The sequence below is a fragment of the Streptomyces sp. JLSY215 genome, assembly GCF_059682825.1.
In genome coordinates this window covers 6242540-6299176 of the sequence record NZ_CM185022.1, presented here as the reverse complement: position 1 = coordinate 6299176, position 56637 = coordinate 6242540, and the positions used below count along the sequence as shown (strand labels likewise).

Below are 56637 nucleotides of genomic sequence, written 5' to 3'. Positions count from 1 at the left end.
GGCGCGTGCGGCCGTGGTGTCGCCCGCGGCCGTGGTGTCGCGTACGGACATCAGACCAGGTCCTCCGTCCCCGACTTGCGGATGTAGATGGTGACCATGGCGAGGATGGCCGCCATGAGGATGAAGGAGAGAGCGGCGGCGGTCGGGTAGTCCAGGACCCGCAGGAACTGCGACTGGATGACGTTGCCGATCATCTTCTGGTCGGTGGAGCCCAGCAGTTCGGCGTTGATGTAGTCGCCGGCGGCCGGGATGAAGGTGAGCAGGGTGCCCGCGACGACGCCCGGCATGGACAGCGGGAAGGTCACCCGGCGGAAGGTGGTGGACGGGCGGGCGTACAGGTCGCCGGCCGCTTCGTGGAGGCGGGGGTCGATGCGCTCCAGCGAGGTGTACAGCGGCAGGACCATGAACGGCAGGAAGTTGTAGGTCAGTCCGCAGACCACCGCGAGCGGGGTGGCCAGCACCCGGTGCCCTTCGGTGATGCCCAGGGCGCTGGTGAGGTCCAGGATGTGCAGCGAGTTGAGGGCGCCGACGACCGGGCCGCCGTCCGCCAGGATCGTCTTCCAGGCCAGCGTGCGGATCAGGAAGCTGGTGAAGAACGGCGCGATGACCAGGATCATCACGAGGTTGCGCCAGCGTCCGGCCTTGAAGGCGATCAGGTAGGCGAGCGGATAGCCCAGGAGCAGGCACAGGACGGTGGCGATGGCGGCGTAGGCCACCGAGCGCACGAACTGCGGCCAGTATTCGCCGAGCGCGTCCCAGTAGGTCGCGAAGTGCCAGGTGACCTTGAAGCCCTCTTCGAGGGAGCCGGTCTGGATGGACGTCGACGCCTGGTAGACGAGCGGCGCGGCGAAGAAGACGATCAGCCACAGGATGCCCGGCAGCAGCAGCCAGTAGGGGATCAGCCGCTTGCGGGTGGGCGTCTTGCGGAGCGCGAGCGGCTCGGTGGCCGTCTCCTTGGGGGGTGCGGGGGCCTCGGTGGTACTCATGCGGCCTCCTCGTCGAGGTCCGCTCCGGCGGCGATGTCCTGGGTGGCGTCCAGACCGAAGGTGTGCGCCGGATCCCAGTGCACGACGACCTCGGCGCCCGGTATGAGCCGGCCGTCGCGCTGGATGTTCTGCTCGTAGACGGCGAGTTCGCCCAGCCCGGGCGTCTCGAGGACGTACTGGGTGGAGACGCCGATGAAGCTGGCGTCCTTGATGCGGCCGGGCAGGCGGTTGTGTCCGTCGGGCACGGCCGCGGCGTCGTCGGCGTGCGCCAGGGCCATCTTCTCGGGCCGCACGCCGGCCAGCACCTTCTCGCCGCTGCGGGCGGTGGCGCTGCACCGGGCGGCGGGCAGCCGCAGCTTGTTGTCGGCGGCCTTGAGCTTCAGCTCGCCGTGCTGACCGTCGGCGGCCTCGACGACCTCGGCCTCGATGAGGTTGGAGGTGCCCAGGAAGTTGGCGACGAAGGTGGTGGCCGGGTTCTCGTAGAGGTCGGCGGGGGCGCCGAGCTGTTCGACCCGGCCGCCGTTCATCACGGCCACGGTGTCGGCCATCGTCATGGCCTCCTCCTGGTCGTGGGTGACGTGGACGAAGGTGATGCCGACCTCGGTCTGGATGCGCTTGAGCTCCAGCTGCATCTGGCGGCGCAGCTTGAGGTCGAGGGCGCCCAGCGGCTCGTCGAGGAGCAGCACCTGGGGGTGGTTGATCAGCGCGCGGGCGACCGCGACGCGCTGCTGCTGGCCGCCGGAGAGCTGCTGCGGCTTGCGGCGCGCCATCGGGCCGAGCTGGACGAGGTCGAGCATCTCCTCGACCTGCTTCTTGACGGACTTGATGCCGCGCCGGCGCAGCCCGAAGGCGACGTTCTCGTAGATGTCCAGGTGCGGGAAGAGCGCGTAGTTCTGGAAGACGGTGTTGACCTGCCGCTTGTAGGGCGGCAGGGCGGTGACGTCCTGGCCGGAGAGCTCGACGGTCCCGGTGGTGGGCTCCTCCAGCCCGGCGATCATGCGCAGGGTGGTGGTCTTGCCGCAGCCCGAGGCGCCCAGCAGCGCGAAGAAGGAGCCCGCGGGGACGGTGAGGTCGAGCGGGTGGACGGCGGTGAAGGAGCCGTAGGTTTTGCTGATCCCGGTGAGGCGGACGTCACCGCCGCTGGTCTGGGGGGTCTCGGTGTGGGTCATGTGGGTCGTCCCGTGTGTCGGAGGTCGAAGCGGCTCGTACGGGCCTGGCGGGGTGGGGGCGCGCAGGCAGCGATCGGGGTCAGGCGCCGGTGAGTTCGGAGAACTTCTGGCTGTACTCCTTGTTCTCCTTGGCGCTGAGGGCCCGGAAGGAGTGGGACCGGGCGGCCATCTCCTTGTCGGGCAGGATCAGCGGGTTGTCGGCCGCCTTCTTGTCGATCTTGGCGAGTTCGTCGCGTACACCGTCGACGGGGCAGGCGTAGTTGATGTACGCCGCGAGCCGGGCGGCCACCTTGGGCTCGTAGAAGTAGTCGATGAGCCGTTCGGCGTTCTTCTTGTGGCGGGCCTTGTTGGGCACCATCAGGTTGTCGGTGGACGTCATGTAGCCGGACTTGGGCACCGCGTAGGCGATGTCGGGGTTGTCGCTCTGCAGCTGGACGATGTCACCGGCCCAGGCGACGCAGGCGGCGAGGTCGCCCTTGTCCAGGTCGTTGGTGTAGTCGTTGCCGGTGAAGCGGCGGATCTGCTTGCTGTCGACGCCCTTCTGGAGGCGGGCGATCGCCGCGTCGAAGTCGTCGCCGGTGACGTCCTCGGGCCGTTTGCCCATGTCCAGCAGGGTCAGGCCGATGCTGTCGCGCATCTCGGAGAGGAACCCGACGCGTCCCTTGAGGGCGGGGTCGTCCAGCAGCTGGCTGACGGAGTCGACCTTCTTGCCGCCGGTGGCCTTCTTGTTGTACGCGATGACCGCCGGTATGCCCTGCCAGACGTACGAGTGCGCGCGTCCCGGGTCCCAGGCCGGGTCGCGGTACTGCGCCGAGAGATTGGCGTAGGCGTGCGGCAGATTGGCCGGGTCCAGGGCCTGTATCCAGCCCAGGGAGATCATCCGCGCGCACATCCAGTCGGTGAGCACGATCAGATCGCGGCCGGTGTCCTGGCCGTTCGCCAGCTGCGCCTGGACCTTGCCGAAGAACTCGTCGTTGTCGTTGATGTCCTCGGTGTACTTGACGGCGATGCCGGTGCGCTTGGTGAAGGCCTCCAGCGTCGGGTGGTGCTTGCCGTCGTCGCTGAGGTCCATGTACTCGGTCCAGTTGGAGAAGTTGATGCGCTTCTCCGCCGCGGAGTGGTCGTCGGAGCGGCCGGCGTCCGTACGGCCGGCGGGCGGGATGCCGCAGGCGGACAGGGCCCCCATGCCGCCCGCCATGGCCGCCATGACACCGCTCGCGCGCAGCAGGGAGCGGCGGGTCATGGCGAGCCGGCCGTTGCTCGCACTACGGCGCATGGCGGCCAGTTCGGCCGCGGAGAGGGGTTCGGGCTGCTCGTGGTGCTCCATGCGCGGTGCCCTTTCAGGGGTTGTGCCCGGCGCTCGGCCGGTGGTGACGGTGCCGCGGAGGGGTGGGTGCCCCGCCACGGGGCGGGGCACCCGGGGGACGGGGACTAGGCGCGGTCCCCGAAGACCGTGCGGTGCCAGTCCTTCCTGGCGACCGCGGTGTTGTCGTACATGACGTGCTTGACCTGCGTGTACTCCTCGAAGGAGTAGGCCGACATGTCCTTGCCGAAGCCGGACGCCTTGGCGCCGCCGTGCGGCATCTCGCTGATGATCGGGATGTGGTCGTTGACCCAGACGCAGCCGGCGTTGATCTCGCGGGTGGCGCGGCCGGTGCGGTAGACGTCCCGGCTCCAGGCGGAGGCGGCCAGTCCGTAGGGGGTGTCGTTGGCCAGCGCGATGCCCTCGTCGTCGCTGTCGAAGGGCAGCACGACCAGCACCGGGCCGAAGATCTCGGACTGGACGATCTCGCTGTCCTGGGCGGCGCCGGCGATCAGCGTGGGCCGGTAGTAGGCGCCCTTGGCCAGCTCGCCCTGGGGGGCCTCGCCACCGGTGACGACGGTGGCGTAGCCGCGGGCCCGGTCGACGAAACCGGCCACCCGGTCGCGCTGGGCATGCGAGATCAGCGGGCCCAGGTCGGTGGACGGGTCGAAGGGGTCGCCGAGCCGTACGGTCGCCATCAGGTCGGCGACGCCGCTGACGAAGGCGTCGTAGAGCGGGCGCTGGACGTAGGCGCGGGTGGCCGCGGTGCAGTCCTGGCCGGTGTTGATCAGTGCGCCGGCGACCGCGCCGTGGACGGCGGCCTCCAGGTCCGCGTCGTCGAAGACCACGAACGGGGCCTTGCCACCCAGTTCGAGGTGGAGGCGCTTGACCGTGCCGGTGGCGATCTCGGCGACGCGCTTGCCGACGCCGGTCGAGCCGGTGAAGGAGGTCATCGCGACGTCCGGGTGCCCCACCAGGTGCTCACCGGCGTCCCGGCCCGCGCCGGAGACGATGTTGATCACGCCGTCGGGCAGCCCCGCCCGCTGCGCGGCCTGCGCGAACAGCAGAGAGGTGAGCGGCGTGATCTCGGCGGGCTTGAGGACGATGGTGTTGCCCGCGGCGACGGCCGGGAGGATCTTCCAGGCGGCCATCTGCAGCGGATAGTTCCAGGGCGCGATCGAGCCGACGACCCCGATGGGTTCCCGGCGGATCACGGAGGTGTGGTCGGCGCTGTATTCACCGGCCGCCTTGCCCTCCAGATGCCGGGCGGCGCCCGCGAAGAACGCGGCATTGTCGATCGAACCCGGCACATCGAACTCATTGCTGAGCTTGATCGGCTTTCCACAGTTCAGCGATTCGGCGAAGGCGAGATCACCGGCGTCCTCGGCGAGCGCGGCGGCGAAGCGGTGCAGTGCGTCGGAACGCTCGCCCGGGGTGGCGCCGCCCCACTCCGGGAAGGCCTGCCGCGCGGCCTCGACGGCGGCGTCCACATCGGCCGTACCTGCGAGTTCGTAGGAGTACACCGCTTCGCCGGTCGCCGGGTCGACCACCGCCTGAGTGCGGCCCGATGTGCCGCTGCGGAGACCCCCCGCGATGAATTGCGCGCCCTCGGCGAATCGCTCGGTGACATCGAAACGGTGATCCATGGTGCTCTCCTCCGCCCGGTCTCCGGGGCCGCTCAGCGGCACGGCCAGGCGTAGCTATTTCCGGAATCGATGGCCGATCTTGACAGAGGAAAAGACCTGCAACAAGTGATTCCGTTGTTGAATTTTGGTTACGCGACGAATTCTGCGTTTTACCGCGCCGAACCCCCGACACGTTGTCAGTGCCCGCTGACAGAATCCCGGCATGGTGCACGACAACACGGGAACCGACACACAGTCCACGGCACGTCGCGAGGCGGACGGCCCGCGCTCGGTCGAGGAGCTCCGCGCGGTGACCGCCGCCGGGAAACGCGTCAAATACGTCCATTTCTGGGGCCACCGCCCCCAGCGCGACGGCCGGATCGGCGCCGGCTGTTTCAGCCAGTGGTGGCCCTCCCCCTTCACCGTCGACGGCGTCACCTACGCCACCGCGGAGCACTGGATGATGGCCGGCAAGGCCCGCCTGTTCGACGATCCGGAGGCGGAGCGGCGGGCGATATCCGCGGGCCACCCCAAGCAGGCCAAGGACGCCGGCCGCACGGTCCGCGGCTTCGACGACGCCGTCTGGCAGCGGCACCGCTTCGACCTGGTGGTCGAGGGCAATCTGCGGAAATTCGGCCAGGACGCGGCGCTGCGGGAGTTTCTGCTCGGCACGCACTCCCGGGTGCTGGTCGAGGCGAGCCCGATGGACCGGATCTGGGGCATCGGACTGGCCGCCGACGACGAGCGCGCCGGGGACCCGGCGCGGTGGCGGGGGCTGAATCTGCTGGGGTTCGCGCTGATGGAGGTGCGTCAGCGGCTGGCCGAGGGGGCGGGGCGGAGCGGGGGCGAGACCGGCTAGGTCGGTGCGCGCCGGGGAGAGCGGCTCGTCCGGTTCAGCGGCCGGCCGCGACCAGGGTGATCATCAAGCCGCTGATCAGCAGCGCCAGACCTCCCAGGGCGATCCCGGCCACGGCCGTCCCGCCATTGGTCGCCTCGCCCCGGCCCGCTCTGGCCCGGCCGACGCCGCCGAGGACGATCGCCATGACGCCGAGGAGGATTCCGGGGACGATGCCGACGCCGAGCAGTGCGCCCACGACGCCGACGACGAGGGCCGCGGTGCCGAACCCGTTCCCGGGCCGGGCGGGGAGCCAGAGGGGGTGCGCGAGGGGGGCGCGGGGGGCCGGATGTGCCGGGTGGCCGGGGTATCCCCGGTGGCCCGGGGGGCCGCTGTAGGCGGGGTGGGTGAGGTAGTGGGGACGATTGGCGGAATTGGGTGCGGGCGGGGGCCCGGGGACGGCGTACGGGGCCTGCCCGGCATGACGATCGCGCGGCCGCCGCCCCTGCCCCATCGCGCTCTCCCACCCGTCGCTTCTCCGCCATGTTAGGACCTGCACCGGGCCGCCGGACCGTGCGCACCTACGATGACCAGGGTTTCCGCACCCGCCCTTCCCCCTATACGACCAGGAGATTCCGTTGTCCGATCTCGACGCATTCATCGCGGGCCTGCCCAAGGCGGAGCTGCACGTCCACCACGTCGGATCGGCCTCGCCGCGGATCGTCTCCGAACTGGCCGCCCGGCACCCGGACTCCGCCGTCCCCACCGACCCCGAGGCGCTCGCCGACTACTTCACCTTCCGCGACTTCGCACACTTCATCCAGGTCTACCTCTCCGTGGTGGACCTGATCCGCGACGCCGATGACGTCCGGCTGCTGACCTACGAGGTCGCCCGGGACATGGCGCGGCAGCAGATCCGTTACGCGGAGCTGACCGTCACCCCCTTCAGCTCGACCAGCCGCGGCATCCCCGACGCCGCCTTCGTCGAGGCGATCGAGGACGCCCGCAAGTCGGCGGAGTCCGAGCTGGGCGTGGTGCTGCGCTGGTGCTTCGACATCCCGGGTGAGGCGGGCCTGGAGGCCGCGGAGGAGACCGCCCGGATCGCCTGCGATCTGCAGCCCGAGGGCCTGGTCTCCTTCGGGCTCGGCGGCCCCGAGATCGGCGTCCCCCGCCCGCAGTTCAAGCCGTACTTCGACCGCGCCCTCGCGGCGGGCCTGCACTCCGTCCCGCACGCCGGCGAGACCACGGGCCCCGGCACGATCTGGGACGCGCTCAACGACCTCCGCGCCGAGCGCATCGGCCACGGCACCAGCGCCACCCAGGACCCCGCGCTGCTGGCCCATCTCGCCGAGCACCGCATCCCGTTGGAGGTCTGCCCGACCTCCAACATCGCCACCCGCGCGGTACGCACGCTGGACGAGCACCCGCTCAAGGAGATGGTCGACGCGGGCGTCCTGGTCACCATCAACAGCGACGACCCGCCGATGTTCGGCACGGACCTCAACACCGAATACGGCGTCGCCGCCCGCCTGTTGGGCCTGGACACCACCGGTCTCGCGGGCCTCGCCAAGAACGCCGTCACGGCCTCCTTCATGGACACCGCCGCCAAGGCCCGGCTGACGGCGGAGATCGACGCGTACACCACGTCATGGGGCGGCGGGGCGGCTTGATCCGCGGGGCGGTGGGCGCGGGTCGCGACACGTAGGGACAGCGACGGACCGCGGGACGGGTTTCCGGCGGCCGGCCGTCACCGGCGGCCGCCACCCCGTCCGGTCCGGTCCGGCGGCCGGGGCGTCACTCCACCCGCCAGGGCGCCCCGAGACCGGCCGGAAAGCCCGCGAGGAACTCCCGCACGGCCCACCGCGCGGCCGCGCCGTCGACCACCTCCCTCGCCGGGAAGTACGCGCCCTGGCCGCCGCACACCAGCCACAACGGCTCCTCCGAGGGGCCGTTCAGCTCACCGTCCAGGCACCGCGCGCCCCGCTCTTTCGGGCGCACCGGCCGCCCCGGCCCGCCGCCGTCCGGCCGCGCGCGGCACAGCTGGATCAGGGCGCCGTCCTCGCATTCCCCGGTCACCAGGAAGACCCCGGGACCGCCGCTGATCGTCAGGGCGCCGCCGCCCTCCTCCCACCGCTCGACCGAGAGTTCCGTGCAGACCTCGCCGTCGAGTTCGGCCAGCGCGGCCTCCAGCCGTGCACCGTCCGGCTCGTGAAGCACCCGCGACCGACAGATCCCCGCCTCCCAGCGGCTGACCGTGGCCCTCATCCATCACCCGCCATGCGACTCATGTGCGGAGCATACGATCGCCTGCGCAGGGCCCCTGACCTGGGGCACGGCCCTCGGCGGGGACGACGGCCCCGGACCGGGGCCGTACCGCTGTGCACGGCTTGCACCCCCGCCGTCCTCAGCCCCGCGCGTTCCGCAGGCCGGCCCGCCGCCCGCGGCCGATCACCTTGCGCGCCACCACATGGGAGACCACCGTGGCCGCCCCCGCCACGGCCACCCCACGCGCCGTGCCCCGTACGGACGCCGGCCTGAGCAGCCCGGCGCGCCGTAGACGTCCGCGCGCCCAGAGCGTGAAGGGGATGACGAGGACGGGCGAGGTGGCGGAGCCGGGGGTGTAGCCGCGGACGGCCGCCGCCTGGGCGAGGTGCATCAGGCCGTGCAGCCCGAAGCCGTCCAGCGCGCCCTGGAAGAACGCGGACCGGCCGCCCGTACGCCGCCCGTCCACCGCCGCGGCGGCCACGATGACCGCCATCACGCCCACCGCGGTCCGGAACTCCCGCTCGTCAAAGGTCTCCATGAACTGCCATACGGACTCCGGCAGTTGCGGAAACCTCTTGCGCAGCACCGGCACGTTCTCCCGGATCCAGCGCGGCCCGAACACCGCTTCCTCCGCATCGTGCAGCGCCCAGGCGGCGAACAGACCGAGCGTGACGGCCGGCGATATCCCGTGCGCCGCCGGTGCGGAGGGCGTCGGCGAAGCGGCGGAGCCGGCGGGAGCCACCGACGCGGAGGGGACACGCGCCGGGTGCTTCGTAAAAGGCGTCATGAACGGCAAGTCTGGCACGGCAGTTGACCGATGATCACGGGAATTGACCATGATCACACCGCGGCGCCCGCCTCGCGCCCGCCTTGCCGCCACCGCTCCCGGCCGCCCCGCCGCTCCCGCCTCACAGCCCCACTATCGCGTTCCACGCCTTGGCGAATTCGGTCCGCTCCTTGGAGGTGATGTCGCGGGCGATGGCCAGCCGCTTGCGCATCGCGTCGTCGGGGAAGATCAGCGGGTCCTCGGCGAGCGCGGCGCGTTCCTTGTCCTTGGAGGAGGCGAGGACGTCGCGGGCGGCCGGGACGGGGCAGACGTAGTTGACCCAGGCGGCGAGGTCGGCGGCGACCTCCGGCCGGTAGTAGTAGTCGATCAGCCGCTCGGCGTTGCGCTTGTGGTCCGCGAGGTTGGGGATCATCAGGCTCTCCGCCCAGAGCTCGGCGCCCTCCTGCGGGACGACGAATTCGATGTCCGGGTTGTCCGCCTGGAGCTGGATCACATCGCCGGAGTAGGCCTGCGCGGCGAGCACATCTCCGGAGTCGAGGTCCTTGATGTAGTCGTTGCCGGTGAAGCGCCGGATGTGGCCCTTGCGGACGAGGCCGTGTATCTGGTCGATCATGCGGTGGAAGTCGTCGGCCTTCCAGCGGGTGATGTCGACCCCGTTGCCCTGCATGAGCATGGCGAACGCCTCGTCGAGCCCGGAGAGCAGGGTGACCCGGCCGCGCAGATCGGGCTTCCACAGGTCGGAGGTGTGCTTGATCTCCCGGCCGAGCTTCTTGCGGTTGTAGGCGATGCCCGTGATGCCGGACTGCCAGGGCACGGAGTGCTTGCGGCCGGGATCGAAGTGCGGGGTGCGCAGCAGCGGATCGAGGTTCTTGGCGACATGCGGCTGGGCGGCCCGGTCCATCTCCTGGACCCATCCCAGCCGGACGAACCGGGCGCACATCCAGTCGCTGATGACGATCAGGTCGCGGCCGGTGCTCTGGTGGTTCATCAGCGCGGGGCTGATCTTCCCGAAGAACTCGTCGTTGTCGTTGATCTCCTCGTTGTAGGTGACGGAGATCCCGGTGCGACGCCGGAACGCGTCCAGGGTGGGCCGGCGCTGTTTGTCGTGGTCATCGACGTCGATGTACAGCGGCCAGTTCGCGAAGACGACCTTGCGGTCCTGTGCGGAGCGGTCGGGGCTCGTACGGTCCGCCGCGTCGACGTACGCGGGCGGCACCCCGCACCCGGTCATGGCGGCCAGGGCCCCCGTCACACCGATTCCGCCCATTCCTCGGAGCAGCGCACGCCGCGAAAGATCAGCCATGGCGAGCACTCTCACGTGCCGCGGGCGGAGGCGGCAAGAGACAGAGCGTCTGTTGCCGGGCCTCCGCCCGCGACGGTGTGTCGAGCGTTCCGTGCCGCTCGACGGTGGGGGTCCCCCTGGCCGGCGGTCAGGCCGGCCGGCACATCCGCCGGTCGGCTCAGCCGTCCAGCGAGGTCATGACGTGCTTGATGCGGGTGTAGTCGTCGAAGCCGTAGGCCGAAAGGTCCTTGCCGTAACCGGACTTCTTGAATCCGCCGTGCGGCATCTCGGCGACCAGCGGGATGTGGGTGTTGATCCACACACAGCCGAAGTCGAGGCTCTTGGACATCCGCATGGCGCGGGCGTGGTCCTTGGTCCACACCGAGGACGCCAGCGCGTACTCGACGTCGTTGGCCCACTCCACCGCCTGCTTCTCGTCGGTGAAGGACTGGACGGTGATGACCGGGCCGAAGACCTCCTGCTGGACGATCTCGTCGTCCTGCTTGAGGCCGGAGACGACGGTCGGGGCGAAGAAGTAGCCCTTGTCGCCGACCTGCTCGCCGCCCGCCTCGATCTTGGCGTGCGCGGGCAGCCGCTCGATGAAGCCCGCGACCTGCTTGAGCTGGTTGGCGTTGTTCAGCGGGCCGTAGAGGACGTCCTCGTCGTCGACCGCGCCGGTCTTGGTCTCCGAGGCGGCCTTGGCCAGCGCCGCGACGAACTCGTCGTGGATGGACTCCTGGACGAGCACGCGGGTCGCGGCCGTACAGTCCTGGCCGGCGTTGAAGTAGCCGGCGACGGAGATGTCCTCGACGGCCTTGGCGATGTCGGTGTCCTCGAAGACGACGACCGGCGCCTTGCCGCCCAGCTCCAGGTGGACCCGCTTGAGGTCCTTGGAGGCGGACTCGGCGACCTGCATGCCGGCCCGCACGGAGCCGGTGATGGAGGCCATCGCCGGGACCCTGTGCTCGACCATCAGGCGGCCGGTCTCCCGGTCGCCGCAGATGACGTTGAACACGCCGCGGGAGTGGCCCAGTTCGTCCAGCACGCTGCCGATGATGTCGGCGATCAGCACCGTCGAGGCGGGCGTGGTGTCGGACGGCTTGATGACGACGGTGTTGCCCGCGGCCAGCGCCGGGGCGAACTTCCAAACGGCCATCATCATCGGGTAGTTCCACGGCGCGACCTGCGCGCAGACGCCGACCGGCTCGCGGCGGATGATGGAGGTGAAGCCGTCCATGTACTCGCCGGCCGAGCGGCCCTCGAGCATCCGGGCGGCACCCGCGAAGAAGCGGATCTGGTCCACCATCGGCGGGATTTCCTCGGAGCGTACGAGGGCGACCGGCTTGCCGCAGTTCTCGGACTCGGCGGCGATCAGCTCCTCCGCCCGCTCCTCGAAACGGTCGGCGATCTTGAGCAGTACCTTCTGGCGCTCGGCCGGGATCAGGTCACGCCAGGCGGGGAATGCGGCCTCGGCCGCGGCCATGGCCGTGTCGACGTCCGCGGCGGCCGAGAGAGGGGCGGTGGCGTAGGCCTCACCCGTCGCCGGGTTGATCACCTCAGTGGTCCGGCCGTCGGCGGCGTCCCGGAACTCCCCGTCGATGTAGTTGCGCAGACGACGCAGTGCGGTGGTCACTGTGCGCCCCCTTCAGTCGTATGTCCGGTGGTTTGGGTCCACCCTAGCCATGTGAGCGACGTTTTCAACACACCCGCCACTCCTCAACAACGGAATCAGTGTAATTTGGATCGCGACACAACTGATTTCATCGATTTGGGGTTGCATGACTGACGAGGCTGGTGCACAGTGAGGGGCGTGGCCACTCGTGACAGAAACGGCACTCCGTCGATCGACTCCGTCTCCCTGGCGATCATCGAGCAGCTCCAGGAGGACGGGCGCCGTCCGTACGCCGCGATCGGCAAGGCCGTCGGCCTGTCCGAGGCGGCCGTACGCCAGCGCGTACAGAAACTGCTCGACCAAGGCGTGATGCAGATCGTCGCGGTCACCGACCCCCTCACGGTCGGTTTCCGTCGACAGGCAATGGTCGGCATCAACGTCGAGGGTGACCTCGATCCCGTGGCCGACGCCCTGACGACCATGGAAGAAGTCGAGTACGTCGTCATGACTGCAGGCTCCTTCGATCTCCTCATCGAGATCGTCTGCGAGGACGACGACCACCTGCTGGAAATGATCAACAAGCGGATCCGCACGCTTCCCGGCGTCCGGACCACCGAGAGCTTCGTGTACCTCAAGCTCCGGAAGCAGACCTACACCTGGGGAACGAGATAGCAATGAGCCGCGACCTCTCCAAGACGGCATACGACCACCTGTGGATGCACTTCACCCGCATGTCGTCGTACGAGAATGCCCCCGTGCCGACCATCGTGCGCGGTGAGGGCACCAACATCTACGACGACAAGGGCAAGCGCTACATCGACGGCCTCGCCGGCCTCTTTGTGGTCAACGCCGGCCACGGCCGGGTCGAGCTCGCCGAGACCGCCTACAAGCAGGCGCAGGAGCTCGCGTTCTTCCCCGTGTGGTCCTACGCCCACCCCAAGGCTGTGGAGCTCGCCGAGCGCCTGGCCAACGAGGCGCCCGGCGACCTGAACAAGGTCTTCTTCACCACGGGTGGCGGCGAGGCCGTCGAGACCGCCTGGAAGCTGGCCAAGCAGTACTTCAAGCTCACCGGCAAGCCGATGAAGCACAAGGTGATATCCCGCGCGGTGGCCTACCACGGCACCCCGCAGGGCGCCCTGTCGATCACCGGTCTGCCCGGCCTGAAGGCCCCCTTCGAGCCGCTGGTCCCCGGCGCACACAAGGTCCCGAACACCAACATCTACCGCGCCCCGATCCACGGCGACGACCCCGAGGCCTTCGGCCGCTGGGCCGCCGACCAGATCGAGCAGCAGATCATCTTCGAGGGCCCCGAGACCGTCGCCGCGGTCTTCCTCGAGCCCGTCCAGAACGCCGGTGGCTGCTTCCCGCCGCCGCCCGGCTACTTCCAGCGGGTCCGCGAGATCTGTGACCAGTACGACGTGCTGCTCGTCTCCGACGAGACCATCTGCGCCTTCGGCCGCCTGGGCACGACGTTCGCCTGTGACAAGTTCGGCTACATCCCGGACATGATCACCTGCGCCAAGGGCATGACCTCGGGCTACTCCCCGATCGGCGCCTGCATCGTCTCCGACCGCCTGGCCGAGCCGTTCTACAAGGGCGACAACACCTTCCTGCACGGCTACACCTTCGGTGGCCACCCGGTCTCCGCGGCCGTCGGTGTCGCCAACCTCGACATCTTCGAGCGCGAGGGCCTCAACAAGCACGTCCTCGACAACGAAGGCGCCTTCAAGAGCACCCTGGAGAAGCTGCACGACCTGCCGATCGTCGGCGACGTCCGCGGCAACGGCTTCTTCTACGGCATCGAGCTCGTCAAGGACAAGGTCACCAAGGAGTCCTTCAGCGACGAGGAGACCGAGCGCGTCCTGTACGGCTTCCTCTCCAAGGCGCTGTACGACGCCGGCCTCTACTGCCGCGCCGACGACCGTGGCGACCCGGTCATCCAGCTCGCCCCGCCGCTGATCGCCGACCAGTCGGTCTTCGACGAGATCGAGCAGATCCTGCGCGGTGTCCTCACCGAGGCGTGGACCAAGCTCTGATCATCGCTTCACCCCGATCATCGCTTCACCCCCTGATGCGGTAGATCACAACTGAATATTCAACGGCTCAGATTCACTCATTTTCAGCTATACGGGTGAATCTGAGCCGTTGTCCGTGCCGAGCGCCGAATACCGGGGGTCAGCAGTACTTACCGTGCCAGTGACCGATACCCTCCATGGTCGTTCACCCGGTTGGGGGAACGAACGGACGCGAACAAGCAAGAGGTGCGCAGATGGTGGCCCCGCCTGACAACGATGTGCTCTGGGCCCGCGGCCTGCACCACATGCACGGCAGCACCCCGGCCCTCACCGGCGTCTCCCTCGGCGTCCGCGAGGGAGAGATCCTCGCCGTCACGGGCCCGCGCGGCAGCGGCAAGACCACCCTCCTCAAGTGCCTCTCCGGCCAGCTCGCCCCGGCGGAGGGCGAAATCTGGTTCAACAGCTCACCCGTCCACACCCTCTCCTCCCCCAGCCGCGAACGGCTGCGCCTGGACCGGTTCGGCTGGATCGACACCGAACCCCATCTCGTGCCCGAACTGACCGCCTGGGAGAACGCCGCCCTCCCGCTCCTGCTGCGCGGCACCGGCCACCGCGCCGCCAAGCACGCCGCCATGGAGTGGCTCGACCGCCTCGACGTCGGCATGTGCGCCCGCCGCCGCCCCGCCCGGCTCGACCAGTCGCAGCGCCAGCGCATCGCCATCGCCCGTGCCCTCGCCGCCGAACCCCAGGTGCTGTTCGCCGACGAGCCGACCGCCCCGCTGCACAGCAGCGACGGCACGCAGGTCCTGCGCACCCTCACCACCGCGGCCCGCTCGCACCAGATCACCGTGGTCCTGGCGACCCACGCCCCCGATGTCGCCGCCCTCGCCGACCGGACCATCGCCCTCCTCGACGGCCGCCGGACGGGCGGCTCGCCCGCCGCCGACGGTTCCTCCGACGCGGAAAGCAGGGCAGCGTGCTCGCTCTCCGTCTAGCCCGCGGCTCTCACCCCCTCGTTCTGCTGCGCCGCCTCTTCGTCGCAGCGGCAGCGTCCTGCACCGGCTTCCTCCTGCTCTCCACCGTCGGCTACGCCACCGGCCATCCGGCCACGGCCGACGATTCGCTGGTCCGCCTGCTGTGGTGTGCGGCCCCCCTGGCAGCCACCGCCCAGCTCGCGGCGTCGGTGGCTCGCACCGACCCCGCCGCCCGCCTGGACCGGGGCATGGCCGCCGCCGGCCTCGGCCCCCTGCGGCTGGCCCTGCTCGCCGCGGCGTCCACCGCTCTGTTCTGTCTCCTCGGCGTCCTCCTCTCGCTGTTCGTCTTCCTCCGCCTGCGCGGCGACCTCGGCGGCTCACCCGCCGCCGTCGACTCCCTCGGCATCGATTCCGACCTGCTGGGCACCGGGCACCCGCTGCCGCTGGTCGGCGCGCTGATGCTGTTGTCGGCCGTCCCGCTGACCGCCGCCGCCGCGAGCGCGGTGTCCTTGCGCCCCCGCAGCGCGGACATCTCCCCCGAGACGGAGGCCCCCACCAAGGCGGCCAACCCCGCCGGGCTCCCCTGGGGCATGGCCCTCACGGCGGCGGGCCTGGCCATCGAGGCCTACGCCGGCCGCGGCGCCGCCGCCTCCACCGGGCAGCTGCCGTTCCCCGGCCGGCTGGTCGGCAGCCCTCCCGGCGTACTGGGCGGCTGGGCGCTGTCCACCCTCGGTCTCGTCCTGGCCGGACCCGGCCTGGTGCACCTGTGCGGCCGTCTCCTGTGCGGGGGCCGCCCCGGCGCGCTGCGGTTGCTCGCCGGCCGTGTGCTCCAGGAGCAGTCACAGCGCCTGGGACGCCCGCTCGGCGTGCTCTGCGCGGTCGCCTCCGGAACCTGGGCCGCGGTAAAGGTGTACGAGGCCTCCCCCTCCCGTCCTTTCGGGCCGCTCACCGCCATCGGGGCGGCCGTCGTCCTGGCCTGCGTCACCGCCAGCGCGCTCGCCGCCGCGCTGGAGTCCCGCTCGGCCCGCGCCGCCACCACCGCCGCCCTGCGCCGCCTGGGCGCGCCCGCCGCCGCCCTGCGTCGCGCCGTGGCGCTGCGGGCCGCCGCTCTCATCCTTGTGATGGGCCCGCTGACCTGGGCCGTCGCGGAAATGGCCGCGCTTCCGCTGATGCGGTGAGGGGGCGGGTGCGGCGCGGGAGCGGCGTCTCGCGCGGCGTGCGGCGTGGCGCCCCCGCCACGCCGCACCCGCCGCCACGCCCGCCGCCCCCGGCCGGGAGGCGAGGCAGCAGCCCGGATCGGCCCGGAACGGCCCGGAACGGGCACACCGCCGCTCAGCGGGCCAGCGCGGTGACCTCCACCTCTATGCGCCAGTCCGGCTGGGCCAGTGACGACACTTCCAGCAGCGTGTCGGCCGGATAGGGCTCGGACAGGAACTCGCCCCGCAAGGTGATGACGTGCTCGAGATCGGCCGCCATGTCCGTGACGAAGATGCCCACCTTCACCACGTCGGCGAATGAGGCACCTGCCGCGGCGAGGACCCGTCCCACATTCGCGAACGCCTGCCGTCCCTGCGTGAGGAAGTCGTCCGAGACGGTCCGCCCGCGCTCGTCGATTCCCGCCTGCCCCGACACATGGATCAGCCCGCCCGCCCTGATCGCCTGCGAGATCCTGTACGGCTCGTACCAGTCCGGTGTGGTGGCCACCCGCTCGATCTCCCGCACACCATGAGCCCCTGCCGCGCCGTTCATCGACATCACACTCCCCCGCCGTTCCTTGACCCTTGCGATTCCATGACCATCTCCATGCACATACAGTATCTGCATGTGCATACATAAGTTTCGGATGCATGTACGCTGATGTCAAGAGCCCAGCGGAAACAGGCGAAACCGGCGGAGGATTGCGGGAGACGATGGACGCGGAGCACTGGGACCGGTTCGGCGCACTGCACACACGCGTGGAGCAGGAGCTGGCCAAGGCCCTCCAGCAACACCACAGGATCGGACTCTCGGAGTACCGCGCGCTGGCCCGGCTCGCCGAGGCGGACGACGGCGAACTGCGCATGCAGGAGCTCGCCGACCTCATCGGCCTCAACCAGAGTTCCGTGAGCCGGCTCGCCTCCCGGCTCGAGTCGTCCGGCCTCACCCGCCGGGACCTGTGCCCCAAGGACCGGCGCGGCGTCTACAGCGTGATCACCGACGAGGGGCGCGACGTCCAGAAGAAGGCCCGTCCGACGTACGACAGTGCCCTGCGCGACGCGCTCGACGCGGCGGCCGAGGACGGGCACCTCGGGCCGCTGGTGGACATCCTGCGGACCTAACATGGCGGGCGTGCAGCCGAATTCAGAGCCCCCAGCCGCCCGCCGCGCCCACGACAACTCCCATGGCAGCGACCCCACCGGCGACCTCGAGATCGAGTCCCTCGAGGAGTTCGACCGGGCCGTCACCGCCGGCTCCCTCGCCGGACTCCGGATCCAGTCGGTCGATCTGACGGACCGTACGTTCGCCCTGCTCAGTACAGACACCACCGAGTCCGTGTTCCTCGGCTGCGCCATGGAGCCCGACGCCGCCGCCAAGGTGCGGGCCGTCGGCGCCTTGGTCTTCCCGCCCATACCCGGCCTGCCGTTCGATCCGTACCGCGGCAGTCTGTACGGACCGGACGAGCTCTTCGAGGGCCTCACCGACGCCGGATACGACGCCACGCCCGACGCCCGTACCTACCGCTGGTACCAGGCGACGAAGACCGACGGCGATGTCTTCGCCTCGATGCTGCGCAGCATCCACGACGACGCCGTCTCCGACGCCCTGGACGAACATCTCGCGGGCGCACGGGTCGTGGGCATCATGGGCGGCCACGCCATGGAGCGCGGGTCCGCTGCCTATGCGGGCGCCGCCCGGCTCGGCCGCCGGCTCACCCGCGACGGCCTGACCGTCGCGACCGGCGGCGGCCCCGGCGCGATGGAGGCCGCGAACCTCGGCGCGTACGCCGCGCCCTTCGAGGACGACATGCTCGACTCGGCGCTGGAAATCCTGGCCAAGGCCCCGCACTTCACCCCCTCCGTCACGGACTGGGCGCGAGCCGCCTTCGACGTCCGCCGGAGCTGGCCCGGCGGGAATTCCTCCGTCGGTATCCCCACCTGGTTCTACGGGCATGAGCCGCCCAACGCCTTCGCGTCCGACATCGCGAAGTACTTCGTCAACGCGGTGCGCGAGGACGGGCTGCTGGCACGCTCCAACGCCGGCGTGGTGTACCTTCCGGGCGCCGCCGGGACGGTGCAGGAAATCTTCGACAACGCGACCCCGAACTACTACGGGTCGCGGGGCGAGCCGACGCCGATGGTGCTGGTGAACCGCGAGCACTGGACCGAGAAGCTGCCCACCTGGCCGCTGCTCCAGGCTCTCGCGACGGGCCGTGCCATGGCGGCCCGGATCGCGCTGGTCGACTCGGTGGACGAGGTTCCCGACGCGCTGGCCCGCCTCGCGGCCGGGACGCCTTCCTGACCCTGGCCCTGGCCTGCCCCTGGCCCTGACCCTGGCCTGGACGCCTTGCTCACCGGGCCGTTCGCTGCCTCCGGAAGCCGGATCGGGGCCCCGTCGCCCCGGTCCGGCGATCGCTCCCGAGATCTGATGCCCGGCCGGAGGCAACTGTCGTCCCGAAATGCGCGTCTGCCAGACCAGGTAATGAACGGGTAATGCAGGCAGTGCGCGAACGGAGCTCTTGGTGATCATCGGCCTTCTGACGGCCGTGGCGGCGTCGGCCTGCTACGGCACGGGTTCGGTCCTGCAGGCGGTGGGCTCGCGCAAGTCCGCCCGCCGGGAGGCGGCTGCCGCCTCCACCACCGGAGTCACCCAGCACGGCGGCCCCAGCCTCTCCTCCACCGCGAAGGCGGCCGTGACCTGGGAATTCATGGTCGGCACGGTACTGGACTTCATAGGGTTCGGGCTGGGCGCGCTGGCCGCCCGGCTGCTACCGCTGTTCCTTTCCCAGACGGTGATCAGCGCCAACCTCGTGATCACGGCCGTGCTGAGCATCAAGCTCCTCGGCATCCGGCTGACCCGCCCGGAGTGGGCCTCCATCGCCGTGGTCTGTTCGGCGCTGGTGCTGCTCGCCACGGCCGCCGGGCCGGAAGGCGGCGGCGACACACCGATAGCCGGCCACTGGTGGCTGCTGGCCTCGTCCATCGCGGTCATCGGCGGCGGCACGCTGATAGTGCGCCTGCTGGGCGCACGGGCCGCGATCCTCGCCGGACTGCTCTCCGGCCTGGGCTTCGGCGCGCTCGGCATCGGCGTCCGCGTGCTGAACGGGGTCGGCCCCTTCAGCCTTTCGTCCCTGCTCACCGACCCCGCGCTGTACGCGATCCTCGTCGCGGGCCTCGGCGGGATGTATCTGCACACCGTCGCCCTGCAGATCGGCTCGGTGAACGGAGCCACCGCGGCCCTCGTCGTGGGCGAGACCGTGGTGCCGGGCATCCTCGGGGTGCTGTGGCTCGGGGACTCCTCCCGGCCGGGCTTCGCCTGGGTCGCGGTGCTCGGTTTCGTGGTGGCCGTGGCCGGGGCCGTCGCGGTCGCCTGGTTCGGGGAGCCGGAACCGGAAGCGGCGCCCGTGCCAGGCGGCGACACCCAGTCGCCGCCCGGAGAGGGCCCCGCCGATCGGCCCCCACACTCCCTGACCGCCGACGATCGCGTGCGCTCCTGAGACTCACCGGGCCGTACGCTGCCAACGGGCGCATGGCCACGACAGCCCACGTGGTCGTCCCTCAGGGGCGTCGCGCGTGGCTGCCCCACGTGGCTGCCCTACGTGGTCATCCCGCCGCGCCGTCCAGGACCACGACATCCCGCGCGGCAAACGCGATGCCCACCCGCTCCCCGGTCTCCGGCGCGTCCCCCAGCGCGCAGGCCGCTTCCACCTGCGGCCCGGCGGCCGGCCGGAGCAGCAGCGCAACATGGGTTCCACGGAACGTCCGGGCCTCGACCGTGCAGGGCAGGCCCTCCTGGGCGGAGGTCAGCCGCACACCGGCGGGCCGTACGAGCAGGCGGCACGGCCCGTCCGCGGTGCCGTCCGGGACCGGCACCTTGCCCCATGAGGTGACGGCGGCCTCGCCCTGCACCGTCGCCTCGACCACGTTGTCGAAGCCGAGGAAGCGGGCGACGAACTCACTGGCGGGCCGCTGCCAGACCTCCAGCGGGGTGCCGGTCTGGGCGATCCGTCCGTCCTGCATCACCACGACCCGGTCGGCCAGCGCGAAGGCCTCGCCCTGATCGTGCGTGACGGCGAGCACGGTCGTCCCCAACTCGCCGAAGAGCCGCCGCAGTTCGACGACCAGGCGTTCGCGCAGTCCGCGGTCGAGCTGGCCGAGCGGCTCGTCCAGCATCAGCAGCCGCGGCCGCGGGGCGAGCGCGCGGGCCAGGGCGACCCGCTGCTGCTCACCGCCGGACAGCGAGGCAATGGCGCGCCGCTGTGCGCCCGGCAGCCCGACCAGGTCCAGCAGTTCGGCGACCGTACGCTCCTGGTCACCGCGCGAGGCACCCCGCATCCGCAGCCCGAAGGCGACATTTCCCGCGACATCACGCTGCGGGAAGAGCTGATGGTCCTGGAACATCAGCCCGACGCCGCGCCGGTGCGTCGGCACCCCCGTCTGGTCCCGTCCCTCCAGCAACACCTGCCCCGCATCGGCCTGTTGCAGTCCGGCCACCACCCGCAGCAGCGTGGATTTGCCGCTGCCGCTCGGCCCCAGCACACACACGATTTCCTGCGCTGCGACGTCCAGGTCCACCGCGTCGAGCGCGGGGCGTGCGCCGGGCGCGCCGAAGCGGACGGTCACCCCGCCCAGCCGCAGCAACTGCGGCGCCGTGGTCCCACCTTGTGCCGTCATCTAGAACTCCCCGGACTGGTCGATGGGGGTACCCGCTGCCGAGCCCGCTCGGGGCCGCGGGCGGATGCGCTCCAGCGCCAGCAGGGCCCCGGCGCACACCGCCATCAAGATGGTCGACAGGGCCATCGCCTGCCCGTAGTTGGTTTCCCCGGCGCGCCCCAGCAGCCGTGCCACGGCCACCGGCAGGGTCGGGTTGTCCGGCCGCGCGATGAAGACCGTCGCGCCGAATTCCCCGAGGGACACGGCGAAGGCGAAGCCGGCCGCGATCAGCAGCGCCCGCCACACCATCGGCAGATCCACCTCGCGCCACACCCGCCACGGCGAGGCACCCAGCACGGCCGCCGCTTCCCGGAGCCGCCCGTCCACCGCCCGCAGGACGGGCAGCATCGTCCGGACCACGAACGGCACGCCCACCAGTGCCTGAGCCAGGGGGACCAGCCACCAGGAGGCGCGCAGGTCCAGCGGCGGCTTGTCGAGCGTGATCAGAAATCCGAAGCCGACGGTGACCGCCGACACCCCGAGCGGCAGCATCAGGAGGGCGTCGAAACCGCGCACCAGCCGGCCGGCCCGGGAGTACTTCCCGTTCGGCCGAAGCCGGGACCGGGGAAGGGTGAGGGCGGCTGCGGCCAGCCCTCCCACCACCAGCGCGATCGCCGTCGCCGCGGCTCCGTAGGCAAGGGAGTTCCACAGGGCGTCGAGGGGCGCGACGACAAAGGTGCTGTCGGCGGACGCGGCGGAGCCCAGCGAGGCGTAGAAGGTCCCTCCGTAGCCGTCCGGACCGTCGAAGGACCGCTCCACCAGCACCAGGAGAGGCACGACGAGCAGGACGGCGATGACGGCGAGCGTCCCCCACAGCAGCGTCCACTGGCCGCCGCCGCGGGGCCGGCGGGCGGTCGTCGAGGCGTCCACCAGCCGCAGGGCGGATTCCCGTCGGCGCACCGTCCAGGCGTGCAGGACCAGCAGTCCCAGTGCCGCGGCGAATTGGAGCAGCGTCAGGACGGCGGCCGTCGGCAGGTCGAGGAAGTCCGCGGTCTGCCGGTAGATCTCGACCTCGAGGGTCGAGAAAGTGGGCCCGCCCAGGATCTGCACGATGCCGAAGGAGGTGAAGGTGAACAGGAAGACCATCAGCGCCGCGGCGGCAACGGCCGGGCCGAGCGCGGGCAGCGTCACCCTCCGCCAGGCCGCGAACCGTCCGGCACCCAGCACCCGCGCCGCCTCCTCCTGCCGCGGATCGAGCTGCGCCCACAGGCCGCCGACGGTCCGTACGACCACGGCGTAGTTGAAGAAGACGTGCGCCAGCAGGATCGCCCACACCGATGTGTCGAGGCGGACGCCCCACAGGTCGTCGAGCAGTCCGCCGCGCCCGAGCAGCGCCAGGAAGGCCGAGCCGACGACGACGGTCGGCAGCACGAACGGCACCATCACGACGGCCCGCAGCAGCCGTTTGCCGGGGAAGTCGAAGCGCGCGAAGACGTAGGCGCCGGGCAGGGCGATCAGCAGCGTCAGCGCGGTGGAGGCCGCCGCCTGCCAGACGGTGAACCACAGCACATGGAGCACATCGGGATCGCCGAGCACCGCGCCGATCCGGCCGAGCTGCCAGCGCCCGCCGTCCTTCAGCCCGCGCCCGACGATCGCCACCACCGGATACGCGAAGAACAGCGCGAAGAAGGCGAGCGGCACGGCCATCAGGCCGAGCCGCACCGCCGTTCCCCCCGCGGGCCTCCTGCGCCGGAGGCGGGCTACTTCAGAACGAGCGAGGACCACTGCTTGATCCACTGTTCGCGGTTCTTGGTGATCGTCTCCGGGGCCAGGGTCGCCGGCTTGTCGATCTTCGTGCCGTACTTGGTGAACAGCGCCGGCACCTTGGCCTCCTTCAGGGCCGGGTTGACGAACATCCGCAGCGGCACGTCCTCCTGGAACTTCTTGCTCAGCAGGAAGTCCAGCAGCGCCTTACCGCCCTTCTCGTTCTTCGCGCCCTTGAGCAGACCGCCGAATTCGATCTGCCGGAAGCAGGTGCCGGTCGCGATACCGGTCGGTGCCTGCCGAGGCTCCGGCTTCTTGCCCAGGACCTCGGCGGGCGGGCTGGAGGCGTAGGAGACCACCAGCGGCTTGTCGCCCTTGCCCTTGGCCGCCGCGGAGCCCGAGAACCGGTTGTTGTAGGCCTGTTCCCAGCCGTCGACGACCTCGACACCGTTGGCCTTGAGCTTCTTCCAGTAGCCCTGCCAGCCGGCCGCGCCGTACTTCGCGATGGTGCCGAGCTGGAAGGCGAGTCCCGGTGAGGAGGTCGCGGAGTTCTCCGTGACGAGCAGCCCCTTGTATTGGGGCTTGATCAGATCGTCGAAGGTCTTTGGCGGCGCGATCTTGTGCTCGGCGAAGTAGGCGCGGTCGTAATTGACGCAGATGTCGCCGTAGTCGAGCGGTGTGACGCGGTGCCGGCCCTTGTCGAGCTGCAGGTAGCCGGGCACGCCGTCCAGGCCCTTGGCCTTGTACGGGCTGAAGATGTCTTCCTTCAGGCCGCGGGAGAGCAGGGTGTTGTCGACGCCGAAGAACACATCGCCCTGCGGGTTGTCCTTCGAGAGGATCGCCTGGTTGACGGCCTTGCCCGCATCCCCGCCCGGGAGCAGCTTGATCTTGTAGCCGCTCTCCTTCTCGAAGGCGGCCAGCACCGACTTGGAAGCGGCGAACGAGTCATGGCTGACCAGCGTGACGGTCTTGGCGTCCGCGCTTGCGCCGCCGCCCGAGCCGCCGCATGCGGTGAGTGCGGTCATGCCGACCGCGGCGGCGAGCGCCGTCGCGGTGATCCTGCTGGTGGTGCTCACTGATTTCCTCCTGGCTGGCCAGGAAGAGACGCGGCCCCGCCCGGTGTCCGCGGCCACGTCGTCGGGCGACGTACGGCGAGCGGATCCGGGCAGGGCGCAACAGCATGAGTGACGACCGAACTTCCTACCCGGAATGACCCGGGCGAGGTTCAAGGGTCTGCGGGCACCGTAGGTCTACGACGCTTCCGCACTCTCAGCGCTGTGGCGCTCCCCTGTCGGAATGTGCATTTGTTCGAGCACACGCTACCAGCGGGCGGTCAGCGCTCCGAGGCCGCGAGCTGTCCGCAGGCGCCGTCGATCTCCTGGCCGCGGGTGTCCCGGACGGTCACCGGCACACCGTGTGCCTCGATGGCCTGGACGAACGCCCGCTCGTCCTCGGGGCGCGAGGCGGTCCACTTCGAGCCGGGCGTCGGGTTCAGCGGAATCAGGTTCACATGGACCCGCTTGCCCTTGAGCAGCCGTCCCAGCAGGTCACCGCGCCATGCCTGGTCGTTGATGTCGCGGATCAGGGCGTACTCGATGGAGATCCGCCGGCCGGACTTCTCGGCGTACTCCCACGCCGCGTCCAGCACCTCGCGGACCTTCCAGCGGGTGTTGACGGGAACGAGCGTGTCGCGCAGCTCGTCGTCCGGGGCGTGCAGCGACACCGCGAGCCGGCATTTGAAGCCCTCGTCGGCGAACCGCAGCATCGCGGGGACGAGGCCGACCGTGGAGACGGTGATGCCGCGCTGGGACAGCCCCAGGCCGTCGGGCTCGGGGTCGGTCAGCCTTCGGATGGCGCCGACCACCCGCTTGTAGTTGGCGAGCGGCTCGCCCATCCCCATGAAGACGATGTTGGACAGCCGCGCCGGCCCGCCCGGCACCTCGCCGTCGCGCAGCGCGCGCATGCCGTCGACGATCTGGTGCACGATCTCGGCGGTGGAGAGGTTGCGGTCCAGGCCCGCCTGGCCGGTGGCGCAGAACGGGCAGTTCATACCGCAGCCGGCCTGCGAGGAGATGCACATGGTGACGCGGTCCGGGTAGCGCATCAGGACGGACTCGACGAGCGTGCCGTCGTGCAGCTTCCACAGGGTCTTGCGGGTGGTGTCGTTGTCGCAGGAGATGTGCCGGACGACGTTCATCAGGTCTGGCAGCAGCTCCGCCGCCAGCTTCTCGCGCGCCGCCGCCGGGATGTCGGTCCACGCCGCCGGCTCGTGTGCGTAGCGGGCGAAGTAATGCTGCGAAAGCTGCTTGGCGCGGAACGGCTTCTCGCCGATCGCGGCCACCGCCTCGCGGCGCTCGACGGGGCTGAGATCGGCAAGGTGACGCGGGGGCTTCTTGGCTCCGCGCGGCGCGACGAAAGTGAGTTCTCCGGGTGCAGGCATGGTGCTTCCAGTGTCGCAGACGCGCGAAGAGGGGCCTGCCACGTAGTGCGGCAGACCCCTCTGAACGCCGGAACCCCCGCGTATGCAGGGACAACGCGAGGGAACCGGGGGGTTCGGACGGGCCGGCGGTCAGCCGGAGCCGACGAAGACCACGAACAGCAGCCAGACGACCGGCGCGGTCGGCAGCAGCGAATCGAGGCGGTCCATGATCCCGCCGTGACCGGGCAGCAGCGTGCCCATGTCCTTGATACCGAGATCCCGCTTGATCATGGACTCGCCCAGGTCACCGAGGGTGGCGCTGGCCGCCACCGCCAGCCCGAGCAGCAGGCCCTGCCACCAGGCTCCGCCCTTGATCAGGAACTCCATGCACAGAGCGCCGGCGGCCATCGCGAAGACCACCGCGCCCAGCAGCCCCTCGCGGGTCTTGCCGGGGCTGATCCGCGGCGCGAGCTTGTGCGTGCCGAAGCGCCAGCCGACGGCGTACGCCCCGGTGTCGCTGACGACCGTCAGCAGCAGGAAGGTCAGCACCCGCTGCGGGCCGTCGTCCTCGGCGGCGAGCATCAGGGCCACGAAGGTCGCCAGGAACGGTACGTAGAACGCCGCGAAGACTCCGGCGGTGACATCCCGCAGATAGTTCTCGGGCGCCTCCGTCATCCGCCAGACCAGGACGGCCAGCGCGGTGAGCGCCATCGCCACCCATGCGCCTTCGGCGCCCCGCACATACCCGGCGATCACCATGGCGGTGCCGCCGACCGCGAGCGGCACCAGCGGCACCCGGATGTCCTTGCGCTCCGACAGCCGCGAGGTCAGCTCCCACAGGCCCACGACGACGGCGATCGCGATGACGCCGACGAAGACGGGCTTGTAGACGAAGAGCGACGCAAGGATGATCACGCCGAGGCCGACGCCGACTCCTATCGCGGCGCGCAGATTGCGCCCCGCGCTCTTCTTCTTCGGCTTCTCTGGGTGCCGCGAGCTGCCGGGCTCGGGGGAACCGGGGAAAGCAGTGGGCATGGGCTCCTGCGGCTCTTCGTCGCGGAAGAGGGGGCCACTCAGTCGAGCGGCCCCCCGGTCGTCCCGGTGGTCCCGGTAGTCGTCCTGGTGTCCGCCTGGCTCGGGCACGATGGGCATGGGCCGAGTCTGCGCCGCGTCGCCCCCGTCGTGCACGGGACCCGCCGAGGCGGGGGGCGCCGTCCCGCGGAGCGCGGGGACCGGTCCCTGGTCGGGTGGCCCCCAGTGCGCGGCGCCGGGCGGGGTCCCCCAGGATGACTCGTTCATCAGACCTCGAGGAGCTCGGATTCCTTGTGCTTGAGCAGCTCGTCCACCTGCGCGACGTACTTCGCGGTGGTGTCGTCGAGCTCCTTCTCGGCGCGGCGCACCTCGTCCTCGCCGGACTCCTTGTCCTTGACGAGCTTGTCGAGGGCTTCCTTGGCCTTGCGCCGCACGCTGCGGATCGAGATCTTCGAGTCCTCGGCCTTGTTCTTGGCGACCTTGATGAACTCCTTGCGGCGCTCCTCGGTCAGCTCCGGGAACGTCACTCGGATGATATTGCCGTCGTTGCTCGGGTTGACGCCGAGGTCGGAGTCGCGGATCGCCTGCTCGATGTTGCGCAGCGCGCTCTTGTCGAACGGGGTCACCACGGCCATCCGCGGCTCGGGAACCGAGAACGACGCCAGCTGGTTGATCGGCGTCATGGCGCCGTAGTAGTCCGCCACGATCTTGTTGAACATCGCCGGGTGCGCACGCCCGGTGCGGATCGCGGCGAAGTCCTCCTTGGCGACCACGACGGCCTTCTCCATCTTCTCCTCGGCCTCGAGGAGGATCTCTTCGATCACCACTTGCTCCTGGTCTTATCGGTAAGAAGCAGAGCCTCGCCCCTGCCGCGCGTCTTCTCCTGCACGGTGTCCGACCGGCAGGCGGTTGTCCATCCCCGTACCGAGGTCTTCCCACGGCCGGGAGTTGCCGTCCCTACGGGAGGAAGCCCGTACGGAGTCTCGGCAGTTGGGGCCGTCAGGCCCGGGTGCCCTGATCGCTGACGAGCGTGCCGATCTTCTCACCCTTCACCGCGCGCGCGATATTGCCCTCGGCAAGCAGCTCGAAGACGAGGATCGGGAGTTTGTTGTCGCGGCACAGAGTGATGGCGGTGGCGTCCGCGACCTTCAGCTCGCGGGTGATGACCTCGCCGTATTCGAGCGCATCGAACTTGACCGCGTCGGGGTTCTTCTTGGGGTCGGAGTCGTAGACGCCGTCCACGCCGTTCTTGCCCATCAGCATGGCCTCGGCGTCGATCTCCAGGGCCCGCTGGGCGGCGGTGGTGTCGGTGGAGAAGTACGGCATGCCCATACCGGCGCCGAAGATGACGACCCGGCCCTTCTCGAGGTGGCGCACCGCACGCAGCGGAATGTACGGCTCCGCGACCTGGCCCATGGTGATGGCGGTCTGGACGCGGGAGTCGATGCCCTCCTTCTCCAGGAAGTCCTGGAGGGCCAGGCAGTTCATGACCGTGCCGAGCATGCCCATGTAGTCGGAGCGGGCCCGGTCCATGCCGCGCTGCTGGAGTTCGGCGCCGCGGAAGAAGTTGCCGCCGCCGATCACGATGGCGATCTCATAGCCGTCGCGCACCACGGCGGCGATCTCGCGGGCCATGGCGTGCACCACATCGGGGTCGACACCCAGGCCGCCGCCACCGGCGAACGCCTCGCCCGAAAGCTTCAGCAAAAACCGTCGCCTGCCGCCGTGGTCGGCCTTGTCTGTGTCCGCGCCGTCGGCACCGTGATTCATTGAGCTCTCCTCGTGCACATACGAAGAAGGCCATTGCCGTGGGTCTGGTCGAGATCCCTGTCCGGCAATGGCCTCCTCGTCACATCTGCGGCCGGCCGTTGAGCGGCCGACTGCGTACGACCCTAGCGGGGTCGCAGGTCATTCGCTGCCTTCGCGGCAGGCTTCCGGCCCCAAGACCGTGGCCCGACGGCGAGGCTTCGTGTTGCTCAGATGCCGACCTTGATGCGCTCGAAGCGCTTCAGGGTGACACCGGCCTCCTGCAGCACCTTCTCGACGGACTTCTTGTTGTCGAGCGCGTACGGCTGACCGAGCAGCGTCGCGTCCTTGAAGAAGCCGTTGACGCGACCCTCGACGATCTTGGGCAGCGCGGCCTCCGGCTTGCCCTCGGCGCGGGTGGTCTCCTCGGCGACGCGGCGCTCGGACTCGACGACCTCCGCCGGAACGTCCTCACGGGAGAGGTACTTGGGCGCGAACGCGGCGATGTGCTGCGCGACACCCTTGGCGACCTCGGCGTTCTCCTTGTCCAGCTCGACAAGGACACCGATCTGCGGCGGCAGGTCGGGCATCGTGCGGTGCATGTACGCCGTCACGAAGCCACCGGAGAACTGCGCGAAGCGGTCCAGGACGATCTTCTCGCCGAGGTTGGCGTTGGCCTCGTCGACGTACGCCTGGACGGTCTTGCCGGCCTCGATCTCGGAGGCGAGCAGCGCGGCGATGTCAGCCGGGCTGGTGGCGGCGACGTGGGCGACGAGAGCGTTCGCAACGGCCTGGAACTTCTCGCCCTTGGCGACGAAGTCCGTCTCGCACTTGAGCTCAAGGATGACGCCGGAGGTGTTGTCGTCGGCGATGAGGGAGACCACGGCGCCGTTCTCGGCGGAGCGGCCCTCGCGCTTGGCGACGCCCTTCTGGCCCTTGATGCGCAGCGCCTCGACGGCCTTGTCGACGATGCCCTCGGCCTCGTCCAGGGCCTTCTTGCAGTCCATCATGCCGGCGCCGGTGAGCTCGCGGAGCTTCTTGACGTCAGCGGCGGTGTAGTTCGCCATGGTCTGTGAATCTCTTCTCGAAATCTCGAAGTCGAAAGATCTACGGGTGGACGGCGGGGGCGGCGCTTGTGGCGCCGGCCCCCGCCGTCATCAACCGGATGCTGCGGGTCAGGCCTGCTCGGCGTCCGCGGCCGGCTTCTCGGCCTCGGCGGCCGCGGGGGCCTCGGCGGCCGCGGGGGCCTCGGCGGCCGCGGGGGCCTCGGCGGGCTTCTCGGCCTCGTCGGCCTTCTTCTCACCCTCGAGCAGGTCGCGCTCCCACTCGGCCAGCGGCTCGGCGGCAGCGGTCTTCTCGCCGGGCTTCTGGTCGCCGGTGGCGGCACCGGAACGGGCGATGAGGCCCTCGGCGACGGCGTCGGCGATCACGCGGGTGAGCAGGGTGACGGAGCGGATCGCGTCGTCGTTGCCCGGGATCTTGTAGTCGACCTCGTCCGGGTCGCAGTTGGTGTCGAGGATCGCGACGACCGGGATGTTGAGCTTGCGCGCCTCACCGACGGCGATGTGCTCCTTCTTGGTGTCCACGATCCAGACGGCGCTGGGCACCTTCTGCATCTCGCGGATACCACCGAGGGTCTTCTCCAGCTTGGCCTTCTCGCGGGAGAGGACGAGGAGCTCCTTCTTGGTGAGACCGGAGGCGGCCACATCCTCGAAGTCGATCTGCTCGAGCTCCTTCAGGCGCTGCAGGCGCTTGTAGACGGTCGAGAAGTTGGTCAGCATGCCGCCGAGCCAGCGCTGGTTCACGTAGGGCATGCCCACGCGGGTCGCCTGCTCGGCAATGGCCTCCTGGGCCTGCTTCTTCGTACCGACGAACATCACCGAGCCGCCGTGGGCGACGGTCTCCTTGACGAACTCGTAGGCGCGGTCGATGTACGACAGCGACTGGAGCAGGTCGATGATGTAGATGCCGTTGCGCTCGGTGAAGATGAAACGCTTCATCTTCGGGTTCCAGCGCCGGGTCTGGTGCCCGAAGTGGACGCCGCTCTCCAGCAGCTCCCGCATCGTGACGACGGCCATGGCCGTACTCCTCGTGTATCTCGGTTCCACCACGGCCGGTCGGCCGCGGTGCCTGACGCCCCGACGCGCCTGCCGAGGAATGAACCTTGCGGAACCTTCCGAGGACCGAGGAGCGCGGCCATCGCGCTGCCCAAAAAGGGACTGCTGCACTGATGGCGGGGCGTGCGAAGTCGACCCGGTGACCCGGATCGCCACAAGAAGTGTACGGGACGGCCGATGTACTGGGCGACACGCACCTTTTCGTGCCCCGTGCGGGTGACACCGTTGTCCACAATCGGCCGGTTGTCCACAGATTCCGACCAAGATCCCCACGCCGCGGCGGACTGCGTCACGGTCGGGGCATGAAACGACATTCCAGCTCGGGCACGCACTTCCGCGGGACGACCGGATCACCGGCACGACGTCGGTGGCGTCTGCGGCACGTGCGTCATACGGACCGTGTGCGCCATGCGGCGCGTGTGCGTCATGCGGCGCGCGTTCGCCACCTGCGCCGCATGCAGGAGGCGCCCAGGAGAGACGGGCAGAACTGCCTCTTCCCTGTGTGGGCGGCGACCGGGTTCCTGTCCTTCGCAACGGCTGCGGCCCTTGCCATGACGACGCTGACGCCGGCGTCGGCGATGGCGTACGCGATGCCGAGCTTCGGGACGGAGAGAGGGAGGACCACTCCCATGGCGGTCGCTGTGTCGGAGGCGGTGGCGGAGGCTGTGGCCGTGGCGGTGGCGCCGGGAGACGGTCGGGCGCGGGGTTCGGCTTCGACTTCGGGTTCGGGTTCGGGTTCGGAGGATCGTGCCTGGCCGGTGGAAGGCGCGGCAGGCATACGGCCCACGGTGTTACGCGGCTGGGAACCGCCACCCACACCATGGGCCGCCGGCCACCGCGGCGTGGACCTGGCAGCGTCGGCCGGTGCGACGGTGCGCGCGGCGGCGCCCGGACGGGTGGCCTTCGCCGGCACCGTTGCCGGGCGTGGCGTCCTCACCATCGAGCTGTCCCGCTCGGGCCGTCCCCCGTTACGCACCACCTACGAACCGGTCCGCGCCACCGCAAAGGAGGGCGAACACATCCTGGCGGGCGAGCCCGTCGCCGTACTGCAACGGGGCCCGTTCCACTGCCGGGGGCCCTGCCTTCACTGGGGCCTGCGCCGCGGAAAGGCGTATCTGGACCCGCTCACGCTCTTACCTGCACCCATGCTCCACGGCGGGCCGTCGCGCCTGCTGCCGGTGATCGGCATCCCCGTGCCACCAGGCCGTACGGACCACGACCGCCCAGGCGCCCCGACCGCTCACGACACGGCTGCCGCTCCCACCGAAACCGCACTCGCCGTCGCGGCCGCACTGGCCACCGCCGCGCTCTGGGCGCTGGGACGCCTGTCGCCGGGCCGGTCGCTCAGAAGGGGCGGGAGCCGTCCGAGCCACCCGTCCCGTGGAGAAGCGGGGGTATCGGAGGGCAGGTGAGCCGGGGAGGATGAGCGCCGGGGATGACGAGCGCGCGAGGCGTGGACACAGAACCACGGAAGCGCGGGGCCAAGCCCCGCGGCCTCGTACCGGCCCACGACCTAACGGCGGCTGCGGGCTGCGGGCTGCGTGCTGCGTGCTGCGTGCTGCGTGCTGCGTGGCCAACGAGTCTGGGGGTGGGGTGGGCGGGGGGGGGGGGCGGGGGGGCGGGGGCCCAGTCAGCCGCGTACTCCGCGCAGGACCATCCCCACCGCCGCCTCTGTGATCTCGTCCGGATTCTCGGCCGCGCCGAGTTCGATACGGCGGACCGCGGCGTCGACCACGCCCTGCAGGAGCATGGCGGCGAGTCGGGGCTGGTCGTGGCCGAGCGTGGCGAGGGCCTCGACGATCATGGCGATGAGTCCGCCGTGCGCGGCGCGGATCTTCTCCCGCGCACCGGCGTCCAGTTCGCCGGCCGAGATGGCCACGACGGCACGGTGGCGCCGGTCGCCGACCAGCGCCAGCTGCCGGCGCACATACGCCTCGATCTTCTCCTCGGGCGTCCCGGCACGCTCCATCGCCGCCTCGACCTCCGCGGCCCAGACCGGGAAATCGACGGCGCACAGCTCTTCGACCACGGCCGCGCGGGAGCGGAAGTACTCGTAAACGGAGGAACGCGCGAGTCCCGTGCGCTCGGCGAGGGCGGGGAAGGTCAGCGCTTCCGTTCCGCCTTCGGACAGCAGGGTGCGGGCAGCGTCCAGGAGGGCGCCGCGCTGCATCGTCCGGTGCTCGGCCACAGAGGCCGCTCGAATCCTTGGCACATCCCCACTCTACGGATGGCACGCCCGTCGCGGCACTCCGCCCGTCTCCCCGGCGCGGGGAGTTTCACCGTCCGACGTCAGCGAGTTTCGCCCGGAGCTGCAGTACGGACTTGGTGTGGATCTGGCTCACCCTGCTCTCCGTGACGCCGAGGACGTTGCCGATCTCGGCGAGCGTGAGGCCCTCGTAGTAGTAGAGGGTGACCACGGTCTTCTCGCGATCGGGAAGGGTGTTGATCGCGCGCGCGAGCAGTCGCCGCAGCTCTCGGTCCTCGGCGATTTCCACGGGGTTCTCGGCGGCGGTGTCCTCCAGCGTGTCCATGAGGCTGAGGCGTTCACCGCCCTCGCCGCCGACGTGCAGCAGTTCTTCCAGCGCCACCACGTTGGCCAGGGACAGCTGGCTGAACACCCCGTGGAGTTCCTCCAGCGCGATGCCCATCTCGTCGGCGACCTCCGCCTCGGACGGGGTGCGGCGCAGCTGTGCCTCGAGGGTCGCGTACGCCCGTTCCACGGCTCGGGCCTTCTGCCGTACGGACCGTGGGATCCAGTCCAGCGCGCGCAGCTCGTCGATCATGGCGCCCCGGATGCGGGTGATCGCGTAGGTCTCGAACTTGATGGAGCGTTCCGGCTCGAATTTCTCGATGGCGTCGATCAGGCCGAAGACTCCTGAGGAGACGAAATCGGCCTGTTCGACGTTGGGGGGCAGCCCGACGCTGACGCGGCCGGCGACGTACTTGACCAGCGGGGAGTAGTGCAGGATCAGCTGCTCGCGCAACCGGCCGTCGCCCGATGCCTTGTAGGAGCGCCACAGCTCGTCGAGCGAGGAGGGCGCGGCGGGGCGCACGCTGCCGCGCGCGGCGGGTGGTACAGCCGCGCGGTCAGACCCGGAGGTGTGCTGGGGCATTCGTCGCCTTGAGCCGTTCTGCCGAGACGCTGGATGGGTGGACGGTTGAGGGGTGAAGTGCCTGTGAGCGTAGCGTGACCATAGCGTTGCGGTGCGCGAGGAAGAGAGGATCGGGTGTGCGCAGATACGTTCCGCTGCCCGCACCTCAGGGTTACCTCGTTGGACGCGGCGGTCCCAGGACTCGGCGCCGGGCCCGGTCCTCCGAGGAGCCGGGCGGCTGGGCGCCAGGACGTGGCGGGCGGGATCCTGTGCGCCCGTTGCGCCGCAGCACCGCCTTCCGACAGGTCGGCACCGCGCGCCGAAGCAAGGCAAACCTGGATTCTGCGGTCATTCCCCTCACCCTTTCACCCGTTCGCCCCAGGTCAAGTACCGCCTCGCCGGGAACCTTCGGTGGTCTCGGCGCGTCGCGCCAACTCCCAGCGGTCACCGCACCTTTGAACGAATCCGAGCGACTGCAACTCGACGAGCTTGCTCTGCGCGATATCGCGGGGCGTGCCCGACTCCCTGGCCAGGTGGGCGGTATCCGCTCCTCCGCGGGCGGGCAGGGCTTCCAGCACGCGGGCCGCTGTGGGGTCCAGGAGGTCGCGGGCGAGGGTCGGCCCATGCCGATGGGGGCCGAGGTCGCCGATGCTGCCGACGAGTTCGACGACCTCATCGGCGTCGGTGACCAGCACCGCCTCACCGCGCAGGAGTTGATGCACACCCGCTGACAGGCCGCTGGTGACGGGCCCCGGCACCCCCATGGTGAACCGTCCCAGGGCCAGCGCCCGCCGGGCGGTGACCAGTGAGCCGCTGCGGAGTTCGGCCTCCACGACGACGGTTCCGCGGGTGAGTGCGGCAATGACGCGGTTGCGCTGGATGAAGCTTCTCTGCACTTCGCAAGTTCGTGGTCCGGGGCTGATCATGTTTTCTCCTCAGCGCGGTGGGCGGGGAGGCCAAGGTCCACGACTGGTCGTTTGGATAGCCGCGCTGCTTCGGCTTGCTTGGCGTGTACGAAGGTCAGAGTGATGTCGATGCCTTCGACTTCGCCGAGCCATTGCTCTTCCTGTGCGCGCTTGCGGCGGAGAAGGAGGTCCTTCTCGATCTCGGCGAGACGAGGAAGCAATTTGGGGTTGACCTGCAGCATCGGGCAGCGGATGCAGGCATGCTCGTGCTGGCAGGGGGTGCCGTAGGGGCGAGCGCAGTTGCCGAGTTCGACCTTGCGCTTGTCGAAGTGCTCTTCGAAGTCGGCCCACTCTTCGAGGCTGACCTCCGCGTACTCCTCCGCGGGCCGCAGGCTCCGGCGATGGTTGAGGAAACGCTGGTAGTGGGCGACAACGTCCTCAGCAAAGACGGCGACATAGCCCTGGAGCGTCTGCAGGTTGAGGTGGCCGAGCAAGGCCGCGCCGATGTGGATCGGGAGACCGCCGTTAACGACCTCGGTCGCGAAGAGCCTGCGGAAGTCGTGCGGGGTGAAGGTCAGATCAGCGAAGGCCGGGTTGGTGTCGGCCAGTTCCTCGCAGCTGCGGGCAAGCATATGCAGCACCGTGGTGGGCGCCATGACGCCGTGGACGGTGCCCATCTGCCGTTGGAAGAGAAACGGCATGGGCTCTGACCAGGTCTTTTCGTGGGGATCGTAGCGGCTGAGGACCCGGATTGTCCTGCCGCCCGCAGTGTGCCGGCGGATGATCTGGGCTATCGCGTGGAAGAGATCCGCAGACATCGGGATCACGCGTTCCCGTTCGCTCTTCGATGGAGCCACGACCAGGAGCGCGATGACCTCGCCGTTCGGTCGCTGGTATTGCCGGATGCTGAGGTGGGTGAGTTCCACGAGTTCCTCAACTCGGATGCCACTGTGACGGAGGACTTCCACCAGGGCCCACTCCCAGAACGCCGTCTCCTCAGCAGCAGTGACGTCGATCGTCTCGCCACTGTCATCGATGACGCGGACCGGTGGGTCCTCTTCTGTCCTGGCCCGACTCTGGTCCCGCCCGGAGTTCGTGCGCTGGTAGGAACGCCCCGCGTGGACGAAGGGCTCCCCAAGCTCGACTTTCCCGGCTGCTTCAAGCAGGCCGGTCAGGTATTCGTGCCGGGCCTCGATGTGGGCGGACAAGACAGGAAGAAGCGGTTGACGGGCTCGGACTCGTTCCGCCATGCGCCGGTTGACCTCGCGCTTTCGCTTGGCGAAGCCCTTCAGGTCGCGACGTCGGACAGGGCAGGGAGCGACCCAGTGGGCCCACTGTTCGGGTTCGCCGATCGACCAGCTGTGCAGGTCCATGTAGAGGGCGCGAACCGCGAGGAGGATGCTGGAGGCGTCCTTGCGTTGCTTCGTCTTGTCCTTGTCCCAGAGCTGGATCTCCGCCCGCCACTGGTCATAGACCTCGCTGCTGATGTGGAGATCCTGCTGGCCGGGATTGACGGCTTCGATCTTCGCCCAGAACTGGCTCGCCAACCGCCGAGCCAAGCCTTCGACCGTGACGTAGTCAGTTTCGGCCCTCCGTCGGGTGAGGTAGTCGATCAGCAACTGCCGAACGCCCTGATGACGGATCTGGTAGCGGTCGACAAGCTCCGTAATACTTCGCTGACCTGCATAGATGAAGGCACGGAGCGTCGGCGGGGTTCCCGGCGGAAAGTGCGCCATGCCGTGAAGTACCTGCCATGCGCCAAGGGCGGCGAAGCGTTTGTGATCGCCCCTGGCACCGTGGTTGACCCCCAGGCGCCGTGTCTCCACCGAATAGTGCAGCAGGGCCGACGGCGTCAGGTCGGCCAGGGCAATGCCCTGCGTGGTCAACGCGACCGCGACGTCGAACTTGGCTCTGCCCTTGTGGATGTTGCGGAAGTGCTCGGTCGAGTCGACCGCCGCGTAGAACTTGTCCAGCAGGCGGTCGTTCTGGATCTCACGGAACGAGCTCGTATAGGTCCGGAATGTGTTCGCCCTGAAACCGGCAACGGATGGCCTGATCACCCGAAGACAGAAGATCCACTTCAGTGCACCGATCAGGTTGGACCTGCCAGTGTGGTCGCCCGGACGCGCCAGGACAGCAACAGAAGGGGCGCCTTCAGCGTCGAAGCCGGCAGCCTGCCATCGCTCCTGCCAAGTGTCGCCTGGGTGCTCACTCAGGTGGCTGAGCAATGCCTGAACACCGCTCAGATACTTCTGGACATTCGAAGGCCGGATATCCCGCTTCACCAGCAGGCATAGTTCCCTCGCCGGGGCTCGGGATAGGTCGCCAAACGGCCCAGGAGTGACCTTGGGCAGCGGGGCCGGTGCCGCTTTCAGCGTTGCGTCGAACCGCGATGCGGGGGCCGGGATGAACGGCTCCTCGCGGTAGTTCGTGCGCCGATTGCGCAGGCTGTAGGTGTCCAAGTCGGTCTGGATGTCAGCCACCGAACACCGCCTTGAAGTCCTCCGGGTCGTAGCCCGGCGCGATGGTGCGCTCGACCCGAGGCCGGTTGTAGTGGGCCTGGAGAGCATCGAAAAGATCCTCGACGCGGGCCCGCAGGTAGCGGCCGGTGGTTGCCAGATCTCCATGGCGGAGGACGGCCCGCACTTCGACCAGCGTGAGGTTCGGGTCGTTTGCCATCCGCTCGGCAGCGGTGTGGCGAAGATCGTGCAGGGTCCAGTTGGTGCCCAGCTTGTCGTTGACGCGCTGGATGACGCGACGCATCGCCCAATAGCTCAGCGGCTTGTCCGGTCCACGACGTGTTCGGAAGACCGGCTCGCCCGCCGGCGGCAGGCCCCTGGCATCGAGGTAGGCGGCGAGCACCACCAGGGACTGAGGGCTGGTGGGGATCGGCTCGCGGAGCTTGGTGCCCTTGGAGATGACGTAGACGAGCTGGCCTTGCCAGTCGATGTCCGAAGGCGTGACGCCGAGGAGCTCCTCGGCACGGGCCCCGCTAGCGACATAGAGCAGCACCGCGGCGCGGTCACGGTCGTGGTTCATCGTCGCGAAGAACTCGTCCCACATCGCGTCCGGAATCGCGCGGGGCTCAGCTTTGGGCATCCGCTGTCGCAGGCGGGCCCGGCGGAAGAGCCGCACGGGGTCATCCGGGTCGTGGTGGGCCATCGCGGCCCGACGGCCCTGCGACGCCGGGACGGGGTTGATCACAGGACCTCGGCCCTGCTCACGGTGGAACTCGTAGAAACTGCTGACGACGGTCAGCCCGTGGTTGATAGTGCTGGGCGCATAGCCGGCCTTCAGATACCGCTTGCCAGTCCGCGGGTTAACCGCGCCCGGCTGGGGAGTGTTCTGCTTGCTCCGGCGCCGCTGCGGGTTCGGCGCCGATCGCAGCCACCCGACCATGGCGGCCACCTCTGCCTCAGTGGCCTTCTCCCACGGGATGTCCAACAGCCACAGAACCCGGAACCAGCGCAGCAAATCGAACGCGTAACTACGTCCGGTAGCAGGGCTGTTGTCGCTGAGGGCCAGATCCCGCAGGTACGGCACCACCGGCTCAACAGGGCTCCCGCTCTTCCCAACCACGACGTACGGCGGGTGCTGAGTCTCTAACTGGATCACAGAGCCGATCCGGGGTACATCTCCCCGTCCCTCCATCAGCTCGTGATGCAGGTTCACCGTCACACAGACCTCCATGAGCGCACAGGCTTCACCTGAACGGCAGACATCATGAAGGTGCAGTTAACACACCGGCTTCGGGTGGGGTGGGCGCCGGGCGGTAACTCGCCCACCAGCAAGCCCTGTTCGGCGATCCGGCCGACCAATTCGGTGTGCCCGCGGGGGTAGGCGTAGTCGACGCCGGAGGCCAGTACGGCCGCGGTCGCGCCGTCCGCGGCCAGCGCACCTCGGTGGGCGGCGCCATCGACGCCGTACGCGGCTCCGGAAACGACCGTCCAGCCGCGTTCGGCCAGGCCGGCGGCGAGGGTGGCGGCGAGGTGGGCGCCGTATTCGGTGCAGGCTCGCGCGCCGACGATGGCGACGGAGCGCAGCGCCCAGAAACGGAGGTTCGCGGGGCCGCGTACCCACAGGCCGATGGGGCGGCCGTCGCCGAGGTCGTCGAGCTGGCCGGGCCATTCGTTGTCGCCGGGGATGACGAAGCGGCCGCCGAGGGCGGCGACCGCGGCCAGGTCGGCGGCGGGCTCGATACGCGCCGCGCGCAGCTTCAGTCCCGCGATCTTGTCGGGGTTCGCGCCCTCGGGCGGGTCGGCATCGCCGGACAGCGCACGCCAGAGGGCTTCCGGGCCCAGTTCGCGCAGCCAGCGGCCGGCGGTTTCATCGCCCGGCTCAAGGATGCGGGTGAGCGCCGCGCGCGCCGTGCGCTGTAGCCCGTACGTGTCGGCGTGCGCCGCTTGCTGGTCGGTGGCTGCGTCGTCCGGTGTGGTGTTGATTGCTTCGTGGGTGGTGAATCCCCATGCGTCGATACCGTTCATCACGTCTCCTGCTCGTCCGGAGGCCGCGTGGTCACGCGGCCCTAATGGTGATCCCCAAGGCGGCCGCCGTAGTGGCGAGGTGGGCGGGTGCGGGCCGGAGGACCGCCGTTTTCGGATGGCCCGGCGAGGCTCTGGGCCATCCGCTTCCTCCGGGGGCCCGCCCCCCTCCCCCACCCCCCCCGTATGCGCAGCAGCTCATGGATCAGCTCAGGACTGGCTGACCACCTCATGGCCCCGCCGACCCGCTGCGCCGGACCCATTGCTCCCGCCCTCCGCGCCCGGCACCCCACCCGCCATGGCGACCAGCGCCCAAGGACCGGGACCGGCGCCCTGGCGGGTGTCGCGCTGCGTCAGGACATCGCCGGCGCGGGTGCCGTCGGCGACACCGCATTGCCGCGCCGTACGCCCGTGCGGAGCTCCAGGGCCCAGTTGACGTCGTCCTTCGTGGGCCGGTCGTGGCCGGAGAGGTCGGCGGCCGTCCAGGCGACACGGAGGACGCGGTCCAGGCCGCGGGCAGTCAGGAGGCCGCATTCCAGGTCGCGTTCGGCCTGGGCCAGGGCTCCGGGGTCAACCTGCCAACGGGTTCTCAGCTCATGTCCTGGTACTTCGCTGTTGGTGTTCCAGGGGGTGTCGGCGAAGCGGGCTGCGGCTCGTTCGCGGGCGGACCGTACGCGTTCGCCGACCGAGGCGGTGGATTCGGCGCCGCGGCCGAGTGCGACCAGCTCGGAGCGGGCGACCGGTTCCACGGCGATCCGCAGGTCGATGCGGTCCATCAGCGGCCCGGACAGCCTCGCCCGGTAGCGGCGGATCGAGGAGGGTCGGCATTCGCAGCCGCCTCCGGTGGTGCCGTGTCTGCCGCAGGGACACGGGTTCGCGGCAAGCGCCAGCAGGAAGCGGGCGGGCATCCGCATCATGCCGGCGGACCGGGCGACGACCACATGGCCCGATTCCAACGGCTGCCGCAGGGCGTCCAGGACGCGGGCGCTGCACTCGGCCGCCTCGTCCACGAACAACACCCCGTGATGGGCGAGGGAGACGGCTCCGGGGCGCGGCAGTCCGGTGCCACCGCCGACGAGGGACGCCATGGTCGCGGAGTGGTGCGGGGCACAGTAGGGCGGCCGGTCGACGAGTGGTTGTCCCGGCGGGAGCGTGCCGGCTACCGAGTGGACGGCGGTGACCTCCAGGGATTCCTTGGGTGACAGGGGCGGCAGCAGGCCGGGGAGGCGTTCGGCGAGCATGGTCTTGCCCGCTCCGGGCGGGCCTTTGAAGAAGATGTGGTGCCGTCCTGCCGCAGCCACTTCCAGAGCGCGCCGGGCATTGTGCTGGCCCGCGACGTCCGCGAGGTCGAGGACGCGGCCGGTGGGCGGCAGTCCGGCGCAGACGCCCGTGCCGGGAACGACCAGGCCGGACAGGAGTGGATCGGGCCGGCCTTCGGCGGGGGCGTCGTCGTCCTCGTCGGGCACGGGTTCGTCGGCGAGGACGGCGATGAGCTGGCGCAGGCTGCGGACGCCGAGCACCGAGATGCCGGGGACGAGTGCGGCCTCGGCGGCGGTGCGTTCAGGCACCACTACCTGGCGGTATCCGGCGTCGGCCGCGGCCAGTACGGCGGGCAGTACGCCGCGTACGGGACGGACGCGGCCGTCCAGGCCCAGCTCGCCGATCATCATCAGGTCGGTGAGTTCGCGGGGGTCGAGACGTTCGGCGGCGCCGAGGACCGCGCAGGCCACGGCCAGGTCGAAGCCGCTGCCGCTTTTGGGTACGGATGCCGGGCTGAGGCCTACGGTGAGTTTCTTCTGGGGCCATTCGGCTCCGGAATTCACGACTGCGGCGCGCACCCGGTCCTTGGACTCGACCAGGCTCTTGTCGGGCAGTCCGACCAGGGTGAAGGCCGCGACGCCGGGCTCCAGGTCGGCCTGGACCTCGACGGCAACGCCTTCGACGCCGACCAGGGCGACGGAACAGGTGCGGGCGAACCCCATCAGGCCACCCCTCGTACGTGTTCGACGACGGGGGCGCCGCGGGCGGGGAGCAGCACGCCGATGACGTCGATGCGGACGCCGCCCGGTGGTGGGCCGCCGTGCCGCTCCAGCCAGCGCTCGGCCAGCCGCCGTAGCCGCTCGGTCTTCTCGGCGCGTACCGCCGCCATGGGGTGTTCGTACACGGCCGCGCGGCGGGTTTTGACCTCGCAGACGACCAGGGCGTCACCGTCGGCCGCCACGATGTCGATCTCGCCGTCCCGGCATCGCCAGTTGCGGTCCAGGATCCGCATCCCGGCTTCGAGGAGCCGTCGGGCGGCCAGGTCCTCGCCGTAGCGCCCGAGCGCCCGCCGGGAGCCCGACGTAGCGGTCGGCGCAGTGGTCGAGACGCCCGACGTAGCGGTCGAGGGAGTGGGGGACGGGGAAGGCGAAGGGGAAACGGAGGGCGAAGTAGCCCTTGAGGTCGCAGTCGCGGCCGTCCGGCGCTGTGCCGCCCCGCTCCCCCGCCGCCGGCGTCCCGTCTGCCCTGTGCCGCCCGCGGCCCCCGTGCCCCCCGTGATCCCTGCGGTCCGTCGTGTGTTCCCGGTCCGTCGTGTGTTCCCGGTCCGTCGTGTGTTCCCGGCCCCCTGGCCGGTGTGCGTGGCGTTCATTCGGCACCACCTCCGGCACCGACTGTGACGCGTCCGCACAGATGTATTGGATCTTGGTGGATAACCGGTCAGGTGTGGATAACTCCGTCACCCGCAGGGGGCACCTACCGCTCCGCCCTCAGCTTCCCGGCAGCTCGAGATCGCTCTTGTTGAGCTCCTCGATGTTCACGTCCTTGAATGTGAGGACGCGCACCTGCTTAACGAAGCGGGCCGGGCGGTACATGTCCCAGACCCAGGCGTCGGCCATGGAGACCTCGAAGAAGACCTCGCCCTGAACCGAGTGCACCTGCATTTCGTAGTCGTTGGTGAGGTAGAAACGACGCTCGGTCTCGATCACATATTTGAACAGCCCGACGACGTCGCGGTACTCCCGGTAGAGCTTCAGCTCCATCTCGGTCTCGTACTTCTCGAGGTCCTCGGCGCTCATGGCAGATCCCCTTCAGCCGTGCGTTCCCCTATTGTGCGTCAGACCCTCTCGGTCTCCAGGATCACCGGCGCACTCGGGGGCCCTTCGTCGAGCAGTGTGCGCAGCAGCTCGGCGAGTCTGGTCGGATACACCGTCTCATGCGACGCCGACAGTTCCTTCGCCGTCCACCACCTCAGTCCCGAGACACTGCGTCGCTCCAGGTCAGTCTGCCCGCCCATATCGGTGGCAGTCCGGTCCGTACGTCCCAGGTAATACCACTCGTCCTGGTCCCAGCGCCGCCCGTCGAAGGGAAACGAACAGTGACGTTTCCACAGGACGGGGCCGAGGACGGCGTCGGTGATCCCGGTCTCCTCGGCGAGTTCGCGGCGGGCGGCCTCTTCGTGGGTCTCGGCGCCCTCCAGACCGCCTCCGGGGGTGAACCACCAGGTGGCGGAGGGATCATCCGGTTCGAAGCCGTGCAGCAGCAGGATCCGGTCGTCGGGGTCGAGCAGCACGATGCGGGAGACCTGGCGGCGAGCCGGGGCCGTGTCGTCGGGGGCGGCGGCCGAGGGCTCAGTCATGGGTGCGGCCCTTGCGGGAGGTACGCCGGGCGATGGGGCCGTAGGCGGCGCCGCCGAGGATGAGGACCGCGCCGGCGAGGACGGCGAGGGCGATGGGCTGGACGGGGCCGGGCTGCGAGACACCGCCGGGAAGGGCGGCGAAGCTGCTGGGGCGCTGCATCATGCCGAGGCTGCCGAGCGGCCAGGCACGGGCGTCGACGCGGGCCTGGACGGCGCTGCGGGGTATGGAGCCCTGGTCGCCGTCGTTGAGGTGGACGCGGGAGTCGAGGGAGTCGCTGCGGTGGTCGCCGAGGAGGAAGAGCTGGCCGTTGGGGACCTTGGCCTTGAAGCCGATGGGTGAGGCGGGTCCGTTGCCCTGCAGATACGGTTCCTCGACGGGCTTGCCGTTGACGGTGAGCTTGCCGGGCTCGGTGCAGCAGGCGATCTTGTCGCCACCGACGCCGACGACGCGCTTGACCATCGTCAGGTCGCCCCAGGCCTTGTCCTTGAAGACGACGACGTCGCCGCGGCGTATCTCGGCGCCGTCCACCTTCTCGGCCAGGACCCGGGCCCCGACGGCGATCGTCGGCGACATCGAATCGGTCGGCACCGTGTAGGGGCGGTAGATCAGCGCCGCCCATACGAAGCCGCCCAGGAACAGCACACAGCCGGCGGCCACGGCCAGACCGGACAGCACACTGCCCGTGGTCCGGCCGCGGCCGTCGGTCCTGCGTTCCGTACTGCTGCTCATCCCAGCACTCCCACCCTGCGGGCGGGCGCCCGCGTTCGAAGATCTGGGACGGCACCCTACCTGGGGTAACGCTCCTTGGTCAGCACCTGGGTGCGGTCCCTGGTCAGCCTCCGGCGGCGCCGGATCACGAGGGGTACGGCACCGGCGAGACCCAGCGTGGCCGGGGCCGCGGCCATGGCCTTGTTGATGCCGGGCTGGTCGAAGGTGTCGGGCACCGGGAGCGTGGCCCAACGGTTGATGGGCCAGGCGATGGTGAAGGCGCGGCCGACGACCTCGTCGACCGAGACCGTGCCGTTGCCCTTGAGGTTCTGGTGGTAGCGGGAGTCGAGGGAGTCGTCGCGGTGGTCGCCCATGACCCAGATGCGGTCCTTGGGGACCTTGATCGGGCCGAAGGGGCGGTCACCGCAGGGGGTGGCGCCGGGGAAGATGTACGAGTCTTCCTTGAGCGCCTTGCCGTTGACCTTCACCGGACCGGTGCCATGGCACTCAACGGTGTCGCCGCCGACCGCGATGACCCGCTTGATCAGGTCCTTTTCCTCGGCGGACGGCATCAGGCCGATGAAGCTGAGGACCTTCTGGACGGGGTTGGGCTCGGGGGTGGGCGCTTCGTTGAGCCAGCCGCCCGGGTCGTGGAAGACGACGACCTCGCCGCGCTGCGGCTTCGACCCGAACCACGGTGTCAGCTTGTCGACCAGCACCCGGTCCCCGCGCTGCAGGGTGTCCTGCATGGAGTCGGAGGGGATGGAGAACGCCTGCACCAGGAAGGTCTTGATCAGCAGCGCGAGGAGCAGGGCGATGCCGATGAGGATCGGCAGCTCCTTCCAGAAGGCCCGTGGCTTCCTGGCCTTCGTCACCCTGCCGCCCTCCTTCTCGTCGGCCGCCTCGAACGGGCCGGCGTCGTCCAGGGAGCCGGACGTGCCGGTCCCTGCTGACCGCTGTGACTGTGGCTGATGCACGGACCTCGTCGTCTGGCGCGGGGGTTCACCCCGTCCCGCCGGCTCCTCGGGCTCTTCGGTTCCGGACCGCGCGCCGACCGCCAAGTCCCCCACATCTGCTCCTCACTCCGCGCATTCGCCCGCCCGTCAACCGGTGCAGGCCCACCACTCCCATAACGAGCGGGAGTTCCGCAGGGGTCGGGAGTACAGCCAAACTCTCGGGAGACAGCCTATGTGGCGGGTCCGCGGCCGCAGCCTTGGCGCCCGGCGCGTCGTGCACTGTCCTGAAGGTGTCGGGCTCTTCCAGGCTCCGCCAGTGGCTGAACGGCCAGCCGATCCATTCGGCCTCGCCCACGACGTTGTCCTCCGAGACCGTGCCACGGTACGGCTCGTCGAGGTGGAAGCGCGAATCCGCGGAGTCGGAGCGGTGGTCACCCATCACGAAGATCCGTCCGGTGGGGACGGTGACGGTGAATTTCAGCGTGGAGGGCGGGTTGCCGCTGTGGACGTACCGTTCGGTCAGCGGGGTGCCGTTGACGGTGATACGCCCCTGTTTGTCGCAGCATTTCACGGTGTCGCCGCCGACCCCGATCACCCGCTTGATCAGGTCTTTCTCGTCGGCGGAGGGCAGCAGTCCGATGAAGGTCATGAGGTCCTTGAACTGCTTGACGCCGACCGGCGGGTCGTCGCCGATGCGGCTCTTCTCGTCCGGGGGCAGCCAGCCTCCGGGGTCCTTGAAGACGACGACGTCGCCGCGTTCGGGCTTGGCGCCGAACCAGGGGGTGAGCTTGTCGACCAGCACCCGGTCGCCGATCTTGATCGTGTTCTCCATGGAACCCGACGGGATCACGAACGCCTGGACCAGGAAGGTCTTCAGTACGAGGGCGATGGCCAGCGCCACGCCGATGAGGATGGGGATTTCCTTGAGGTAGGAACGCTGCCGGCGGCGTTTGATGCGCTTGGCCTGGCGGCGCCGCTCGGCCCGTCCGCCGGTCCGGGGGGAGCTCCCGCCGGGCTCGTCGACGACGCCCGCGCGCTCGCCGGTGCCGGCCTCGGGGCCGTTCGCCGGGGGGTTCTGGTGCCCGTGACGGGGCTTGCCGCGGTTACCCACGGGGGCCTGCCGGGGCGGGTATGCCGTCGAAGGAGCGCGGGGTGTCGAGGGTGGTCCAGCGGCCGACGGGCCAGCTGATCCAGTCGGCGCGGCCGATCACCTTGCCGACCGGTACGGTGCCGCCGCCGGCCTCGCCGAGGTGGTCGCGGGAGTCGCTGGATCTCGAGCGGTGGTCGCCCATCACCCACAGCTTCCCTTCCGGCACCACGACGTCGAAGTCCACCGAGGACGGCGCGTCCCCCGGATGGAGATAGCCCTCGCTGACGGGCTTGCCGTTCACTTTGATCCGCCCCCGTTTGTCACAGCAGGTCACGTGGTCACCGCCGACGCCGATCACCCGCTTGACGTAGTCGGTGTCCGCGGGCCGGGCCAGTCCCAGCGCCGCGCCGGCACCGCGGAGCAGCGCCGTGCCGGGATTCTCCCCTGCGTTGCTGTGAACGAAAGACCCCGTGCCGTCGAATACCACGACATCGCCCCGTTCCGGCTCGCTGCCGAAACGGTACGCCAGCTTGTTGACCAGCACCCGGTCCCCGATCCGCAAGGTGTTCTCCATGGAGGAGCTGGGGATCAGAAACGGCTGCACGACGAACGTGCTGAGGAGGAAGAGGAAGGCCAGGCAGCAGGCGAAGAGGGTGAGCGGCCGGTAGCGGAGGTCGGCCGCCCGCGCGAGAAAACGCGCGGAGCGCGACCGCTGCTCCGGCCCCTGGTCGGGGGCGGGAGAGGGGTCGCGCTCCGTGAGCTGTGCGTCGGTGTCCATCGGGCCCTGAGCCTATCCGGCTGGTTCCGGACGCCGTACGTGAGCTTGGCTACGCGTTGCTCCGGCGCAAAAAATCGCGGTCCGGTGCGGCGACGCTCAGTTGTCGCGCTTCTCCTTGATCTTCGCGGCCTTGCCGCGGAGCTCACGCAGGAAGTACAGCTTGGCGCGACGGACGTCACCGCGGGTCACGACCTCGATCTTCTCGACGATCGGGGTGTGGACCGGGAAGGTGCGCTCGACGCCGACGGAGAAGCTGACCTTGCGGACCGTGAAGGTCTCGCGCACGCCGGAGCCCTGACGGCGGATGACAACGCCCTTGAACTGCTGCACACGGGAGCGGTTGCCCTCGATGACGCGGACGTGGACGTTGACGGTGTCACCCGGGCGGAAGGCCGGGATGTCGCTGCGCTTCGACGCGGCGTCGACGGAGTCGAGAAGGTGCATGACCTACTGCTTTCTTCGCTGATGCCACAGGTCATCAGCGGGATATCGGAAAAGGATGTTCTGGTTGCCGTTCCGTCGGGCGGGCGTCGTTCCCCCTGTGGCAGGGGCGCGCGCCGGACGCACACAGCAGCGGCCTATTCTTCCACGGCCTCGCTCGTGCGCCCAAATCGGCCGTCCGTTCCCGGTGCCCAGCCCAGCGCGGCGAGGATTTCGCGGTCCTTTTTGTCGAACGCGGCGGGGTCGGACCGCTCGATCAGGTCGGGCCGGTTCCGGTCGGTGCGGCGGAAGGCCTCGTCGCGGCGCCAGCGGGCGATCTTGCCGTGGTGGCCGCTGAGGAGGACGTCGGGGATCGTGCGGCCGCGCCACTCGGGGGGCTTGGTGTAGACGGGGCCCTCCAGGAGGTCGGCCATCGCACCGGGTGCGAAGGAGTCGTCCTGGTGGGAGGCGGCGTTGCCGAGGACGCCGGGCAGCAGCCGGGCGATGGCCTCGACCATGACGAGCACCGGGGCCTCACCGCCGGCCAGGACGTAGTCACCGATGGAGACCTCCCGGACGTCCAGGCGGTCGCCGTACTCCTCGATGACGCGGCGGTCGATGCCTTCGTAGCGGGCCGGGGTGAACACCAGCCAGGGCGCTTCGGAGAGTTCGACGGCGAGCTGCTGGGTGAAGGGCGCGCCGCTGGGCGTGGGGACGACCACGATGGGCTGCCCCTCGCCGGAGGCGAGGATGTCGTCCAGCGCCTCGCCCCAGGGCTCGGGCTTCATGACCATGCCGGGGCCGCCGCCGTAGGGGGTGTCGTCGACGGTGTTGTGCTTGTCGTGCGCCCATTCCCGCAGGTCGTGGATGCGTACGTCGAGGCGGCCGCGGGCGCGGGCCTTGCCGACGAGGGAGACGTTCAGCGGTTCGAGGTATTCGGGGAAGATCGTGACGACGTCGAGCCGCATCAGCTGTCCTCGTCGGTGGTGGCGCGGCTGGAGGCGATCTCCGCCTGGCTGTCGTCGAGGAGGCCGGGCGGCGGGTCGATGACCGCACGCTGCTCCTCCAGGTCGATCTCCGGGACGATCTCGGCAACGAACGGGATCATGACCTCGCCGCCGTCGGGCTTCTTGACGATCAGCAGGTCCTGGTAGGGCAGGTGGGAGACCTCGGTGATCCGGCCGACGGCGGTGCCGTCGCGGGTGACGACGTCGAGGTCGATCAGCTGGTGGTCGTAGAACTCCTCGGGGTCCTCGGGGACCTCCTCGGGGTCGACCTCGGCGATCAGCAGGGTGTTGCGCAGCGCTTCGGCGGCCGTGCGGTCGGCGACGCCTTCGAAGCGCAGCAGCAGGCGGCCGCTGTGGACCCGGCCGGTGGCGATGGTGAGCGGTCCGACGGAGGACGGGTCGGTGGCGAGGACCGCTCCGGGGGCGAGCCGCAGTTCGGGCTCGTCGGTGCGCACCTCTACGGTGACCTCGCCCTTGATGCCGTGGGCGCGACCGATTCGGGCAACTACCAGTTGCACTGCTGCTCCTTGCGGCCGAGCCGCCGCCGCTTTCGCGGAGGGGGCCGGGCCCCGTCGTGATTCCTCGGTTGATGGTGCCGACCGTGGGGCCACGGTCATTTACGCACTCGGGCCGGGGACGGCCCCGAAGGCCCTCCCCGGCCCGAGCCGGTGTTCAACTTGTCAGCGGACGTCGTCCACGTCGACCAGGTCGACGCGGATACCCCGGCCGCCGATGGCGCCCACGACGGTCCGCAGGGCGCGGGCGGTACGGCCGTTGCGGCCGATCACCTTGCCGAGGTCGTCGGGGTGGACCCGGACCTCGAGAACGCGCCCGCGGCGCAGGGTGCGCGAGGCTACCTGCACGTCATCGGGGTTGTCGACGATGCCCTTGACGAGGTGCTCGAGGGCTTCCTCGAGCATGCTCAGGCCTCGGTCGACTCGGAGGTGGACTCGGCAGCAGCCTCGTCCGCCTTCTTGTCGGCCTTCTTCGCCTTCGGGGTGATGGCCTCACCCTTGGGCTCGTCGCCGGAAGCCTTGGCGGCGGCCTCGAAGAGGGCGCGCTTGTCGGCCTTGGGCTCGGCGACCTTCATCGGCGCCGGGGCCGGCAGGCCCTTGAACTTCTGCCAGTCGCCGGTGACCTTGAGGATGGCCAGAACGGGCTCGGTCGGCTGCGCGCCGACGCTCAGCCAGTACTGGGCACGCTCGGAGTCGACCTCGATGCGCGAGGGGTTCTGCACCGGGTGGTACAGACCGATCTCCTCGATGGCCCGGCCGTCACGGCGGGTGCGGGAGTCGGCGATGACGATGCGGTAGTGAGGCGAACGGATCTTGCCCAGACGCTTCAGCTTGATCTTGACTGCCACGGGAGTGGTGTCTCCTGGTCTTGACGTGGGTGGGCACAACGAGATGCCACGTGGGGTTGCGGTACTCGGATGCCCGATGGACGCGTCAGCCGGAGGAGAGAGGGGTCCTGTGCGACTGTCGAGTACAGCTGGCCATTGTGCCACACGCGCTGCGGTCAGCCGACCGCGGCCACCTCGGGGATACGGAAGGGCTTGCCGCAGCCGCCGCAGACGATCGGGGCCTGGGCCAGCACGGACGGGACGACGCGGACGTTGCGTCCGCAGTCGCAGACGGCCTTGACGCGGACGCCGCCTCCGGAGGAGCCGTGCCGGGCGGCCGGGCCGCGGAAGCTGCGGGCGGTGTCGGTGGCGGTGGCGACGGTGTGGGCCTTGAGGGCTCTGGTGAGGCGCTCGATGGTGGGGCGGTAGCGCCTTCTGGCTTCGGGGCTGAGCGTGACCAGGGAGAAGCCGCTGCTGGGATGCGGTTCGTCGACGTGGTCCAGGCCCAGCTCCTCGGCGATCGCCAGGAACCGGCGGTTGTGGTAGCGGCCTGCACGGGAGGTGTCGCGGACGCCGCGGGCGGCGGCGATGCCGTGGACGGCCTCATGGAGCAGCCGTTCGAAGGAGAGTTCGGCGCCACAGGCGGACGAGGACTCACCGATAAGGGACTCGGGCGCGGCCAGGTCCGGCAGCTCGGGGTGGTGCCGTTGAATATCGGCCCACGCGAGCGCCAGCTCGGCGGCGAGAACAGGCGGTGTCGTGCTCACGTCGTAACAACGAGCAGGGGGCGCCCAGTGTTCCGATTCCGGGGCATCCCAAATAATTTGCACGTACCAGTCAGTTTCTGGTCATGGGGCGTGCCGGGGGCGGGGTGCATCGATCTCCGCCGGTATCCGCCGATCCCGGCCGATCTCCGTCGATCCGTACCGAAGGCGCGCAGTGACCCGTAAGCCGGGGCGTACCCCCGCGTAGGCCGCACGGCGTAATGCGCACGCCCGCCGGGGCGATGGCGTCGGCCGCGATGTTACGGCCCACCGTAGGGGCGCGGGCCACCGGTCGCCGCACCGGGAGGGTGGCGGCCGGCGGGCGCCGGCGTGGCGGATCGGCGCGTGCCGGGGCAGGCTGGAACGGCGCTCAGGGCCGTGGGCCCGGCGCATACGGGGGCGCGCGGGAGACAACCCCGGCGCACCCTCTGGACGCCCGGACGGATGCGCAGTTGTCTGGATTGCGGGGGCGCACAACGCTCGGACACGGGGGCGATCGGCACTGAACAGCTTCGGTTCTCGGCGAATAGGGGCGCTTTCGATGTCACCCACGCTCGTGCGGCACCAGCTTCCGGCCTCCGCTTCCCTGCCCGGCGGAGGTCTGCCCGGTGAAGGCCTGCCCGATCCGGGCGGCCCGATGGCGCGGGCCCGTGACTGGGCCGAGATCCAGGAGCGGATGCTGGTGCCGCTGTACGAGGCCGCGTACGACCGGCTGGGGGTCGGCGCCGGTACCCGGCTGCTGGGGCTGGGCTGCGGTTCGGGGCTGGCGCTGCTGCTGGCGGCGGCGCGGGGCGCGCAGGTCAGCGGGGTGGACGAGGACGAGTCGCGGCTGGCGCTGGCGCGCGAGCGGCTGGCGCCGGACGGCGGTCCGCAGACGGCGGCGCTGGTCAGCGGCGCGCCGTCGGCGGCGGCCGGGCGGGCGCCGTTCAACGTGATCACCGCGTTCCCCCCGTCGGGCTGCGGGAGCACTCCCGAGGAGCTGACCGCCGCGCTGACGGCGGCGACCGCGCTGGCGGAGCGCGGGAGTGCGGTGGTGCTGGGCGGCTGGGGTCCGGTGGAGCGGTGTGCCACCGCGGGGGTGCTGCGGGTGGCGCGGCGGCTGGCGGATCCGCTGCGTACGGGCGGCGGTGGCTGGCAGCCCGGCGGGCGGGACGATCTGGAGGACCTGGCGGACCGGGCGGGGCTGCGGCCCGACGGTTCGGGGCGGGTGGCCTGCCCGTTCGGCTACGCGGATGCGGCGAGCGCGGTGCGCGGGCTGCTGTCGACGGGGGTGTTCGACGCGGCGCTGGAAGTGACCGAGCGGCGGCAGGTGGAGAAGGAGCTCGGCGAGGCGCTGCATCCGTATCAGCGGGCGGACGGGACGGTCTGGATGCCGAATGTGTTCCGGTATCTGATCGCGCGGACGCGGTAGGCGGGCGGGAAGAGGGGACGGCCGCCCATGGAGGCCCAGCTCGCCCGCCGTATCCGGCTGTTCCGCGACAGCGGTCAGGTGCGCCCGGAAGTGGCCGCGTTCGTGACGGCCGAGCTGGTGGCGCTGGCGGGTGAGGGGCGCCGGGTCACGGAGGACAGCGCGGGGATGATGGCCAGTCATCTGCTGATGGCGCTGACCCGTCTGCTGGACGGGGCGCCGGCCGCGCAGTGCCCGGCGGCGGTGGCCGCGGAGCTGGCGGATCATCCCGAGGCGCTCGCCCGCGCCCGTGCCGTGGCCGTACGGGCGGGGCGTGAGCTGGGCGCCCGGCTGCCCGACCCTGAGATCCATTTCCTGGCCCTGCACCTGGCCGTGCTGCAGGCGGGCCCCTCGCTGCGAAGGGATGCATCATGACGAAGATCCTCACCGGTGGCGTCGGCAAGTCCGAGGTGGCGAGCCTGGTGACGGGGCTGCGGCTGCCGGGCGTCGAGGTCGTCGTCAGCGATGACATGGATGCGGCGGTGCAGCTGCGGGCCGGGCGGGCGGATTACTTCCTGGGCACCTGTCACACCGGGGCGGGCGCCTCGCTGGGGGTGCTGGTCGGGCTGATGGGTGCCGCCGCCTGTCACACCTTCGGCCGGTCGGTGCCCACCGCGGAGCAGATCGAGGCGCTGCTGGGCGAGGGCAGGACGGTCTTCGGGTTCGCCCTCGACCGGATCGAGGCGGTCACGCCGGCGCTCGCGCGGGCCATCGCGGTCCGTACGGCGTGACCGGTGGGGCCCCCTTCCGCCGTGGCCGCCGGGCAGGTGCATGCGCTGGGCTTTTCCCTGGTGCAGCAGCTGACCGTCATCGGGGTGTGTGCGCTGACCGCGTTCGTCGCGCATCTGGCGCTGGCGGTGTTCAACGACGGGGTGCGGCCGTTCCTGCTGGACTTCGTGCACGGGCGGACCACGCGCGGTGCGACGGCGGCGGTCTCCTTCGGGCTGTCGGCGGGGTTCGTCTTCGGGCTGGGGGCGCCGATGGCGCTGTCGTCCGGGGTGCTCAATCCCTGGCTGGTGTTCCTGCCCACCGATGTCCTGGGCATCCTGGCGCCCCGGAAGTGGCTGGCGCCGCTGCTGGGCGGTGCCTGGGGCGCGCTGATCGTCTTCGGTCTGAAGGGCGCGGACGAGGCCGTGCGGGGGCTGCCGGTCGACTTCCTCACGGCGATGCAGCAGATGTCCACGCCGATCCTGTTCCTGTTCACGCTGTTCCCGGTGCTGGCGGTCACCAAGCAGTTCGGCAGGGTGCGGGGCGCGGTGACGGGCGTGGTGGAGCTGGGCCTGGTGGTGGCGACGATGAAGCTGTGGCCGCAGGTGTTCGCCGGGGCGCCGGCGATGGCGGCCGGGGTGCTGCTGCTGATCGGTTTCGCGGTGGCCAGGGACGTACGGGCGCGGCGTCCGGAGCCCGGCGGCGACGGGGCCGCCGCCCAGGAGACGGCCCGGCCGCCGCAGGCACCCGAGGCGGCCGACCCCATGGCGTCCCTGTTCAGTGCGAGCGCCGCCCGGCTGCGCCGCCATCTGCCGCTGTTCATGGCGCTGGGCGCCGGCGTGTGTGTGCTGGCGCAGATGCACATCTTCGGCGGCGGTGAGGCGACGAGTTTCCTGATCGCCCGGGGGAAGTACGCGGAGGCCGCCCAGGTCGACCTCTACCGGGTCCTCGGTTTCCTGCCGCTGATCGCCACCACGGCGCTCGCCTCCGGCGCGTACGGCATCGCGGGTTTCACCCTCGTCTACCCCCTTGGCTATCTGCTGCCGAACGTCTGGCTGGCGGTGCTCTGCGGCGCGCTGGTCTTCGCCGCCGAGGTGCTGGCGCTCAGCGGTATCGGCCGGGTGCTGGCCCGGCTGCCGTCGCTGCGCGACTCCTCCGAGCGGCTGCGCGGCGCCATCGGCGAGACCCTTCACCTGGCCATTCTTTTCGGCTCGTTGATGGCGGCCGAGGCGATGGCCGGCGGGCTGGGCATCCTGATCGTCGGCGGGCTGTATCTGGTCAACGAGGCGATGGGGCGGGTCGTGGTGCGGATGGCCGCGGGCCCCGCCGCCGTCATCGTCGCCGGTATCGCCCTCAACCTCCTGTACGGGCTGGGCCTGTTCACCCCGCCCGCCGTCTCATGACCGGGGGCACCGCCGTCCCGGTGGCGGCCGGCCGGCGCGCCGGGTGCGGCCTGCTGCGCACCGTTGCCGGTCCGCTGCCGGCGTCGGCCGTGCGGGGTCCGGTGCTCGCCCATGAGCATCTGGCGCTCGACCTCTCCCGGGGCTCCGGTCCGGCGGCCACCCTGGGGCCGCGCCACCGTGCCGCGATCGCCGGGGAGCTGGCCGCGGTGCGCCGGGAGTTCGGGCTGTCGCTGGTGGTCGAGCTGACCTGCCGGGGCATGGGCCGGGACCTGGCTGCGCTGGCCCGGATCGCCGCGGCGTCGGGGGTCGCGGTCGTCGGGGCCACCGGCTGGTACCACGAGGCGTTCCATCCGCCCGGACTGGGCGGCGCCGGTCCCGAGCGGCTGGCGGAGACGCTGGTGGAGGAGATCAGGGACGGCTGCGGCGGTATCCGTCCGGGGGTGATCGGCGAGATCGGCAGCCACGGGGACGTGCCGAGCGAGCCGGAGGCGCGGGTGCTGACCGCCGCGGCGCTGGCCGCCGGCGTCACCGGCCTGCCGGTGGTCACGCACGCCGGGCTGGGCCGCGGCGGCCGCGCCCAGCTGGCGCTGCTGACCGCGGCCGGACTGCCGCCGGACCGCATCGCGCTCGGCCATCAGGACCTGCTCGACGATCCGGCCGTGCACCGGGAGCTGGCGGCGGCGGGCGCGTATGTCTGCTTCGACACCGTCGGCAAGGAGGGCTATCAGAGCGACGCCGTACGGCTGCGGCTGCTGCTGGCGCTGCTGGAGGCCGGGCATGCGGACCGGGTGCTGCTCAGCTGCGATGTCTCCCGGCACGGCTATCTGGTCGGCGAGGGCGGCACCGGGTACGGGCATCTGTTCCGGTCGTTCGTGCCCCGGCTGCGGGCGGCCGGGGCGGATGCGCGGCTGATCGACGGGCTGACGCGGCGCAATCCGCTGCGGTTCCTGACCGGGTGCGACGTTCCGTACGGCCCGGCGGGGGGCGGGGCGTCATGAGCGTGCGGCTGCCCCGGACCGGTCCGCTGCCCACCGTGGCGGTGGCCGATGCCACCACCCGGCAGTTCCGCCTCCTGGAGTGCACGGCCCGCCATTTCGAAGGCCCGCAGCTCTTCGAGGCGGACGCCGGGGTCGTACCGGGTCCGGGCCGGCCCCGTACCACCGCCCGTGTGGAGGCGGTGCTCGCCGATTTCTTCGGGGCCGAGGCGGCGGCCCTGGTGCAGGGCGCGGGCACCGGCGCGATCCGGGCCGCGCTCGCCGCCGTGCTCGGGCCGGGCGACCGGCTGCTGATCCACCGGGCGCCGGTCTACCGCACCACCGCCGTCACCCTGCGCGGTTTGGGCGTACGGACCGTCGAGGCGGATTTCAACGACCCGGGTGCGCTGAAGGAGGCGCTGGCCGGGGGCCGGCTGCGGTGGGCGTACGTCCAGCACACCCGGCAGCGGCTGGCGGATTCCTACGATCCGGGCGCGGTGCTGGCGGCGTGCCGGGCGGCGGGGGTGCGCACCGTGGTGGACGACAACTACGCGGCGCTGCGGGTCCCTTCGTGCGGGGTGGAGCTGGGTGCCGACGCCTCCTGCTTCTCCCTGTTCAAGCTGCACGGTCCGGAGGGGGTGGGCGTGGTGGCCGGTGCGGCGGATCTGGTGGCGCGGGTGCGTGCGGACAACTCCTCGGGCGGCGGTCAGGTGCAGGGGCACCAGGCGCTGGACGCGCTGCGGGCGCTGACCCATGTGCCGGTGATGTGGGCGGTGCAGTCGGCGGTGGGGGCCGAGTGCGCCGAGCGGCTGGCGGCGGGTGCGGTGCCGGGTGTCGCGGAGGCGGCGCTGGCCAATGTGCAGGACCGCTGTGTGCTCGTCCGCCTGGAGCGGCCGCTGGCGCGCGCCCTCCCGACGGCGGCCGCGCGGCACGGTGCCGCGTCGTTCCCGGTCGGCGCCAACTCCCGTTACGAGATCGCCCCGCTCTTCTACCGCCTGTCCCGGTCGGTGCTGGCCGACGCCCCGGAACTGGCCGACTGGACCGTACGGATCAATCCGATGCGGGCGGGCGCGGATCTGGTCCTGGACATCCTCGGGCGGGCGCTGGCCGATCTGGACGGCGGGACGGGGTCCCGCACGGGCGGGGGGTGAGTGCCGTGTTCCTCGATGCCGTCCTCGCCCGCAACCCGCGGCTGGTGGCCTGCGCGGCCGAGCTGCACGAGAGCGGCGCCGTGCCGCCCGGCAGCTATGTGGTGGACCTGGACGCGGTACGGGCCAATGCCGCGCTGCTGGCCGCCGAGGCCTCCCGCCTGGGCCTGGGCCTGTGGTTCGTGATCAAGCAGCTGGGCCGCAGCCCGGCGCTGATCGAGGCCGTCGCCCGGCACATTCCGTACTTCGCCGCGATCGACGCGGCCGAGGCCCGGGTGCTGCATGCGGCGGGCGCGCGGCCGGGGAACCTCGGCCATCTGGTGCAGATTCCCCGCCGTGCGCTGCCCGAGATGCTCGCCTGGCGGCCGGCGGCGGTCACCGTCTACGACCTCGCCAACGCCCGCGCCGTCTCGGACGCGGCCCGCCGGCTCGGCCTCGTGCAGGACATCCTGGTGCGCGTCGAGGGCGCCCCGGGTGCGGTCCATCCGGGGCAGGAGGGCGGGGTGCCGCCAGCGGGGATGGCGGCCTTCGCCGCGGCGGCCGAACGGCTGCCGGGCGTGCGGATCGCGGGGGTGACGGCGTTCCCGTGCCTGGTGTGCGACCCGAACAGTGGCCGCCCGTCCCCCACCCCGAACTTCGAACTCGCCTTCAAGGCAAGGGAGTTGCTGACCGAACGCTGCGGTCCCGGGCTGACTCTGAGCGCCCCCGGCGTCACCTCGATGGCGACCCTGCCGCTGCTCGCCCGCCTCGGCGCCACCCATGGCGAGCCCGGCCATGCGCTGAGCGGTACGACTCCCCTGCACGCCGTCGACCTCCGGCAGCCGGAGCGGCCCGCCTATGTCTACGTCACCGAGGTCGCGCACACCCTCGCCGACGGCAGCCCGGCCCTGTTCGGCGGCGGTTTCTACCCCCGGGGCGCGGTCCGGTCCGCGCTGATTCCCCGTACCGGCGCCCGGCTGCGCGTACGGGACGCGCCCGCGGCGCACATCGACTACTACCGGCTGCTGGAGCCGGGGGACGCGCGGGTGGGCGATACGGCCGTACTGGCCTTCCGCACCCAGGTGTTCGTCACCCGCAGCCCGGTCGCGGTGGTCTCCGGGCTGTCGGGCGGCAGGCCGGAGCTGACCGGCTGTTTCGACCCGTGGGGCCGCCCCCTGGACGTGCGGCATGCCTGAGCCCCCGGCCGCGCGGGGGCGGCGGGGGGGGCTCAGGCGGTGCGTGCGGTGGGGCTCAGCCCATGAACTTCTTGAACTCCTCCGGGAGTTCGAAGTTCCCCGGCTGCTGGTCACCCTGCGGCAGGCCGAGCGGATTGCCGGACTGGCCGGCCTCGCGGCGGGCGGCCGCGGCCTGCTCCTCGGCCTTGCGCTTCATGGGGTTGCCGCTCTTGCGCTTGCCCTTGGCCTGCTTGACCTGCTTCTTCTTCCGGGCGGCGCCGCCACCCATGCCCGGCATCCCAGGCATTCCGGGCATGCCGCCGCCCTGGGCCATCTTCGACATCATCTTGCGGGCGTCGAAGAACCGCTCGACCAGGTTCTTGACCGTGCTGACGTCGACGCCGGAGCCCTTGGCGATACGGGCGCGGCGCGAGCCGTTGATGATCGTCGGGTCCTGGCGCTCGGCCGGCGTCATCGACTTGATGACGGCGGCGGTGCGGTCCACCTCGCGCTCGTCGAGGTTGTTGATCTGCTCCTTCATCTGGCCCATGCCGGGCAGCATGCCGAGCAGCTTGGAGATGGAGCCCATCTTGCGGACCTGCTCCATCTGGGCCAGGAAGTCGTCGAGGGTGAACTCCTTGGGGCCCTTCGCCAGCTTGGCCGCCATCTTCTCGGCCTCGGCCTGGCTGAAGGTCTGCTCGGCCTTCTCGATGAGGCTGAGCATGTCGCCCATGCCGAGGATGCGGGACGCCATGCGGTCCGGGTGGAACGCGTCGAAGTCGTCCAGCTTCTCGCCGTTGGAGGCGAACATGATCTGCTTGCCGGTGACGTGCGCGATGGAGAGCGCGGCACCACCGCGGGCG

55 protein-coding genes and 3 pseudogenes (2 of these 58 only partly in view) are annotated in these 56637 nt (G+C 70.5%); 17 read left to right on the top strand and 41 right to left on the bottom strand.

The window, feature by feature from the left end; translation table 11 throughout:
• The 5 genes from AC5677_RS28210 to AC5677_RS28190 form a co-directional block, all read right to left on the bottom strand.
• Positions 1–51, bottom strand: the start of a protein-coding gene (locus tag AC5677_RS28210) for an ABC transporter permease (protein WP_497190712.1). The gene continues 825 nt to the left of window position 1, outside the view; only the first 51 of its 876 coding nucleotides appear in the window; the start codon lies at positions 49–51; its stop codon lies off the left edge, out of view.
• Positions 51–986 carry an ABC transporter permease gene (locus tag AC5677_RS28205; RefSeq protein WP_497190711.1) on the bottom strand — a complete coding sequence of 312 codons (936 nt, stop codon included), beginning with the start codon at positions 984–986 and terminating at the stop codon, positions 51–53. Before AC5677_RS28205 ends, AC5677_RS28210 begins: the two co-directional genes overlap by 1 nt.
• Positions 983–2155 carry an ABC transporter ATP-binding protein gene (locus AC5677_RS28200; protein ID WP_497190710.1) on the bottom strand — a complete coding sequence of 391 codons (1173 nt, stop codon included), beginning with the start codon at positions 2153–2155 and terminating at the stop codon, positions 983–985. Before AC5677_RS28200 ends, AC5677_RS28205 begins: the two co-directional genes overlap by 4 nt.
• 79 nt (positions 2156–2234) lie before the next feature.
• On the bottom strand, positions 2235–3482 hold the full coding sequence (locus AC5677_RS28195) for a polyamine ABC transporter substrate-binding protein (protein ID WP_497190709.1): 1248 nt from the start codon (positions 3480–3482) through the stop codon (positions 2235–2237).
• Positions 3483–3586: 104 nt separating this feature from the next.
• On the bottom strand, positions 3587–5104 hold the full coding sequence (locus AC5677_RS28190) for a gamma-aminobutyraldehyde dehydrogenase (RefSeq protein ID WP_497190708.1): 1518 nt from the start codon (positions 5102–5104) through the stop codon (positions 3587–3589).
• A gap of 202 nt (positions 5105–5306) precedes the next feature.
• On the opposite strand from AC5677_RS28190, the gene ybiA reads away from it, so the two are divergent.
• Entirely contained in the window at positions 5307–5942 is a 636-nt protein-coding gene (gene ybiA / locus AC5677_RS28185) for a riboflavin biosynthesis intermediates N-glycosidase (RefSeq protein WP_497190707.1), read from the top strand.
• Between the two features lie 34 nt (positions 5943–5976).
• Here ybiA and AC5677_RS28180 read toward each other — a convergent pair whose 3' ends face one another.
• The gene (locus AC5677_RS28180) at positions 5977–6432 is read right to left on the bottom strand and encodes a DUF4190 domain-containing protein (RefSeq protein ID WP_497190706.1); all 456 of its coding nucleotides are present in this window, start codon (positions 6430–6432) and stop codon (positions 5977–5979) included.
• A gap of 124 nt (positions 6433–6556) precedes the next feature.
• On the opposite strand from AC5677_RS28180, the gene AC5677_RS28175 reads away from it, so the two are divergent.
• The gene (locus tag AC5677_RS28175) at positions 6557–7588 is read left to right on the top strand and encodes an adenosine deaminase (protein WP_497190705.1); all 1032 of its coding nucleotides are present in this window, start codon (positions 6557–6559) and stop codon (positions 7586–7588) included.
• A gap of 124 nt (positions 7589–7712) precedes the next feature.
• Here the strand turns inward: AC5677_RS28175 and AC5677_RS28170 are convergent, their stop codons facing one another.
• The 4 genes from AC5677_RS28170 to AC5677_RS28155 all read right to left on the bottom strand — a co-directional run bounded on the left by AC5677_RS28170 (position 7713) and on the right by AC5677_RS28155 (position 11885).
• Entirely contained in the window at positions 7713–8183 is a 471-nt protein-coding gene (locus AC5677_RS28170; RefSeq protein WP_497190704.1) for a hypothetical protein, read from the bottom strand.
• A gap of 139 nt (positions 8184–8322) precedes the next feature.
• Positions 8323–8970: an HXXEE domain-containing protein gene (locus AC5677_RS28165; protein WP_497190703.1), complete on the bottom strand. Its 648-nt coding sequence runs from the start codon at positions 8968–8970 to the stop codon at positions 8323–8325.
• A 121-nt stretch (positions 8971–9091) separates the two neighbouring features.
• Positions 9092–10273 carry an ABC transporter substrate-binding protein gene (locus tag AC5677_RS28160; protein ID WP_497190702.1) on the bottom strand — a complete coding sequence of 394 codons (1182 nt, stop codon included), beginning with the start codon at positions 10271–10273 and terminating at the stop codon, positions 9092–9094.
• Positions 10274–10430: 157 nt separating this feature from the next.
• Positions 10431–11885, bottom strand: coding sequence for a gamma-aminobutyraldehyde dehydrogenase (locus AC5677_RS28155; protein WP_497190701.1), 1455 nt, complete (start codon positions 11883–11885; stop codon positions 10431–10433).
• 177 nt (positions 11886–12062) lie between these two features.
• On the opposite strand from AC5677_RS28155, the gene AC5677_RS28150 reads away from it, so the two are divergent.
• From AC5677_RS28150 to AC5677_RS28135, 4 genes are all read left to right on the top strand, one after another.
• Positions 12063–12536, top strand: a complete 474-nt coding sequence (locus tag AC5677_RS28150; protein WP_052860613.1) for an Lrp/AsnC family transcriptional regulator — start codon at positions 12063–12065, stop codon at positions 12534–12536.
• A 2-nt stretch (positions 12537–12538) separates the two neighbouring features.
• A complete protein-coding gene (locus AC5677_RS28145; RefSeq protein ID WP_497190700.1) occupies positions 12539–13900 on the top strand; it encodes an aspartate aminotransferase family protein in 1362 nt (453 codons plus the stop codon).
• 233 nt (positions 13901–14133) lie between these two features.
• Complete coding sequence (locus AC5677_RS28140; RefSeq protein WP_497190699.1) at positions 14134–14874, top strand: ABC transporter ATP-binding protein; 741 nt, start codon at positions 14134–14136, stop codon at positions 14872–14874.
• A complete protein-coding gene (locus tag AC5677_RS28135; protein ID WP_497190698.1) occupies positions 14856–16031 on the top strand; it encodes a hypothetical protein in 1176 nt (391 codons plus the stop codon). The genes AC5677_RS28140 and AC5677_RS28135 overlap by 19 nt, the downstream gene beginning before the upstream one ends.
• Positions 16032–16185: 154 nt before the next feature.
• Here AC5677_RS28135 and AC5677_RS28130 read toward each other — a convergent pair whose 3' ends face one another.
• Positions 16186–16575 carry a RidA family protein gene (locus AC5677_RS28130; RefSeq protein ID WP_497190697.1) on the bottom strand — a complete coding sequence of 130 codons (390 nt, stop codon included), beginning with the start codon at positions 16573–16575 and terminating at the stop codon, positions 16186–16188.
• Positions 16576–16763: 188 nt separating this feature from the next.
• Between AC5677_RS28130 and AC5677_RS28125 the strand changes: the two genes are divergently transcribed.
• From AC5677_RS28125 to AC5677_RS28115, 3 genes are all read left to right on the top strand, one after another.
• The gene (locus AC5677_RS28125; RefSeq protein ID WP_497190696.1) at positions 16764–17171 is read left to right on the top strand and encodes a MarR family winged helix-turn-helix transcriptional regulator; all 408 of its coding nucleotides are present in this window, start codon (positions 16764–16766) and stop codon (positions 17169–17171) included.
• A gap of 10 nt (positions 17172–17181) precedes the next feature.
• Complete coding sequence (locus AC5677_RS28120; RefSeq protein ID WP_497190695.1) at positions 17182–18351, top strand: LOG family protein; 1170 nt, start codon at positions 17182–17184, stop codon at positions 18349–18351.
• Positions 18352–18571: 220 nt separating this feature from the next.
• Entirely contained in the window at positions 18572–19546 is a 975-nt protein-coding gene (locus AC5677_RS28115; protein WP_497190694.1) for a DMT family protein, read from the top strand.
• Between the two features lie 106 nt (positions 19547–19652).
• Here the strand turns inward: AC5677_RS28115 and AC5677_RS28110 are convergent, their stop codons facing one another.
• The 9 genes from AC5677_RS28110 to rpsB form a co-directional block, all read right to left on the bottom strand.
• A complete protein-coding gene (locus tag AC5677_RS28110; RefSeq protein ID WP_497190693.1) occupies positions 19653–20723 on the bottom strand; it encodes an ABC transporter ATP-binding protein in 1071 nt (356 codons plus the stop codon).
• Positions 20724–22487 (bottom strand): ABC transporter permease, encoded by a 1764-nt coding sequence (locus AC5677_RS28105; protein ID WP_497196785.1) that lies wholly within the window; start codon positions 22485–22487, stop codon positions 20724–20726. It lies immediately after the preceding gene.
• Positions 22463–23542: a thiamine ABC transporter substrate-binding protein gene (locus tag AC5677_RS28100; protein ID WP_497190692.1), complete on the bottom strand. Its 1080-nt coding sequence runs from the start codon at positions 23540–23542 to the stop codon at positions 22463–22465. The genes AC5677_RS28105 and AC5677_RS28100 overlap by 25 nt, the downstream gene beginning before the upstream one ends.
• Before the next feature lie 257 nt (positions 23543–23799).
• Complete coding sequence (rlmN, locus tag AC5677_RS28095) at positions 23800–24906, bottom strand: dual-specificity RNA methyltransferase RlmN (RefSeq protein WP_497190691.1); 1107 nt, start codon at positions 24904–24906, stop codon at positions 23800–23802.
• A gap of 129 nt (positions 24907–25035) precedes the next feature.
• Entirely contained in the window at positions 25036–26184 is a 1149-nt protein-coding gene (locus AC5677_RS28090; RefSeq protein WP_497190690.1) for a phosphatidate cytidylyltransferase, read from the bottom strand.
• Positions 26184–26741 carry a ribosome recycling factor gene (gene frr, locus AC5677_RS28085; RefSeq protein ID WP_497190689.1) on the bottom strand — a complete coding sequence of 186 codons (558 nt, stop codon included), beginning with the start codon at positions 26739–26741 and terminating at the stop codon, positions 26184–26186. The genes AC5677_RS28090 and frr overlap by 1 nt, the downstream gene beginning before the upstream one ends.
• A gap of 175 nt (positions 26742–26916) precedes the next feature.
• Positions 26917–27687: a UMP kinase gene (pyrH, locus tag AC5677_RS28080; RefSeq protein WP_362709438.1), complete on the bottom strand. Its 771-nt coding sequence runs from the start codon at positions 27685–27687 to the stop codon at positions 26917–26919.
• A gap of 206 nt (positions 27688–27893) precedes the next feature.
• Positions 27894–28730 carry a translation elongation factor Ts gene (gene tsf / locus AC5677_RS28075; RefSeq protein ID WP_497190688.1) on the bottom strand — a complete coding sequence of 279 codons (837 nt, stop codon included), beginning with the start codon at positions 28728–28730 and terminating at the stop codon, positions 27894–27896.
• Between the two features lie 108 nt (positions 28731–28838).
• A complete protein-coding gene (gene rpsB, locus AC5677_RS28070) occupies positions 28839–29741 on the bottom strand; it encodes a 30S ribosomal protein S2 (protein WP_497190687.1) in 903 nt (300 codons plus the stop codon).
• An 881-nt stretch (positions 29742–30622) separates the two neighbouring features.
• Here rpsB and AC5677_RS28065 point away from each other — a divergent pair.
• Positions 30623–31192, top strand: coding sequence for a peptidoglycan DD-metalloendopeptidase family protein (locus AC5677_RS28065; RefSeq protein WP_497190686.1), 570 nt, complete (start codon positions 30623–30625; stop codon positions 31190–31192).
• A 218-nt stretch (positions 31193–31410) separates the two neighbouring features.
• Here AC5677_RS28065 and AC5677_RS28060 read toward each other — a convergent pair whose 3' ends face one another.
• The 20 genes and pseudogenes from AC5677_RS28060 to AC5677_RS27965 all read right to left on the bottom strand — a co-directional run bounded on the left by AC5677_RS28060 (position 31411) and on the right by AC5677_RS27965 (position 48943).
• Positions 31411–31950, bottom strand: coding sequence for a TetR/AcrR family transcriptional regulator (locus AC5677_RS28060; RefSeq protein ID WP_497196784.1), 540 nt, complete (start codon positions 31948–31950; stop codon positions 31411–31413).
• A 106-nt stretch (positions 31951–32056) separates the two neighbouring features.
• Complete coding sequence (whiG, locus tag AC5677_RS28055; protein ID WP_362712685.1) at positions 32057–32893, bottom strand: RNA polymerase sigma factor WhiG; 837 nt, start codon at positions 32891–32893, stop codon at positions 32057–32059.
• 362 nt (positions 32894–33255) lie between these two features.
• Positions 33256–33756 (bottom strand): annotated as a pseudogene (locus AC5677_RS28050) (DNA-processing protein DprA); the annotation flags it as partial.
• A gap of 38 nt (positions 33757–33794) precedes the next feature.
• The gene (locus tag AC5677_RS28045; RefSeq protein WP_497190685.1) at positions 33795–36260 is read right to left on the bottom strand and encodes a tyrosine-type recombinase/integrase; all 2466 of its coding nucleotides are present in this window, start codon (positions 36258–36260) and stop codon (positions 33795–33797) included.
• Positions 36253–37455, bottom strand: coding sequence for a tyrosine-type recombinase/integrase (locus tag AC5677_RS28040; protein WP_497190684.1), 1203 nt, complete (start codon positions 37453–37455; stop codon positions 36253–36255). The genes AC5677_RS28045 and AC5677_RS28040 overlap by 8 nt, the downstream gene beginning before the upstream one ends.
• Positions 37456–37514: 59 nt before the next feature.
• Positions 37515–38261: pseudogene (locus tag AC5677_RS28035) on the bottom strand (DNA-processing protein DprA); the annotation flags it as partial.
• A gap of 350 nt (positions 38262–38611) precedes the next feature.
• Positions 38612–40240, bottom strand: a complete 1629-nt coding sequence (locus AC5677_RS28030; RefSeq protein ID WP_497190683.1) for a YifB family Mg chelatase-like AAA ATPase — start codon at positions 40238–40240, stop codon at positions 38612–38614.
• A pseudogene (locus AC5677_RS28025) lies at positions 40240–40593 on the bottom strand (YraN family protein); the annotation flags it as partial. The gene AC5677_RS28030 and the pseudogene AC5677_RS28025, both read right to left, overlap by 1 nt.
• A 412-nt stretch (positions 40594–41005) precedes the next feature.
• Positions 41006–41314: a DUF2469 domain-containing protein gene (locus AC5677_RS28020; protein ID WP_005311352.1), complete on the bottom strand. Its 309-nt coding sequence runs from the start codon at positions 41312–41314 to the stop codon at positions 41006–41008.
• A gap of 38 nt (positions 41315–41352) precedes the next feature.
• Positions 41353–41874 carry an NUDIX hydrolase gene (locus tag AC5677_RS28015; protein ID WP_497190682.1) on the bottom strand — a complete coding sequence of 174 codons (522 nt, stop codon included), beginning with the start codon at positions 41872–41874 and terminating at the stop codon, positions 41353–41355.
• Positions 41867–42604 (bottom strand): signal peptidase I, encoded by a 738-nt coding sequence (lepB, locus tag AC5677_RS28010; RefSeq protein WP_497190681.1) that lies wholly within the window; start codon positions 42602–42604, stop codon positions 41867–41869. The genes AC5677_RS28015 and lepB (AC5677_RS28010) overlap by 8 nt, the downstream gene beginning before the upstream one ends.
• A 56-nt stretch (positions 42605–42660) precedes the next feature.
• Positions 42661–43644, bottom strand: coding sequence for a signal peptidase I (gene lepB / locus AC5677_RS28005; protein ID WP_497196783.1), 984 nt, complete (start codon positions 43642–43644; stop codon positions 42661–42663).
• Positions 43586–44650 carry a signal peptidase I gene (gene lepB, locus AC5677_RS28000; protein ID WP_497190680.1) on the bottom strand — a complete coding sequence of 355 codons (1065 nt, stop codon included), beginning with the start codon at positions 44648–44650 and terminating at the stop codon, positions 43586–43588. Before lepB (AC5677_RS28000) ends, lepB (AC5677_RS28005) begins: the two co-directional genes overlap by 59 nt.
• Complete coding sequence (gene lepB, locus AC5677_RS27995; RefSeq protein ID WP_497190679.1) at positions 44643–45407, bottom strand: signal peptidase I; 765 nt, start codon at positions 45405–45407, stop codon at positions 44643–44645. Before lepB (AC5677_RS27995) ends, lepB (AC5677_RS28000) begins: the two co-directional genes overlap by 8 nt.
• Before the next feature lie 96 nt (positions 45408–45503).
• Entirely contained in the window at positions 45504–45851 is a 348-nt protein-coding gene (rplS, locus tag AC5677_RS27990) for a 50S ribosomal protein L19 (RefSeq protein WP_467937873.1), read from the bottom strand.
• A gap of 134 nt (positions 45852–45985) precedes the next feature.
• On the bottom strand, positions 45986–46795 hold the full coding sequence (gene trmD, locus AC5677_RS27985) for a tRNA (guanosine(37)-N1)-methyltransferase TrmD (protein ID WP_497190678.1): 810 nt from the start codon (positions 46793–46795) through the stop codon (positions 45986–45988).
• A complete protein-coding gene (gene rimM, locus AC5677_RS27980; protein WP_497190677.1) occupies positions 46795–47352 on the bottom strand; it encodes a ribosome maturation factor RimM in 558 nt (185 codons plus the stop codon). Before rimM ends, trmD begins: the two co-directional genes overlap by 1 nt.
• 162 nt (positions 47353–47514) lie before the next feature.
• Entirely contained in the window at positions 47515–47754 is a 240-nt protein-coding gene (locus AC5677_RS27975; protein WP_030071708.1) for an RNA-binding protein, read from the bottom strand.
• Positions 47755–47756: 2 nt separating this feature from the next.
• Positions 47757–48197, bottom strand: coding sequence for a 30S ribosomal protein S16 (rpsP, locus tag AC5677_RS27970; protein WP_403832609.1), 441 nt, complete (start codon positions 48195–48197; stop codon positions 47757–47759).
• A 155-nt stretch (positions 48198–48352) separates the two neighbouring features.
• Positions 48353–48943 (bottom strand): hypothetical protein, encoded by a 591-nt coding sequence (locus tag AC5677_RS27965; RefSeq protein WP_497190676.1) that lies wholly within the window; start codon positions 48941–48943, stop codon positions 48353–48355.
• Between the two features lie 538 nt (positions 48944–49481).
• Between AC5677_RS27965 and AC5677_RS27960 the strand changes: the two genes are divergently transcribed.
• The 7 genes from AC5677_RS27960 to AC5677_RS27930 are packed head-to-tail and all read left to right on the top strand — an operon-like array spanning position 49482 to position 55795.
• Positions 49482–50351 (top strand): methyltransferase domain-containing protein, encoded by an 870-nt coding sequence (locus tag AC5677_RS27960; protein WP_497190675.1) that lies wholly within the window; start codon positions 49482–49484, stop codon positions 50349–50351.
• A gap of 27 nt (positions 50352–50378) precedes the next feature.
• Entirely contained in the window at positions 50379–50762 is a 384-nt protein-coding gene (locus AC5677_RS27955) for a transcriptional antiterminator (protein WP_497190674.1), read from the top strand.
• Positions 50759–51118 carry a DUF2620 family protein gene (locus AC5677_RS27950; protein WP_497190673.1) on the top strand — a complete coding sequence of 120 codons (360 nt, stop codon included), beginning with the start codon at positions 50759–50761 and terminating at the stop codon, positions 51116–51118. The genes AC5677_RS27955 and AC5677_RS27950 overlap by 4 nt, the downstream gene beginning before the upstream one ends.
• Positions 51119–51121: 3 nt before the next feature.
• Entirely contained in the window at positions 51122–52498 is a 1377-nt protein-coding gene (locus AC5677_RS27945; protein ID WP_497190672.1) for a YhfT family protein, read from the top strand.
• Positions 52495–53496: a phosphotriesterase family protein gene (locus AC5677_RS27940; RefSeq protein ID WP_497190671.1), complete on the top strand. Its 1002-nt coding sequence runs from the start codon at positions 52495–52497 to the stop codon at positions 53494–53496. Before AC5677_RS27945 ends, AC5677_RS27940 begins: the two co-directional genes overlap by 4 nt.
• Complete coding sequence (locus tag AC5677_RS27935) at positions 53493–54623, top strand: aminotransferase class V-fold PLP-dependent enzyme (RefSeq protein WP_497190670.1); 1131 nt, start codon at positions 53493–53495, stop codon at positions 54621–54623. The genes AC5677_RS27940 and AC5677_RS27935 overlap by 4 nt, the downstream gene beginning before the upstream one ends.
• 5 nt (positions 54624–54628) lie before the next feature.
• A complete protein-coding gene (locus tag AC5677_RS27930) occupies positions 54629–55795 on the top strand; it encodes an alanine racemase (RefSeq protein WP_497190669.1) in 1167 nt (388 codons plus the stop codon).
• A gap of 55 nt (positions 55796–55850) precedes the next feature.
• On the opposite strand, the gene ffh is transcribed toward AC5677_RS27930, so the two are convergent.
• A protein-coding gene (ffh, locus tag AC5677_RS27925; protein WP_497190668.1) for a signal recognition particle protein crosses the window boundary here: on the bottom strand, positions 55851–56637 show its 3' portion. It continues 764 nt past the right edge of the window; only the last 787 of its 1551 coding nucleotides appear in the window; its start codon lies beyond the right edge, outside the window; it ends in the stop codon at positions 55851–55853.

Coding starts and splice junctions, on each gene's coding strand:
- AC5677_RS28205 (WP_497190711.1), bottom strand. CDS start 986: ATGAGTACCACCGAGGCCCCCGCACCCCCCAAGGAGACGGCCACCGAG.
- AC5677_RS28200 (WP_497190710.1), bottom strand. CDS start 2,155: ATGACCCACACCGAGACCCCCCAGACCAGCGGCGGTGACGTCCGCCTC.
- AC5677_RS28195 (WP_497190709.1), bottom strand. CDS start 3,482: ATGGAGCACCACGAGCAGCCCGAACCCCTCTCCGCGGCCGAACTGGCC.
- AC5677_RS28190 (WP_497190708.1), bottom strand. CDS start 5,104: ATGGATCACCGTTTCGATGTCACCGAGCGATTCGCCGAGGGCGCGCAA.
- ybiA (WP_497190707.1), top strand. CDS start 5,307: ATGGTGCACGACAACACGGGAACCGACACACAGTCCACGGCACGTCGC.
- AC5677_RS28180 (WP_497190706.1), bottom strand. CDS start 6,432: ATGGGGCAGGGGCGGCGGCCGCGCGATCGTCATGCCGGGCAGGCCCCG.
- AC5677_RS28170 (WP_497190704.1), bottom strand. CDS start 8,183: ATGAGGGCCACGGTCAGCCGCTGGGAGGCGGGGATCTGTCGGTCGCGG.
- AC5677_RS28165 (WP_497190703.1), bottom strand. CDS start 8,970: ATGACGCCTTTTACGAAGCACCCGGCGCGTGTCCCCTCCGCGTCGGTG.
- AC5677_RS28160 (WP_497190702.1), bottom strand. CDS start 10,273: ATGGCTGATCTTTCGCGGCGTGCGCTGCTCCGAGGAATGGGCGGAATC.
- AC5677_RS28145 (WP_497190700.1), top strand. CDS start 12,539: ATGAGCCGCGACCTCTCCAAGACGGCATACGACCACCTGTGGATGCAC.
- AC5677_RS28140 (WP_497190699.1), top strand. CDS start 14,134: ATGGTGGCCCCGCCTGACAACGATGTGCTCTGGGCCCGCGGCCTGCAC.
- AC5677_RS28125 (WP_497190696.1), top strand. CDS start 16,764: ATGGACGCGGAGCACTGGGACCGGTTCGGCGCACTGCACACACGCGTG.
- AC5677_RS28110 (WP_497190693.1), bottom strand. CDS start 20,723: ATGACGGCACAAGGTGGGACCACGGCGCCGCAGTTGCTGCGGCTGGGC.
- rlmN (WP_497190691.1), bottom strand. CDS start 24,906: ATGCCTGCACCCGGAGAACTCACTTTCGTCGCGCCGCGCGGAGCCAAG.
- AC5677_RS28090 (WP_497190690.1), bottom strand. CDS start 26,184: ATGAACGAGTCATCCTGGGGGACCCCGCCCGGCGCCGCGCACTGGGGG.
- pyrH (WP_362709438.1), bottom strand. CDS start 27,687: ATGAATCACGGTGCCGACGGCGCGGACACAGACAAGGCCGACCACGGC.
- tsf (WP_497190688.1), bottom strand. CDS start 28,730: ATGGCGAACTACACCGCCGCTGACGTCAAGAAGCTCCGCGAGCTCACC.
- rpsB (WP_497190687.1), bottom strand. CDS start 29,741: ATGGCCGTCGTCACGATGCGGGAGCTGCTGGAGAGCGGCGTCCACTTC.
- AC5677_RS28060 (WP_497196784.1), bottom strand. CDS start 31,950: ATGCAGCGCGGCGCCCTCCTGGACGCTGCCCGCACCCTGCTGTCCGAA.
- whiG (WP_362712685.1), bottom strand. CDS start 32,893: ATGCCCCAGCACACCTCCGGGTCTGACCGCGCGGCTGTACCACCCGCC.
- AC5677_RS28030 (WP_497190683.1), bottom strand. CDS start 40,240: ATGGGGTTCGCCCGCACCTGTTCCGTCGCCCTGGTCGGCGTCGAAGGC.
- AC5677_RS28020 (WP_005311352.1), bottom strand. CDS start 41,314: ATGAGCGCCGAGGACCTCGAGAAGTACGAGACCGAGATGGAGCTGAAG.
- AC5677_RS28015 (WP_497190682.1), bottom strand. CDS start 41,874: ATGACTGAGCCCTCGGCCGCCGCCCCCGACGACACGGCCCCGGCTCGC.
- lepB (WP_497190681.1), bottom strand. CDS start 42,604: ATGAGCAGCAGTACGGAACGCAGGACCGACGGCCGCGGCCGGACCACG.
- lepB (WP_497190679.1), bottom strand. CDS start 45,407: ATGGACACCGACGCACAGCTCACGGAGCGCGACCCCTCTCCCGCCCCC.
- rplS (WP_467937873.1), bottom strand. CDS start 45,851: ATGCACCTTCTCGACTCCGTCGACGCCGCGTCGAAGCGCAGCGACATC.
- trmD (WP_497190678.1), bottom strand. CDS start 46,795: ATGCGGCTCGACGTCGTCACGATCTTCCCCGAATACCTCGAACCGCTG.
- AC5677_RS27975 (WP_030071708.1), bottom strand. CDS start 47,754: ATGCTCGAGGAAGCCCTCGAGCACCTCGTCAAGGGCATCGTCGACAAC.
- AC5677_RS27960 (WP_497190675.1), top strand. CDS start 49,482: ATGTCACCCACGCTCGTGCGGCACCAGCTTCCGGCCTCCGCTTCCCTG.
- AC5677_RS27955 (WP_497190674.1), top strand. CDS start 50,379: ATGGAGGCCCAGCTCGCCCGCCGTATCCGGCTGTTCCGCGACAGCGGT.
- AC5677_RS27950 (WP_497190673.1), top strand. CDS start 50,759: ATGACGAAGATCCTCACCGGTGGCGTCGGCAAGTCCGAGGTGGCGAGC.
- AC5677_RS27940 (WP_497190671.1), top strand. CDS start 52,495: ATGACCGGGGGCACCGCCGTCCCGGTGGCGGCCGGCCGGCGCGCCGGG.
- AC5677_RS27935 (WP_497190670.1), top strand. CDS start 53,493: ATGAGCGTGCGGCTGCCCCGGACCGGTCCGCTGCCCACCGTGGCGGTG.